Origin of the sequence: Sorangium sp. So ce281 (assembly GCF_051527395.1) — a bacterium.
In the GTDB taxonomy this organism is placed as follows: Bacteria; Myxococcota_A; Polyangia; order Polyangiales; family Polyangiaceae; genus Sorangium; species Sorangium cellulosum_B.
Genome location: NZ_CP150322.1, coordinates 1,268,773 through 1,326,443, shown reverse-complemented (window position 1 = coordinate 1,326,443; position 57,671 = coordinate 1,268,773). Strand labels below are relative to the sequence as shown.

The following is a 57,671-nucleotide window of genomic DNA, read 5'->3' as shown; positions in this document are numbered from 1 at the left end:
GAGCTGCAACCCTATCGGCACGCCGAGCCGGTAGACCACCGCCACCGGCACCGCGCCCTCCTGCTCGCGGGGCGCCGCGCGCCGGCGCCCCGCTGCGAAGAGCACGATCGACGACAGCACCGCGCTGGCGAGGCTCGCGGCGAGCCCCGCGCCGAGCGCGCCGAGCTGCGGCAGGCCGAGCGGCGGCAGGCCCACCCAGCGCAGCGCCTCGTCGCCGCGGACCATCAGGTTGCAGGCCACGACGTTGACCGCGTTCGCCGCGATGACGGCGACGAGCGCGGGCCGCGTCGCGCCGTGGGCCTGGAGGAAGTTTTTCCCGGCGAGGAACACCGGCCAGAGGAAGATCCACAGCGCGTGGCCGAGGATGTACCGGCGCACGCCGGGGACGAGCGCCGGATCGACGCCCATGGGCGCGAGCGCGAAGGTCGCCGCGAGCGCGGCCCCGAACGCGACGACGCTGACGAGCAGGCTCGCGCGCAGGGTCGCGCGCAGCGCCGCCCACGCCAGCCCCGGGCGACCGGCGCCGATCGCCTGCGACGCGAGCGGCTCGACCGCGGCCGAGACGCCCATCCCGAGCGCGTTGCTCGTGTGGACGATCGTCCTCCCCATCGCGCAGGAGGCGAGCTCGTCCACCGAGACGCGCCCCACGATCGCGACGTCGACGAGCGCCATCGCGACGAGCCCCGCCTGCGCCACCGCGATCGGCAGCGCAAGGCGCGCCAGGACGCGCAGCTCGGACGGCGCGCTGTCCGCGGCGAGAGGGGCGGAAGCAAGGTTCAAGGGTTCACCGGCTCGAGGAAGGGGCGCCACCATAGCGCGCCGGGGTGGGAGCGCTCGCCGGAGGTGGGGTGAAGTTCTAAAAGATCAACAGTTACACAAGCTTATCAAGAAACAAGCGAGCCGGTTCGAGAGGAGAAGAACGAGAAAAAAACGCAAAGACGCAAAGGCGCAAAGACGCAAGGGAGAGAGATGGAACCTCTCCCAGCTCCGGGCCTCGTCTTGGGCAGACAGCACATTTCCGTGCTTCGGCACGACGCCCTGCACCCAGCAGTGCTCAATCATTCCTCTCTCTTTTTTGCGTCTTTGCGTCTTTGCGTCTTTGCGTTTTTTCTTCTTCTTCCCGCCACGCGTCGCCCCGCCCTCTTCGCGCCCGCGCCCCAGGCCTCACCAGGCGAGGTGCGCCCGACCGTCGAGGTACACGCGCTGCGCCTCGCCGAGGCCCGTCGACTCGCCCTCCACGACGCGCAGGATCCCCGTCGCGGGCCCGAGCGCCACCTCCCGCCCCGCCTCGAAGCGCTGCATCCGGACCAGGGCGCGGTAGGCCTTGTCCAGCAGGAGGGCCCGCTCGCGCGACGGCGCCACGAGGTACGCGAGATCGCGGTCGCCGCCGGGCGCGCCGCGCCGCACCTCGGCCTCATCCAGCGCGCCGCCCGGGAAGAAGCGGGCGAGCATCTCCGCGTTCCCGCGGTAGTCGTCGGCCCCGCGCGCGCGGCGCAGGTAGGTCAGCACCTCCGGCTCCGCGTGGCCGGCCTGCGGCACGTCGGGCATGCCGCGCAGGTCCTGGTGCCGCCATCCGGCCGCGCCGGGCACCTTGCGCGCCAGCGAGAAGGTGTGATCCACCGTCACCCCCACCGCGCCGTGGCAGCCCATGCACGCCCGGTGCTCCTCCGCGGTCTGCAGCCGCAGCCGGCCCTGCTCGTCCTCGATGAACGCCTGGATCTGCCAGCCGAACGCGTTGCGCAGGCCGACCTCGGGCCCGCCCGGGTGGAACGGCGGCTGCCCCTCGTCCTTCTCCTCCGCCTCGCGCTCGTACGCGCGCGCGATCGCCCAGTCGTCCGGCTCGTCGACCTTGCGCGCGTAGCGCAGCTCCTTCATCCGCGCGGCGAGCAGCGCCGGGCGATCCGGGTCGAGGTACCGCACCGAGTGCAGGAGCTCCGCCCCGCGCGGGTAGAGCCACGCCCGCAGCGGGACGCCGGCCGCCCCGCCGGCGTACCGCGCGGGCAGGCGGACGACGCGCGTCACCGCGGGCTCGAGCGCGCCGTCGCCGTCGAGATCGAAGCCGGCGAGGAGCTCGCTCACCGGCTCCACCTCCCGCCCGGCGGCCGCCTCCGCGGGCCCGGCCGCGCCCTCCCTCGGCAGGGGCGACGGCGACGCGATCGCCGCCTCGAGCAGCGCGAGGTTCAGCTTGTACACCTCGCGCGACGGCGCGCCCGAGGCGTCCTCGCGGAACGCGGCCGGCAGCCGGAGGAACACGTCGCCGGCGCTGCCGTTCGTGGGCCAGAAGCTGCCGGGGAACGGCTTGTAGCGGACCGCGCGGAAGCCGCTCCCGTCGCGCGCGAAGCCCTCCTCGTCGAGCCCGGCGCCGAGGTCGAGATCCGGCACATAACCCGGGTAATCCCGGCGCGCGGCGAGCGCCTCGCGCAGCGGCGCGTAGTTGTCCTCCCGGATGTACTCGAGGATCTCCGCGTCGCTCGTCCGGGCGGCGGCGGCCGAGAGGTCGTCGAGCAGGTTCGTCCAGGGGTTCTTCCGGGCCGCGTCCGAGAAGCTGTACTCGCGCTGGAGCTCGTGATCGGCGAGCGTGTTCGGGCCGATCCCGATCGTGTGGCACGTCCAGCAGCCGTTCGCGCCGCTGGCCGTGGTCGCGTAACACATCGGCGGGATCGACGCCTCGGGGTTGCCCGCGTGCCCGGCGCGCGCGACCGCGGTGGCGAGCGGGTCGTAGCCGCCCCCGCCGCAGCGCGCGCCCGCGGCGAGGACGGCGGACACCGCCGCGAAGGCCAGGGGCGCGGACAGCAGGCGCGCGCGGCGGGCGGGCATCGAGGGGATCACTCGGGCAGGAAGGTGACCGCGATGACGCTCGACAGGGAGGCGTCGCCCTTCGGCCAGGTGCTGTACGCGTTCTCGCCGGGGTGCTGCACCGACATGAAGATCGTGCCCATGTCGGGCGTGAAGGACGGGCCGGTCGCCTCCGCGTCGCTCGGCAGCCCCACGACACGGAACGCCTTGCCGAAGCTCGGCTGGGTCACGCCCGGCTGGCCCGCGCGGTGGGCGGGGTCGAGATCGAGGTAGTAGAAGGCGTCCGCGTGCGAGGCCACGCCGAAGTTGCCGTCGGTGCCGAACCACACGCCGCCATCGCGGTCGAGGAGCAGGTTGTCCGGGCAGGAGGCGTCGAAGTCGCCCTGCCCCTTCGAGCCGTGCCAGACCTCGAAGTACAGGAACTCGGTCGACGCGCCCGGGTTCGCGGGGTCGGACTCCTCCAGGGCGAAGATCGAGCCCACGGCGTCCGCGCGCTTCGGGGACTGGGTCGCGTGGGTCGCCGGATCGAAGACCGCGCCGCCCTGATCGAGCGACGTCTGCCCCGTGTGGTTGGTGAACGCCACGTAGATGCGCGGCGTGCCGCTCGGATCGCGCGGGTTCCACTCGATGTCCTCGGGCCGGTTCAGCTCCATGATCCCGACCTTGTTGCTCACCGTGAACAGCGCGCGCCAGACGTCGTAATCCGTCTGGAAGCCGCCGATCCGGTTCCAGGTCACGTCGCGCAGCGCGTCGCCGACGGTCCTGGCCGGGTCGCCGAGCGCGGCCGCGTTCGGCGCGATCGCGGCGCTGTCGACGGAGAGCTCGATCCACTGCCCCGTGCCCGGGGCCGCCTCGGTCGGGGCCGCGTGGGTCGCGACCAGGGTGTTGCCGGTCGTGTTGTCGAGCCCGGCCATGTGCGCCGCGTAGAGCTTGCCCTCGTCGAGCAGCGCGCGGATCGCCGCCCGCGTCATCCCGGCCGTGTACGTGCCGCTGGTCACGTACTTGTAGATGCGGCCGCCGCGGCGATCGTCGGTCCCGTAGACCACGATCGGCCGACCGGGCACGAGCCTCCACGCGTCGTCGACCGCGAACGTCGCGGCCTCCCAGCGGGCGCGGCCCATGAACCCGAACTTCTTGTGGCCCGTGCCCGGCTGCGTCTTGCCGTCGTACTCGCCCGCGGGCTGGCCCGGGTCGATCTCGGTGAGATAACCGTAATGGTCGCGCGGCTGCCGGCCGTTCGGATCGGAGATGCGCCCGAACTCCGCGCTGGTGCTCGCCTCGAAGACCGGGCTCACCGGCGCGCCCGGGTCGAAGCCCCGGCCGGTGAGGAACCGCTGATCGCCCGACCAGCTCGCCTCGAGATCACCGTAGTAGTCCTGCACGTTCTCCTCGGCGGTGATCACCGTGCCCCACGGCGTCTGCCCGCCGGCGCAGTCGCCCATGATGCCTGCCACGAGCCCGCCCGCGAGCGCCGCGCCGGTCGTGTCGTCGTGGCCCGGACTCGAGAGCTCGTGCCCCGCGACGCGGCTCAGCGTCTTGCTCGTGGCGTCGTAGCGGACGGCGGTCGCGCTCCGGTCGACCGACCATGCGCCCGTCGCCGGGTCCTGCACGGTGCGGAGCCAGGAGCCGCCGACCTCCTTCTTTTCCCAGCGGATATAGGTGTCGACGTCCGCCTGCGACCAGACGTTCGACTCGACGTCGTTCGTGAGGACGCCGAGCTTGCGCAGGTGCCGGGCCAGCGTGAGGTGCTGCCCTGTCGGCGCGGAGCTGACCGTCGGGCTCCGCCCGGAGACGTACTCGTGGTTGACCCAGAGCCACCCGGCGGTGGCGGAGCCGTTCCACTGCGGCGCGTCGCCCGCGGTGGCGGCCCACCCTTCGCCGAAGAACGCCGTGTAATCGTTGTTGGCGCCGAAGCGGGGCGCTTCCGGCGCGGTGCTGACGGTCAGCGGATCGAGCCAGGTCACCACGATGTCGGAGCGCACGCCGGCGAGCGCCCGGATGGTGTCGGTCGCGGCCGCGCGGAGCGGGAACTGCTCGCCCTCGGGCAAGGTGCCGGCGGCGAACAGCGCGACGCGCTCTCTCACGTAGTCCCCGAGGTTCGCAGCGCTGCTCCACACCGGCGCGTCCTCGCCGGGCGCCCCGGGCTCACCAGGCGCTCCGGGCTCACCAGGCGCTCCGGGCTCACCAGGCGCTCCGGGCTCACCAGGCGCTCCGGGCTCCCCTTGCTCCCCGGGCTCACCAGGCGCTCCGGGCTCACCAGGCGCTCCGGGCTCCCCTTGCTCCCCGGGCTCTCCCTGCTCACCGTTCGCGCCGTCCTTGCCCGGTGCGCCCTGTTCACCGGGCGCCCCGGGCGCGCCCTTCGCGCCATCCTCGCCGCAACCGCTCCCGATCGCGGCAAGACCGCCAGCGAGCACCAGAAGCAACGTCGTCCTCAGGGTCCGCCTCGTCATCATTTCCTCGTCTCCGCCGGGGTAATGGCCGCAGACGATGCCTGATGACGGTGGCGCCCCAATGTCCCTCACGCGACGAGTTGTTGTCAGAGATCGCCTGACCCTCGATCGGGCGTGTCATGAGCACCGCACGACAGGCGGCCACGCGCCGGGGCCACGGCGAAGATGCCCTCAGAGGACCGGCGGAGCCGCGCTGCTCGTCATGACCGCGCGGCCGTCGTCGCCGCGCTACTCGTCATCCTCGTCGGGCACGACGACGTCTTGACCGAAGCGCGCGCGCGCCTCGAGCAGCTCCCTGTCCGAGATCCAGGTGCGCTCGCAGCCGAGGAGCGGCTCTACCTGATAGACGTCCTTGCGCTGCTCGCCGTGTCCGTCTTCGAGGACCCGGACTACCTCGTGATGGAGGCCGCAGGTGGGGCAGAGCGCTCGCATGAAGGGTCCCTATAGTGCGGGCGCGCTGGGCGCAAGGCCCTCCCCTGCGCGCCGTCGACCGCGGAGCGGCGTCGGGCGGCGGGGGAGGTCAGCGCGTGCGAGAGGGGAGCGGCAGGGCGCGGGGAGCGCCGAGCGCGAGAGGAGACGCCCGGCTCAGGCCGTGGCGCGGGCGCCGGCAGCGGCGGTCGTCTTCTCGTCCGACTTGATCCGCATCCCGTAGAAGGAGCGGTACACGAACACCGTCGAGAGCACGAAGAAGATGCCCGCGAGCACGAGGCTCGTCCCGCGGTCGATCTCGATCGCCAGCTCGACCGCGAGGAGGCCGAACAGCGTCGTGAACTTGATGATGGGGTTCATCGCGACGGACGAGGTGTCCTTGAAGGGGTCGCCCACGGTGTCGCCGACGACCGTCGCCGCGTGGAGCGGCGTGCCCTTCTCCTTCAGCTCCACCTCGACGAGCTTCTTCGCGTTGTCCCAGGCGCCGCCGGCGTTCGCCATGAAGATCGCCTGATAGAGCCCGAAGAGCGCGATGCTGATGAGGTAGCCGATGAAGAAGAACGGCTCGAGGCAGGCGAAGGCGAGCGTCGAGAAGAAGACGCCGAGGAAGATGTTGAACATCCCCCGCTGCGCGTACTGCGTGCAGATCTCGACCACCTTCTTGCTGTCGGTGATCGAGGCCTTCTCCACGCCATCGAGGCGGATGTTCGCCTTGATGAACTCGACCGCGCGGTAGGCGCCTGTCGAGACCGCCTGGGTCGACGCGCCGGTGAACCAGTAGATGACCGCGCCGCCCGTCACGAGGCCGAGCAGGAACGGCGGGTGGAGCAGCGAGAGCTTGTCCACGTTCGTCGTCAGCTTGCTCGTGAGCACGACGATGATCGAGAAGATGAGCGTCGTCGCGCCGACGACCGCCGTCCCGATGAGCACCGGCTTGGCCGTCGCCTTGAAGGTGTTGCCCGCGCCGTCGTTCTCCTCGAGGAAATGCTTCGCCTTGTCGAAGTTCGGCGTGAAGCCGAAATCCTTCTTGAGCTCGGCCTCGACGTTCGGGACGCTCTCGATGAGCGAGAGCTCGTAGACCGACTGCGCGTTGTCGGTCACAGGGCCGTAGGAGTCGACCGCGATGGTCACCGGGCCCATGCCGAGGAAGCCGAACGCCACGAGGCCGAAGGCGAAGACGCTCTCGGCGATCATGAGCTGCCCGAGGCCCTGGGCGGAGAAGAAGTACGAGATGGCCATCAGCACGACGAGGACGATGCCCATCCAGTACGCGCTGAAATTGCCGGCCGTCAGGCCCGAGAGCACGTTCAGCGAGGCGCCGCCCTCGCGCGACGCGGTCACGACCTCGCGGACGTGGCCCGACTCGGTCGAGGTGAAGATCTTGGTCATCTCCGGGATGATGGCGCCCGCCAGGGTGCCGCAGGTGATGATCGACGAGAGCTTCCACCAGAGCGTCGTGTCGCCCCCGATGTTCGGGATCATGAACGCCGAGACGGCGTAGGTGAGCGCGACCGACACGAGCGAGGTCAGCCAGACGAGGCGCGTCAGGGGGGCCTCGAAGTTCATCTTGTCGGCGTCGGCGTAGGACGCCTTCGCGATCGCCTCGTTGAGGAGGTACGAGCCGATGCTCGCGAGGACCATCACGATGCGCATCACGAAGATCCAGACGAGCAGCTGGACCTGGACGGCGGCGTCGGGGACGGCGAGGAGGATGAACGAGATGAGCGCGACGCCGGTGACGCCGTATGTCTCGAAGCCGTCGGCGCTCGGGCCGACCGAGTCGCCGGCGTTGTCGCCGGTGCAGTCGGCGATGACGCCCGGGTTGCGCGCGTCGTCTTCCTTGATGTTGAAGACGATCTTCATCAGGTCCGAGCCGATGTCGGCGATCTTCGTGAAGATGCCGCCCGCGATGCGGAGCGCGGAGGCGCCGAGCGACTCGCCGATGGCGAAGCCGATGAAGCACGGGCCGGCGTAGTCGGCGGGGATGAAGAGCAGGATCACCAGCATGAGCATGAGCTCGGTGCTGATGAGGACGGCGCCGATGCTCATCCCGGCCTTGAGCGGGATCGCGTACGTCGGGAACGGCTTGCCCTTGAGGCTCGCGAACGCGGCGCGCGAGTTCGCGAACGTGTTGATGCGCATGCCGAACCAGGCGACGCCGCAGCTGCCGGCGATGCCGACCAGGCTGGCCAGCAGGATGACCACGACCTTCGTGGCCTCCATGTGGCGCAGCACGCCGAAGTAGAGAACCATGACCGCGCCGATCAGGATCTCGAGCAGCAGGATGAACTTGAACTGCGTGACCAGGTACGTCTTGCAGGTCTCGTAGATGAGCTCCGAGATCTCCCGCATCGCGCGGTGGACCGGGAGTTTGTTCAGCTGCGAGTAGATGACGAGCCCGAACGCGAACCCGAGCGCGCAGACGCCGATGCCGCCCATGAGGAGCGTGCGGCCGTCGATGCCACCGAAGGACTGGGTGCTTAGGTCGGGGAGGATGAGATCGGATTCACTGGCGCTGGCGAGCCCGCCGCTGAGCAGCAGGGCGAGCGCGGCGAGCCCGGCCAGCATCGGTGCGAGCCAGGCCTTGTGGGACCGGAGAACGTTCATGGACGGTGTGCCTCCATCGCAAAATCCGAGGCAGAGGACGGCGCCATCGCCGCTCGCTGCTTCGTGGTTCCGAGGGGTTGGCCGCCTGCGTAAAGGGGAAGGGGACCGGCGCGCTGCCGGAGGGGCTCTTGCTCTAACGCCGACGCTTCAGCACAGCCTCGTCCCTCGACGACCGGAGGGTGTCGGAGCGCCCAGAGCTGCCAGGCATGCCTCCACCGTGACCGGACCCCCGAGGCGCGCGCTAGCTACCATGCACCCGGGACGCCGTCGAGAGGGCGCGACGCGCGCCCACGACGAGAAGGTCTGTCATCGGCGCGACGTCAGGAGATGACGTAGGGAGATTACGTACGATGGTGAAAGAAAGAAGCGCGCACGACCGAACGCTGTTCCACGCTGTCGCGTTCGGTCGCATTCAGCTGCGCTCGGACGCTTTCAGCGGCGCTCGATCGCGTTCAGCTGTCGTCGTCCGTGTTCAGTTGCGCTCGGTCGCGTTGTTCAGCCGCCGATCCGAGCCGGAGAGCCGCTGATCCGAGCCCGAGTCCGCGCCAGGGCTGGCGTGGGACGTGAGCAGCTCCGCCACGAGATCCCGACACTCCGGCTTGTTGCGGAGGTGGCTCAGCAGCAGGTTGGAGGCCTCGCTGAACGACTTCTCGTAGGCGAGCCCCTCGCGCGTGCGCGCCGCGACGCGCTCGCGCCCCTGCGCCAGGTCCTCCTCCAGGGCCTCGGCGTAGCGGGCGAGCTGGGCGCGGAGCTCGTCGATCTGGCGGCGCAGGTCGCGCGCGTTCGCCTCGCGCGTGTTCTTCTTGTGCTCGTAACGCCCGAGCTGCTCGCGCTTCGCCTGCGCGGTCGCGCCGGCCGCGCCCGCGCGCTCGTAGATGAGCGGATCGTGGTTGCCCTGGCGGGCCGCCCCGTCCGCCAGCTGGCGCGCGGAGAGCGCGAGCTTCTCGGCGGCGGTGAGCTCGACGCGGACCTTCTCGACGTCCTCGCCGTCGGCCATCGCCTCGCGCATCACGCGCGACTCCTCGTGCGCGAGCTCCTCGACCTTGCGGCCGATCTCGGCGCGCAGCGCGCGGCCGCGGCGCTCGAGCGCCTCGAGCTTGCGGGTGAGGCTCGCGACCTCGCCCTCGAGCTTGTTGGCGCGCGCCGCGAGGTCCCAGGCCTGCGCAAGGCCGTTCTGGACCTCCTGCGGCACCTGCCCGGACGGGTAGGCGCGGGAGACCATGCGCGAGAACAGGGCCGCCCGGCTCGCCCACTCGATGACGCCCGCGCTCTGCGGCGGCGGCGGCGGCGGCGGCACCGGCACGCCGTCGCTGCCCTCGACCTCCCACGCGTGGGCCGGGAGCCCGCGCTGGAGCGCCTTCAGCTCCTCCTGGAGGTGATGGGCGTCGCGGTAGCGCTTGCGGATGTCCTTCTCGAGCAGGCGCAGCACGATCGCCTCGCCCTGCGCGTGCGCGTCGGGGCGGATCGAGCGGGGCCGCGGCGGCGCGTGGGTCCGCTGCATCTCGAGGAGCGTGTCGCGGTCGTTCGCGCGGAAGGGGAGCTGCCCGGTCAGCATCTCGAAGAAGAGCACGCCGAGCGCGTAGAGGTCGGACTGCGACGTCGCCTCCTCGCCGCGCGCCTGCTCGGGCGACATGTACTCGGGCGTCCCGAAGACCGCGCCCTTCGGGGCGAGGCGCGGGTCGCGCGCGATGGCGGCGAGGCCGAAGTCGAGGATCTTGACGAAATCCTTCCGGCCGCCGCGGTGGGTGAGCAGGATGTTGTCGCTCTTCAGATCGCGGTGCACGACGCCGAGGTCGTGGGCGCGCGCGAGCGCCGCGCACATCTGCTCGAGGATGTCCACCGATCGCGCGATCGGCATCGGGCCGCGCGCGAGCTCCGCCGAGAGCGGCGTGCCGACGAGGTATTCCATGACGAGATAGAGCTCGCCCTCCTCGGTCTCGCCGATGTCGTGGATATCGATGATGTGGGCGTGATCAACGCGGTTTGCGGCGCGCGCCTCGCGCAGCATCCACGCGCGGAGGTGGGTCTCTCCGCGGAGATCGGGCCGGATGAGCTTCAGGGCGACGACCCGGTCGATCAGCACGTGGCGGGCGCGATAAACGACGCCCATGCCGCCTTCGCCAAGCCGTGCCTCGAGCCGGTACCTGCCGGCCACGACCTTCCCGATCAACGGATCGGTGCTCGAAGCCTTGGGACCTGCCGGTCGCTGAATCGCGCGCTCCATGGTGCCTTCGTTTCTCCTCAGCGCTCCCCAGAAGAGCCGTTCTCGTCTCTCAGGGCCCTATTGCGCTGTGCGGTGAGTCGGATCGCTCGCTGAACGTATCCGGTTTGAAACAGCCGGTCTACGGGCCCGCGGTCGGGTTGCGATGAATATCGTGCGAGCTCCGCGTGGAGGTGGGGTGGGAGACCGGCGCCGATGACGCGCTCGTCTCGTCAAGCCAAGCCGCGCGTAGGCCGAGCGGGCGGGCTCGCCTCCGCGGACGGCCGTTCGGGCGGGCTCGCCTCCGCGGACGGCCGCGCGGGAGGAGGGGTATCGCCTTGCGTACGGGCGCTCGCCGGGCGAGGATCGAGGGGCAGGCGACAGACGAAGCGCGCGCCGTGAACCGAGGCCGGCGCTCCGCGGCGCGGGTGTCCGCCGCCGTCGCCGTCTTCTCCTTCTGGCTCCAGCGCGAGGGCGAGCGTGCCGCCGTGCCGCCGGACGATCTCGGTCGAGATCGACAGCCCGAGGCCGGTCCCCTGCCCTCGCGGCTTCGTGGTGAAGAACGGATCGAAGATCCGCTGGGCGAGGTCCGGCGGAACGCCCGGCCCGCCGTCCGAGATCGCGACGGCCGCCATGTCCTCGTCGATCCAGGTCTCGATGCAGATCGCCGGCTCGCCGGGCGTACGCGGCGCCGCGCCCCCGCCGGAGGTCCCCTCCTCTGCGGGCGCGGCGGGCGCCGGCGGCGCCTCGAGCGCCTGGATGGCGTTGACGAGGAGGTTCATGAACACCTGGTTGATCTCGCCGCCCCTGCAGGTGACGGGCGGCAGCTCGCCGTAGCGCCGGATCACGTCGATGCGCGCTTGCCGGAGCCGCGGGCCGAGCAGGAGCAGCGTCTCCTCGAGCCCCGCGTGCAGGTCGACCGGCAGCGGCTCGCCCGAGACGCGCGAGAAGCTCTTCAGGTTCGTGACGATGCGGACGCTGCGCTCGACCGCGCGGTGCACGAGGGTCGAGATGCCGGCGAGATCGTCGAGCGCCGCCTCGGTCTGGAGCCGCTCGCGGAGCGCCTCGAGCGCGCGGCGGCGCTCGCCCGGGAGATCGCGCGCCGCCTCGCGGTACGCGTCGAGGACGGCGCGGAGCTCCGCGGCGCGCTCCTCGATCGGCTGGGCGGCGCCGGCGATGGCGTTCAGCGGGTTGTAGATCTCGTGCGCCACGCCGGCCACGAGCTCGCCGATGGAGGCGAGCCGCTCGCCCTGGATGAGCGCGGCCTGCGTCCGCTTCAGCTCGGACAGGGCGCGCGTGAGCTCCGCGGTGCGCGCGGCGACGTTCTCCTCGAGGCCGGCGCGCTCGGCCTCGAGCTCGGCGATCGTCCGGGACAGCGCCTGCCGCATGCGCTCGACGCTCTCGCCGAGGCCCACGACCTCCTTCGGCCCTGACAGCCGCGGCACGGCGGCGTCGAGCTCGCCGCGCGCGACCTCGTCGGCGGCGCGCGCGAGCCGCGCCATCGGCCGGGAGAGCTCGCGCGCCGCGCGCGCGACGACGCCGAGGGCGGCGAGGACGAGGAGGGACAGCGAGGCGAAGAGCGCGGCGATGGCGTTGAAGTCCTCGTCGAACGACGAGCCGGTGGCGAGCGCGCGGTAGAGGCCGATCGAGGAGAAGAGCGAGAGGAGCCCCGTGAACAAGAGGGGCAGCCCGAAGTCGCGCAGCATGCGCCGCCGGAGGGGCGTCGGGGGCGCGCCGCCGTGCTCGGGCGCGCCCGTCCAGGCGCGCAGGAGGTCGACCGCGCGGGCGACCGAGTCCTTGTGCCAGGCGCGCTGGTAGAACGAGACGCCGAAGGCGAAGAGGGCGCCGAAGCCGAGCTGCATGAGCGCGTCGGCGACGCTGGAGGTGGCGCCGACGCGCACGTAGGCCATGCCGATCGCGGTGCACCCGAGCCACAGCGCGAAGTTCAAGGAGGCGAGCACGTCGGGGAGCCGCTCGGCGCGGGCGAGGCCGCGGCCGAGCAGGGCGCGGGCGCCGGAAGGGCCGGCCGCGAGGGCGGCCAGGATCGGGCGCGTGGCGGGGCGCACGGCGAGCGTGAAGCCGAGGGTGCCCGAGAGGGCGAGGAGGGGGACGACCTCGAACCACGCCTGGAACACGACCTGGCTCTGGGTGCGGAGGAACGCGACGCAGAAGAGCAGCATGACGTGCCCGCCGACGATGCCCGCGGTCACCGCCGACTCCGCGAGCCTCGGCCGGAGCGCCGCGGCGAGGGCGCGCGCCGAGGCGGCGTCTCCGGCGCCGCCCTCGACGGCGCCTTCGCGGAGCAGGGCGCGGTAGATCGCGCGGCGCATGCCGCCCGCCATGACGCCGAAGGCGACCGCGGTCACCAGGAGGCCGAGCCACGACGGCGGCATCGCGCGGCCGATCCCGAGCGGGCCTGGCCAGGAGGGGGGCGCGGTCGGGGCGCCTCGGAACGCGAGCGGCAAGACCGCGAGCGGCCACGAGAGGGCGCGGATCGCCGCCGCGACGGCGAAGCCGCGGTCGCCGCGGCGGGTGAGCGCGCCCGAGAGCGCGGCCGAGGCGGCCAGGGAGGCCAGCAGGAGGATCGCCGGCCACGGCGTGGTGAGGGCGGCGGGGACGACGGCGGAGAGGAACAGGAGCGCCGAGAACAGCTCCCAGCCGGTCGCGACGAGCTCTGCGCGGACGCGCGGGGCGCGGAGCGCGGCGGGCGGGGGCGGCGGCGGTGTGTTCACGAGGCGGGCCGCATGGAAGCGCAGGGCGCGCGCCCTCGCAACGGCGCTCCGGCCCGCGGCGGGGCGCGCCTCCGCGCGTCAGCGGTCGGGGAGGCGCACGCCCGGGAGGACGGTGCGCCGCTCGACGACCTCGTCGAGCGCGTCGGCGTCGATCAGGAGGTGCGCCCGCAGGCTGTCCTCGATCGCCGAGAACACCTTGCCCTGGTAACGGATCTCGCGGCCGGGCCCGGCCGCGAGCCAGTAGTTGCCGCCGGGTTCGCTGCCGTCGCCGGCCGCGCTCGGGCTGGCGAGGAGCGGCTCCGCGTCGCCGGGGAACGGATCGGGCGGGGTCGCGAAGCCCGGGAACGACGGCGCGGGCGGCGCGGGTGCGAAGTGCTCGGGGCCCGCGGAGAACGTGAGCGACGCGCCGGGCTCGAAGCTCACCGACAGGGCGCCGCCGCGCGCGGCGAGCACGACGCCGGGCGTGCGCTCCTCGACGACGACCTCCTCGATGACCTTCCCGGAGACGAGCAGGAGCTTGTGGCTGCTCGTCACCTGCGAGCTCTCGGCCGTGAGCTCGCGGCGCAGCGCGATCTGGTGCGAAACGTAAAATTGCAGGTTCTTCACGTCGCTGTCGCTCAGGTCGTGCTGCACCCGGAGCTCGTGCGTGAACGGGACGAGGCGGGGGCCGCAGCCCACGACGAGGAGCGAAAGGAGCGCCAGGAAGAGCGGGGCGAACGCAGTGGACAGGCGCCAGCGCGCCGCGGCGTGGGTCGTGTGGACGGAGAACGGCATGGAAGCCCTCGTTGAGGAGGCCGCGGCGAGACCGCCGCGGCGCACCTCTTCTTCTCTTTGCAACGCAGCGGCCGGGCGCAGCTTACAGCGGGCCGGCGAGCCGCTCGCCGCGAGGGCGCCCGGCGACGCCACGGCGGAGTCGCCGCCGCCTCCGGGGCACGCGACGGGAGGAGGCGCTCAGCCGGCTCCAGGGCGATTGGCGATGTCCGCCAGGTGCTGTTTCAGCACCTCCGCGCGGACCGGCTTGACCAGGTGCACGTCGAACCCGGCCTCCCGGGTCATGCGGCGGTCCGATTCCTGGCCGTAACCGGTCATCGCGAACAGCGATAGGCCCGCGAGGCCCGGAATGCGACGCAGCGCGCGCGCGACGTCGACCCCTGTCATGCCCGGCATGCCGATATCGAGCAGCACGACGTCCGGCCGGAGCTGCGCCGCGAGCTCGAGCGCCGAAGGGCCGTCGAACACGGCGTGCACGTCGTTGCCCATGCGCTTGAGCAGCAGCGCCATGCTCTCGGCCGAGTCGCGGTTGTCGTCGACGACGAGGATGCGCAGCTTGCGCCCGGCTTTCGTCGCGGGCGCGCCCGCCGTCGGCGGCGCGACGGGGCGCGTCAGCCGCGGCAATCGCACGATGAGCTCGCTGCCGCGGCCGGGCCCCTCGCTGAGCGCCTGGACCGTCCCGCCGTGCAGCTCGACCAGCCGGCGCACGATCGTCAATCCGAGGCCCAGCCCGCCCTCGACGCGATCGAGGCCGCGATCCCCCTGCGTGAACAGATCGAACACCTGCGGCAGCAGCTCGGGCGATATCCCCGCGCCGTTGTCGCGGATACGGAGGATCGCGTGCGCGCCGTCCGCCTCGAGGGTGACCCGGATCGAGCCGCGCGGCGGCGTGAACTTCGCCGCGTTGTGCAGCAGGTTGCTCACCACCTGCGTGAGCCGCGCCAGGTCGCCCGAAACGATGGCGAGCGGCCCTTCGGGCAGCTGCAGCTCCAGGGTCTGCTCGCGCGCGTCGATCCAGGTCCGGGACGCTTCCGCCGCGCGCGTCACCACGTCGGCGAGATCGATCCGCTTGGACTCCAGGGCGATCTTGCCGCGCGTGATGCGGCTCACGTCGAGCAAGTCGTCGACGAGCCGCACGAGCTGACCGAGCTGCCGTTCCATCAGGCCGGCTGCCCAGACGACCTGGGCGTTGTCCTTGCCTTCGAGCTTGAGGACGCTGGTCGCGTTGGCGATCGGCGCCAGCGGATTGCGCAGCTCGTGCGCCAGCATCGCCACGAATTCCTCCATCTGGCGCGCGTTGGACTCCATCTGCTCCAGGCGCTTGCGCTCGCTCAGGTCGCGCGTGATCTTGGAGAAGCCGCGCAGCTCGCCGCTCGGGCCGTGGATGGCCGTGACGAGGACGCTTGCCCAGAACGACGACCCGTCCTTGCGCACGCGCCAGCCTTCGTCCTCGAAGCTGCCTTCGCGCCGCGCGGCGGCGAGCACCGCCTCTGGCCGGCCGCGCTCGATCGCCTCGGCCGGATAGAAGCGCGAGAAGTGCGTCCCGATCACCTCCTGCGCGGAGTATCCCTTGATCCGCTCCGCGCCGGCGTTCCACATGGTCACCCTGCCCTCGGGGTCGAGCATGAAGATGGCGTAATCCTTCACGCCTTCGAGCAGCGTGCGGAAGCGCTCCTCGCTCTGCCGCAGCGACTCTTCCTGGCGCTTGCGCTCGGTCAGATCGCGCGTGATCTTGCAGAAGCCGCGCAGCTCGCCGTCGGGGCCGTGGAGGGCCGTGATGATGACGTTCGCCCAGAACATCGAGCCGTCCTTGCGCACGCGCCAGCCTTCGTCCTCGAAGCGGCCCACGCGCCGCGCTTCGGCGAGCTCTGTCTGTGGCCACTTCCGCTCGATCGCCTCGGCCGGATAGAAGCGCGAGAAGTGCGAGCCGATCACCTCTTGCGCGGAGTATCCTTTGATCTGCTCGGCGCCGGCGTTCCACGTGATCACGCGCCCCTCGGTGTCCAGCATGAAGATGGCGTAGTCCTTCACCCCTTCGACCAGCAGGCGGAATTGCAGATCGGCGCCGAGCCCCGTCGGATCCATGCGACACAGCCTACTGCATGGTCACACGTTTGCCACGCGGCGAGGCTCTCCGTTCCCGTCCTGCTCTCCGCGTCTGCGAGCCGTCATCGTGGCGGCCGGCAGCGGCGAGCGACGAGCACAGCAATGGCCACATGAGCCGGCGTCGAGAGCGCCCGCCGGCGGCCGCGCAGGGCCACCGCTGCCCGCTGGAAGGGTTCGATAGTACCAGGGCGGGCTCATCGATTGTGGCGCCATCGAACGTGGCCCAGTGCGATCCACCCAACCTCGACGGCACCGGGGTTGTCTTGCCCATCAGCGCCGAGGGCGCGCGCCGCACGGCGCCCCAGCTCCTCGGCCAGCCGCGGCGTGGAGGGGCCATAACGGCGCCGTGGATGGGTCGAGAGCAGGTTATCGCGCATCCCTGCGAACCCCCCGGCATGCGTGGAGTGGAACCCGCGGCCGGAACGGCGCGAACCGTCGGAGTGGACATCGCTCCAGGCGGCGCGGCGCCTACTCCCAGTACAGCGTCGCCCGCCCGATCGCGGTGAACGGCCACCCCGGCGAGTAGTGGATCCCGGTGACCGGGGCCGGCTCGTACGGCAGCCGCGACTCGCTCGCGAACTGGACCTCGCGCCACGTCGTGTCGAAGAGGTTCTGGATGTCCACGGCCACCTCGACGTTCTTCCACCGCAGCCCGGCGTTGGCGTCGACGACCGTGAACCCCTCGGCGGTGAGCGACTCGTCCTCGGTCGCGGGCCGCGCGCCGATCGCCTTGACCCGCAGCGCCGCGAACGGCGTGAACGCGCCGAGCGTCGGGCGGACGCCGACGCCCGCGGTCAGCGTCCGGGTCGGCGCGAGGGCGACAGCGCTCGCGTTGCCGGCGTTCTCGCGGAAGCGCGCGCGGGTGAAGGTCGCGTCCACGTCCGCGAAGAGCCAGCTCCGGAGCCGGTAGCGCCCGCCGATCTCGATCCCGTAGCGCCGCGTCTGCCCCGACGCCTCGGTCGCGCCCGCGTCGCCGCTCCAGACCAGCTCCGAGTCCAGGTCGAGCAGGAACGCGGCCCCGCTCAGCGACAGCCCGCGCAAGGGCGCGACCCGCAGGCCGACCTCGTAGCCCGTCGCGGGCGTGATCAGCGTCGCCGCCCCCTCCCCCAGCACCGCGCCCTGCGCGTCGTTCGAGTGGAAGCCCCGCCCGAAGTGGGCGAACAGATCGACCCCCTCGACGGGCGACACGATCGCCGTGAGCTTCGGGAGCAGCTGCATCTGTCCCCGGGCGCCGCTCGACCTGTTCCCCGCCGTCTCGAGGTCCTCGCCCGGGTCGTCCACGTTGACGTCGATCCACTGCGCGCGCGCCCCGAGCACGACGCGGAGCCAGCGCCGGAGCCGGGCGTCGTGCTCGACGTAGACGCCGATCTGGCTCTCGTCGACGTGGGTCCTGCTCTTCTCCTCGATCCGCTCGCGCGCCTCGTCGTGGTGGAGGGACTTGTCGATCGCGTCCGCGCGGATCTGCGCGCCCAGCGAGGTCGTGAACCTCGCCCCGCCGATCTCGTATTGCCTGCGGAACCGGAGATCGGCGCCCCCGACGGCGCGGTCGTCGTTCTGCTCGATCTGGTCGCCCCGGACGGGGTCCTCGCTGAAGAAGGTGAAGTTCGAGTACAGCGTGAAGCGGTACCGGACGAGGTAGGCCAGCGCGCTCAGATCGGCGTCCCGCCACGCGGTCGAGGTTGCAACGGACGCCATGTGCCGCTCGGTCGCCCCGCCCTCGGTCGGATCCACGGCGCCGAAATGGTCGATGCACGGCTGTCCGAACGCCGACGGCGGCGGGTTCAGGCCGCCCTGCTCGCCCTCGCCGCACACCGCGCGCGCGGGGATCTGGCCGGAGCCGTGCCAGGTCGATCCGTACGACATCCAGGTCATCTGGACCTTCCCGGTGTTGCCCAGATCGTGCGTGGCCCGCAGGTACACGTTGAAGCGCTCGAGCCGCTCCGGGCTCAGGAACGGCCCGTCGTTCCGGTAGATCTCCGCCGCAGCCACCGCGCGCCACGCGTCGCCGAGATCCGGCGAGGCGATGACGAGGCCGCGCTGGATACCGTACTGCCCCAGGCTGACCTGCGCGTGGCTCTCCTCGAGCTTCTCGGCGAAGCGCAGGTTGACGGCGCCCGCCGTACCGAAGTCGCCGATGCTCGCGTAATAAGGCCCCTTGTACCCGTCGAGCCCTGTCACGAGCTCCGGGATCATGAAGTAGAGATCGGTGAAGCCGTGCCCGTGGCCGTGGCTGACCATGTTGACGGGCACGCCGTCGACGAAGAAGGCGACGTCGGTCCCGTGGTCCGCGTCGAATCCGCGGAGGAAGTACTGGTTCGCCTTGCCGCCGCCCGCGTGCTGCACGGCGAAGAGCCCGGGGACCGACTCGAGAAGGTCGCCCGGCCGGAGCCTCGGCCTGAGCTCGAGCTCCCGGTGTCCGACGGAGACGCGCGACGCGGCCTCGCTGCCCGGCTTCTCCGCCTGGATCGTGACCTCGATCGCGGCGTCGCCCGCGGGCGCGCCCGCGCCGGTGGGCTCTGCAGCGGCGGCCTCCGGCGGGGCAGCGGGCGCCTCGGGGGTGTCGCCCTCGGCGCGCGCGGGCCGCGCGGCGGCCAGCACCATGGATAAAGCGGCGAGCAGATGAAGATGAAGCAGATGAGATGGATGGCGGTGCCCGTGGCTCGTCGTGACCGTCTCGCGCAGCATTCGTGTCCTCCTTCGCTGCAATCGCGCGGAGCGGCGCCGTGCCGCTCGCGTCGAGCTCCGCGAGGACGAAATGGCTGGCCATCGCACGGTGCGCTGGACCGACCTCTCGCCCCCACGGGCGACCGGAAGGCGACGCGGGGGGCGGTTCGGTATCCGGGACGTGGCAGAGGCAGAGCTGCACCGGCTCGGACCTCACCGCCTCCCTCGAGGCTCCCAGGTCGAACCGGCGCCGGATGTCTCCCGCCGCCGGGCGCTGGCAGGTCTTCGGGCTCGCGAGCGCTCCGGTCAGACCGGCTCCCTACTGTCCACCGCTTCCCAGCCCTCGACGGGCCAGTGCTTGGGGTGGAGGTCGTTCTCGCTTACCGCTGCGGGGCAGCCCCGGAGTTTCACCGGGTTCCCTCTTCGGCCCAGGCGAACGCCCGGGCACCAGCGCGGCGCGCACCCTATGGCCGTGCGCCTTCGGCTGTCAATCGCTACCGCTCCCCTCGCCCGCCCGCGCGGATGCCGCGCAGGCCGAACGTTCGGGCTCTAGCGAGGATGGGCTCGCTCCTCCGTGGGTCGCGTGCTACACGGCCGCGGCCGTATATGCCCCGTAACGATCTCCGCAATATCGCCATCGTCGCCCACGTCGACCACGGGAAGACGACCCTCGTCGATCACATGCTCCGCCAGTCGGGCGCCTTCCGAGAGAACGAGGTCGTGGCCGAGCGTGTCATGGACTCGAACGACCTCGAGCGGGAGCGCGGCATCACCATCCTCGCGAAGAACACGAGCATCCGGTACCGCGGGGTCAAGATCAACATCGTCGACACGCCCGGCCACTCCGACTTCGGCGGCGAGGTCGAGCGCACGCTCATGATGGCCGACGGGGCGCTCCTCCTCGTCGACGCCGCCGAGGGCCCGCTGCCGCAGACGCGCTTCGTGCTCTCGAAGTGCCTCCAGCGCGGCTTCCCGGTCATCGTGGTCATCAACAAGATCGACCGGAGCGACGCGCGCGCCCACGAGGTGCTCTCCGAGGTGTTCGACCTCTTCTGCGACCTCGAGGCCGGCGACGCGCAGATGGACTTCGCGACGCTCTACGCGATCGGGAAGTTGGGCCAGGCGAAGCGCGAGCTCGAGCACGAGGCGAAGGACCTCGAGCCGCTCTTCGAGACCATCCTCGAGCGGGTCCCCGGCCCCTCCGGCGACCCCGACGGCCCGCTCCAGGTCATCGTCTGCAACACGACCCACGACGACTACGTGGGCCGGCTCGCGGTCGGCCGGGTGGTCCGCGGCACCGCCCGTTCGGGCGCCGACGTCGCGCTCCTCGGCGAGGGCGGGCAGTCGCGCGGCTACGTGAAGATGCTCTACGCGTACGAGGGGCTGAAGCGGGTCGCGGTCGAGAGCGCCGTCGCGGGCGAGGTCATCGCCATCGCGGGGCTCGAGTCGGCCACGATCGGCGACACGATCACGGATCCGGCGCACCCCGAGGCGCTGCCGCGCATCGTGGTCGAGGAGCCGACGATCAAGATGAAGGTCGGCGTCAACACGTCGACCTTCGCCGGCAAGTGCAAGCAGTCGAAGTACCTGACGAGCCGTCACCTGAAGGAGCGGCTCGAGCGCGAGGCGATGAAGAACCTCGCGATCCGCGTGGAGCCGACGGACGTGCCCGACACGTTCGTGGTGCTCGGCCGCGGCGAGCTCCAGCTGGCGATCCTCGTCGAGACGATGCGGCGCGAGGGGTACGAGATGCAGCTCTCGAACCCCGAGGTGGTGACGCGCGAGATCGACGGCGAGGTGATGGAGCCGCTCGAGCTCGTGGTCGTGGACGTGCCGGACACCTACGTCGGCATCGTGACCGAGCGCCTCAGCTCCCGGCGCGGCCGGATGGTGAAGATGACGAACCCCGGCTTCGGCCGCGCCCGCCTCGAGTTCCGGGTGCCGTCGCGCGGGCTCATCGGCTTCCGCGGCGAGTTCCTGACCGCGACGCGCGGGACGGGCCTGCTCAACACGATGTTCGACGGCTGGGCGCCCTGGGGCGGCCCGATGATGCGCCGCCCGACCGGCGCCATCGTCGCCGATCGCGCCGGCGTGTCGACCCCGTACGCGCTGCACCACCTGCAGCCGCGCGGCATGTTCTTCATCGTCCCCGGCGTCGAGGTCTACGAGGGGATGATCATCGGCGAGCACAACCGGCCGAACGACACCGACGTCAACGTCATCAAGGAGAAGAAGCTGTCGAACGTGCGCAACCACGGCAAGGACGAGAACGTCCTCCTGGCCAGCCCGCGGCTGCTCACGATCGAGACGGCGATGGAGTGGATCGACGGCGACGAGCTCGTCGAGGTCACGCCCGACGCGGTGCGCGTCCGCAAGAAGGTGCTCGCGTGCAACCGCCGGGAGCGCCGCGAGGACGCGATCGAGCAATCGCAGGCGGTGGAGTGAGCGGCGGGGGCGTGCGGAGCATCCGACGCGCGCCCCTGCCGTGCCTGCCGCGCGATAAGATGCCCTGATGAGAACGCCGCTGCTCTTCGCTTTCCTGGCTTCGCTCGCCGCGCTCTCGGGGGCGGGCGCCTGCGGTGGGGCGGTCGTCGTCGACGGGCTCCCCGGGAGCTCCGACGGCGCCGGGGGCGCGGGCGAGGGCTCGCAGTCGGCGAGCTCCGGCGGGCCCTCCATCGAGGAGCAGATGGCCTCGTGCGATTTCTTCTGCTCGCTCTTCGACGGCGTCACGTGCCCGGAGCTCCGGTGCAGCGAGCGCTGCGCCGACCTGCTCTCCGAGCAGCGCCCCTGCAACGCGCTGACCGCTCCTTTCTTCGATTGCATGGGCGAGACCGTCATCTCCGCGGACCGGATCCCCTGCACGTTCCTCGCGCCGTCGATCGCGTCGCTCTTCGATTGCCTGAGCGGGCGCGATCCGACGTGCACGACCGATTTCCTGCCCCAGACGTGCGACGCGCCGTTCGAGAAGCTCAGGGCGTGCCAGCGCGATCAGGGCCGGTAGCGGGGGCGCTCGTCGCCTGACGCGCGCGGCCGCGCGCCGGGGTCGAGGGCGCTCCGGAGCGGCCCGAGGGCGTCGGCGACGAACGTGACGAGCGCCTTCACGCGCGGCACCCCGCGCGTATCGCGGTGCACCCCGAGCCACAGCTTGCGCCCTGGCGGCGGCGAGGGCGGCGAGAGCAGGTGGAGGCCGGCGGTCACGTCGCCCAGGTAGCGGGGCAGGCAGACGAGCCCGACGCCGGCGACCCCCATCGTCGCCTGGGGCTCGCGGCCGTTGGTGCGCGCGGCGACGCGGGCCTTCGCGGCGACGGCGCGCACCCACGACAGGTCGGCGATCGCCGGAGGATCGTCGTTCATGGTGACGAGGGTGTGGCCCTCGCACTGCCGGCCCCAGTCCGGCGGGCCGCGCTCGGCGAGGTAGGCCTCCGAGGCATACAGCCCGAACCCGATCCGCGCGACCTCGCGCTGGAAGACCTCGTGGTGCTCGAACGCGGCGGGGCGAAGGGCGATGTCCGCTTCCCGCCGCGGCAGGCTCAGCCAGCGCGCGTCCGCGATGAGATCGACGGAGATGGCGGGGTGGCGCGCGAGGAACGGGACGAGCAGCGGCCCGAGGACGCGCGTGGCCAGCCACTCGGACGCGGTGATACGGAGGTGGCCTCTCAGGCCTGCGTCGCGTCCGGCGGCGGCGCGCTCGGCGGCGAGCGCGTCCTGCTCCATGCGCTCGGCGTGGCCGAGCACGCTCTCGCCCGCGGCCGAGAGCGCGAACCCCGACGGCGAGCGCTGGAAGAGCCTCGCCCCGAGGCGCCGCTCGAACGCCGCGACGCGCCGCCCCACGGTCGGCTGGGTGACCTTCAGCGCGCGCGCGGCGGCGGAGAGGTTGCCGTGCCGCGCGACGGCGAGGAAGTAGCGCAGATCGTCCCAGTCGAGCATGGCTCCGGGGCGCGGGGCGCTGCTGCCGGAGAGCGCTCCGCGCCATGCAAAGGTGCATGCCGAGTCTACGTCGATGGTGGATCCCCGGGCAACGGCGGACCGCGCATGCTCTCCCGCGTGCGTTCCCGCACCCGCGCACTCGCGCTCTCGCAGGTCGCGTGGTTCACGTCGGATGATCCGATGGAGGCTGGCATGTTGACGAATCGTCGTGAGTTTCTCCACCGCGTGACCGGCACGGCCGCGGCGGGCTTCCTGGGCTCGGCCCCGGCCGGGACGACGTCCTGTGCCGCGCAGCACGGGCCGGCGCCGCCGCGGCCGGCGGCCGGGTCGACGATCAAGGCGGTCGCCTTCGACGCCTTTCCGATCTTCGATCCACGCCCGATCGCGGCGCTCGCGGAGGAGCTCTGTCCTGGCAAGGGGGCGTCGCTGAGCGAGGCGTGGCGCACCCGGCAATTCGAGTACACGTGGCTCCGGGTCGCGTCCCACGAGTATGCCGACTTCTGGCAGGTGACGGCGGACGCGCTGGTGTTCGCCGAGCGCGCGCTGGCGCTCGATCTCGGGGAGGAGAAGCGGGCGCGGCTCCTCGGCGCCTACCTCGATCTCCGGGCGTGGCCCGACGTGCTGCCGGCGCTCCGGGCGCTGAGGGGCGCCGGGATCCGGCTCTCGTTCCTGTCGAACTTCACGCCGAGGATGCTCGGGGCCGCCATCGAGAGCTCGGGTCTGGGGGGCCTGTTCGAGCACATGCTCAGCACGGACCGGGCGAGGACGTACAAGCCGGATCCTCGCGCGTACCGGATGGCGCTCGACGCGTTCGGCCTCACGCGCGAGGAGATCGCGTTCGTCGCGTTCGCCGGCTGGGACGCCGCGGGGGCCCGGTGGTTCGGCTATCCCACGTTCTGGGTCAACCGCCTGGGCCTGCCGGCCGAGGAGCTCGGCGTGAGCGCCGACGCGACGGGAGCGGGCCTCTCGGATCTTGTGGAGTTCGTGAAGGAGAGGGCGTGACCGGCGGGGGCCATTCATCGTCTGTAATCTGGTGAGGCATCATGCAGAGTCACATGCGCCCGCATACCTGAGCGAGCCGCCGCAGGCATGTTTGTATGATGAATTTCATCGGGAGGCGCTCGCACACTCACATTTGCATGATGGTTTACTTACTGATGCGTCAGCGCAGCCAGATATGCATGCTGGATTACTTCATGGTGACGCGCCGCAGGCACTTTTGTATGACTTTTCACTCAGGAGCCGCCGGGCAGAGGCGCTCGTGCGATCCCCTGGTCCCTGGGCTCCCTGGAGAGGCGGCTCCGGGAGCTGCGGAGCTTCGAGGTGCTGCGCAGGATGCGACTCCGGGTGCCGGCGGATGCCCGTGCGGGCGCTCGCGTGATGTGGTGAGGAGGCGCTCGGCGCGCGGGTCCCGTCACGGGGCCTCTCCGCTCCGGGCGCGCCTCACGGCGGCGAGGTCACGGCGCTGCGCATGGCGCGCATGGAGTCGCGGGCGAACCGCGCCTGGACCCGGCGCGCGTAGGGATAGCCGAGCCGGGCGAGGAGGTGGTTCGGCCGGGAGACGGCGAAGATGTCGTAGGCGACCTCGCCGGAAGGCTCGTCGTGCTCGACGAGGAAGCGCTCCTCGCCGCGCTCGCCGTGCTCCTCGAGCGTCCCGTAGGCGAAGCCGAACCGGCGCACAGGGCCGCTCGTCTCATCGACCGTGTAAACGATCCGGCACGCGTTGAGCCAGTGAATCCCGAGCACGCGGACGAGGATCGCCACGGTGACGCCGGCCTGGAGGGGAGCGTCGGGATAGCAGAGCTCGACCCAGCCGAGCCGGAACTGCGCCCAGCGCCGCATCGCCTCGACAGCGCGGTCGAAGAGCGCGGCGCCCTGGCCGAGCACCGCGCGGTGGTGGTCGACGTTGAAGCCGGCAGGCGGCCGCGGGCGGCCATCGCCGGCGCCGGTGCAGCCGACCTCCGCGTACGAGAGCGGCCGGCCCGCCTGGCGAGCGAGGAAGGCGCGGATCGCGGCGTCGGAGGGGCGGGCGCGGGAGAGCACGAGGGGCAGGATAGCCGATCACGGAGACGCCATCTTGATGGCTTTCCAGCCACGACGAAGCACGAGGAGCACCTTCGCGGCTGACCGGCCTGCACGGATCCGAAAAACCTCTCGCCGAGGGATCAGCATGGACAGGAGATGTGCTGGACGATCGCGAAGCGGGCTTCAGGCGCGCTTCGCAGGTCGAGGACAGCGGCGCGTGCGCCACGCGACCTCGCGTGTGCGGCTGGCACCTGCCAGCGAGCGCTGATACGCTCCTCGGCGACTCGTAACAGCGAGGAGGTGCATGGCCAATGGACATGCAGTTCAAATTTCACGACGCCGATGTCGAGGCCGACCAGCTGGACACGATGCTCGAGAGCTTGATGCGCGACATCGGCACCGCCGGCGCGGCCCCGTCCCGCGTCGTCGAGGGGCGCCTCCCCAGGAACGCCAAGGGAGACGCCTTCACCGTCGGCGCGATCGCGCTCGCCGCGCTCCCCGCGGTGCTTCCCCAGGTGATTCAGCTCGTCAATGAGTGGGTCGTCCGCGCGCCGAGGCGCCGCATTCGCATCCGGGGGAAGAACGGCCTGGAGGTCGAGTTCACCTCGGACAAGCCGCTCGGGGAGAAGGAAGTGCTCGACCTCGCGCGCCGCATCAGCGCAATCAAATGACAGCCATGGACAGAGATCCTGTGCTGGGCGGACGGGACCGCATCGCGCTCATCATCGCGAACGGAATGTATGCGGACGGCAGGTTGCGCTCGCTTCAGGCGCCCGCCCTCGACGCATCGAAGCTCGCCGACACGATGGGAAACCCGGACATCGGCGATTTTCGGGTCCAGCTCTGCGTCGATGGCAGCCAGCTCGAGGTCCGGAAGGCCATCGGCGCGCTCTTCCATCGCCGCCATCCGGAGGATCTGCTCGTCCTCTACTACTCCGGTCATGGCCTGAAGGACGACTGGGGTCACCTCCACCTCGCCACACACGACACGGAGAAAGAGCTCTTCAGCGCGACCTCGGTCGACGCGGCGTGGATCAGCCGCCAGATCGATCAGTGCCCCGCGAAGCGCATCGTCCTGATCCTCGACTGCTGCTACAGCGGCGCGTACGAGAACTCCGCCAAGAGCGAGCAGGACAGCGTCGACATCGCCGGGACGTTCATGGGAGACGGCTCGGGTCGCGTCGTGATCTCCGCCACGACGTCGGTTCAGCTGGCGTGGCAGGCCGACCAGCCCGTGGGGGTGCCCCCGCAGTCGATCTTCACGCGCCACATCGTCGAGGGTCTGTCGACCGGCACAGCCGATCTGGACCGGGACGGATACGTCGATGTCCACGAGCTCTGCGAGTACGTGCAAGCGAGCATCAAGGCCGAGGGAGGCCGGCAAACCCCGCAGATGTGGACGCAGAAGTACGAGGGGCGGCTGCGCATCGCGAAGGCCCCGCTCCGGCCCACGATCCCGGCGTCGGGCGGGAACGCCGCGATCACCTACGAGCTCTTCGTGTGCAACGGGCCGCTCGCAGGTCGGCGGTTCGTGCTCCACCCTGGAGAGTTCAGGGTGGGGCGAGAGCCCGATTGCTTCATCCGCCTCGATGATCCGAAGGTGTCGCGAAAGCACGCGACGATCGTCGTCGGAGCGGACGAGGTGCGCGTGATCGACCAGGGAAGCACGCACGGGACCAAGATCGACGATGAGCGCATCACGAGCGCCTTGCTCCCGCAAAACGGCCAGATCGTCGTCGGGGGCACCGTGCTCAGGCTGGTCCGTTTGGAGGCCCCAGGCACACGTCAGACCGCGGAGACGGTCGCGCACCCGCCAACGGCGCCGAAGAAGCGCTCGGCCACCCTGTTCACTCCCTGACGCCTGGCGCAGGCGCGCCCGCGCTATGCTTCGGCGCGCCCGGCGAGCGCGGCCCCTCCCGGTGGGTGTGACCGCGCCCCAGGGTGAAGGGGCACCGCTCGCCCGCAGCCCGCGGGCGGCCTGACCGCCCTCCCGTCGATGCACAAGGACCTCCTCGATCTCCTCCTCGCCCTCGACCGCGTGCCGCAGGATCCGCGCTGGCACCCCGAGGGCGACGCGCTCTTCCATTCCCTGCAGGTCTTCGACCTGGCCCGCCGCGAGACCGCGGATCGCTCGCTCTGGGCCGCGGCCCTGCTCCACGACGTCGGCAAGGCGTTCGCCTGCGCCGACCACGCCGAGGAGGGGGCCGACGTGCTCGCGGAGCTCGTGTGCCCGCGGATCGTCTGGCTCGTGCGGCACCACCTCCACCTGCTGCGCGCGCCCGGCGCGACCCGGCGGCGCCTGCGGCGCACGAAGGCGCTCGCGGACCTCGCGCGGCTCCGCCGCTGGGACGTCGGCGGCCGCTCGCCCGAGGCGACCGTGCTCCGCCCCGAGGCCGCCGTGGAGCTCCTGCTCGACGGCGCAGACTGGACCCTGCTCTCGATCGGCGGCGAGCCCGCCCCCTCCGATGACCTGCGAAAGGAGCCGCTCGCCTGAGCGCAAGATCCGCCGGGAGGTCCTCTGCGACGACGTCGACCGCTGGGGCGACGATCGCCGGCTCTGGGGCGGCGAGGCCGAGCCGCCCGGGCGAGCGCGGCTCTGCGCCGCGGTGCGGGACGCGGTCGCGACCGCGCTGACGGCGAAGCAGCGGGAGGTCGTCGAGGCGTATTTCTTCGACGGCCTGTCGCAGGGCGAGATCGCTCGCCGCCTCGGCGTGGCGCAGCAGGTCGTGCAGAAGCGCCTGTTCGGGGCGCCGCGGGGCGGCCGGGTGGTCGGCGGCGCGATGCTCCGGCTGCGGCAAGCCCTCGAGCCGGCGGTCGCCGCGGCGCCGGCGCGGGCGGCGGCGGCGCAAGCGACAGAAGCGCCGGCGCGGGCGGCGGAGGCGCGCGCGGCGCGGGTGGCCCGATGAGCGCCGAGCGCTTCGGCGGGCTGCGAGCCCGCATCGCCGCGGAGGCCGCGCGCCTCATGTACGACGAGGGCGTGGACCAGTACTTCACCGCCAAGCGGATGGCCGCGAAGCGGATCCTCGGCCAGGTGGAGGGGCGGCGAGCGCGCTACCGGCCCGCGGACCTGCCCTCGAACGGCGAGATCCGCGAGGCGCTGCTCCTCTTCGCCGAGCGCGCCGAGGGGAGCCAGCGGACGCGCCGGCTCTTCGCGCTGCGCATCGTGGCGCTGGAGGCCATGCGCGCGCTCGCGCCGTTCTCGCCGCGGCTCATCGGCTCGGTCTCCACCGGCCATATCCGCCGCGGCAGCGACGTCGATCTGCACGTGTTCCCCGCCGACGAGGAGGCGCTGGAGCGGCACGTGCGGGCGCTCGGCTGGACGTTCGACCGGGAGCGCGTGACGATCCAGAAGGGCGGAGAGCTCCGGGAGTACGTCCACTACCACGTGGCGGACGTGGCGCCCCTCGAGCTCACGGTGTACGCCCCGCGCGACCTGAGGACGCGGCCCCGCAGCAGCACCGATGGAAAGCCGATCGTGCGCCTCGGCGTCGCCGCGCTCTCGGCGCTCTGCGCCCGGGATCACCGCGGCGCGTGGGAGCGTTACCTGGAGACCGGCGAGGTGGAGGGCATGGACGCGCTGCTCGAGGCGGACGAGGACGAGCCGCTCCCCGGGCCGTTCGATGGGCTGCTCCACGGTACCGGCGGCGCCGGCGAGGACGGCGACGAGCCGGCCTGCGCCGAGCCCGGCGAGGAGGACGACGCAACTCAAGACTACGAGCCGCTCCCCGGCTTCGAGGACACGGCTTGAGGCCCGCCCGCAGGCGAGGAGGGTCCGGCGCTCCTGCGCTCCCGCGGCGGCACGGAGGGAACTCGTCGTTCGCCGAGCGCGATGGTCGACACCGATGGATGGATAGGACGACTCGCCGGATTCGGATCCTGCGGTCGTCGCTGGACTCTGCCGCTTTCACCCGCGCTGCGAGGCCGATGAACCTCCTCGCATCGCCGCGCGGCGAGGCGAACGTCGGACGACGCGCCGGTGTCGCGGCGTGGCGAGGCTTGACCCTCGCGATGCCCCGGTGCTCTCATGGCGCGGTGAAGCCTGAGGCCCCGCCCACCCCCAGCGCGATCGCGGCGCCTTCCGGAACGGCGGCGGCGGGGGTGATGTGGCGCGCGCGGGGGCGGCTCCACCTCACGGTGATCGCCAAGGCGACCTTCACCTTCGTCGACGGCGCAGAGATGATCCCCATCGAGCCGCAGCCGATCATCGATGCCGACATCCACCATCACAACAACCCGGGCCGCAGCGTCCGGTTGACGAGCGACCTCGCGCCCTACCTCGCGCGCATCGACGTGTTCTTCACGGGCCACGCGCACGCGCCGCCGGGCCCGCCTGCGGCGCCCTTCTCCGTGCGCCTCGCGCTCTTCGCCGGCGAGCGGCCGATCCTCGACAAGGCGCTCTCGATCGAGCCCGGCGGCGCGGAGAAGGCGATCCCGCTGGTCTATGAGCGCGCATTCGGGGGGATCGGCATGGCCGACAACCCGTTCGGCACCGATCGCCCGGCCGTCCTGGATCCCTCGCGGCGCGACCGCCCGGCGGGCTTCGCGCCGATCGGGAGCGTGTGGCCGTCGCGCAGGCGGCTGCTCGGGCGCACGACCCGCAAGGCGCTCGAGGGGCCCCTCCTCGAGATCCCCGACGATTTCGACTGGAGCTACTTCCAGGCGGCCCCGCCCGATCAGCGCGTCGAAGCCCTGGTCGGCGACGAGTGGCTCGTGCTCGCGGGGCTTCACCCGACGCTCGCGGCGCTGCGGACGCGGCTCCCCGGGGCGCGCGCCCTCGCGCGCGTCCATGGCCTCTCCGCGTTCGGCGTCACGGAGGGGCAGCCGCTCGATCTCGTGCTGGACACGCTGCACGTCGATGGCGACCGGCAATCGTGCTCGCTGGTCTGGCGACGCAGCTTCCCGCTCGCGGATGAAGCGGCGCTCGCGGCGGTGCGTGTCGTCGTCGGCGTCGAGGTGCCGGGCGCCCTGCCCGCATGGCTGGCTCCTGCCGAGATCGCGATGGCCGCCCCGAGCGCCGTCGCGGCGGCCGATCCGACCGAGGTGACGCTCAACCGGTCCGATCAAGACGTCGAGGCGCGCGATCGGCGCGGCGCCGCCCAGCGCCCCGACGCGACCGTCGCGCAGACGAAGCGAGCCCCCGTCGGGTCGGCGGCCCCGCTCCCGCTCCGCCCGGGTGCGGAGCCGTCGCCCGCGGCGGCGCCCAGTCCGCAGACGCCACGCCCACCGAAGGGGCATTCCATCTCGTAGACCGACTCCGCGCATTGCGTCAGCGGCGGCTCGCGCACATCGAGAACGACGCAGCGCCCGCTCTCGCACGTGGCGGCGCGGGAACTTGCACACAGATGTGGTACCTGGACCACCACCAGATGTCTGACTGCGTGCGGCCATGGGCTCGATCTGGAATGGAGCAATCTTGATGAAAACGCATCGCGAATCTCAGGGGATCGTCGCTTCGAAGGACGGGGCGCTTCGCGGCGTGCGCTGCATCCGCCCTGCGGGCGTGATGCTTCTTGTGGCGCACGTGTTGGTGGCTTGCTCGAATGACACCGTGGCCGGCGGCAGCGGTGCCGGAAGCACCGGTGGCAACGGCGATGCCGGGGGCAACGGCGATGCTGGGGGCAACGGCGGTCATGGCGGCAGCGACGGTAACAGCGGCACCGGCGGCGACGGCGGCGACAGCGGTGGTGGTGGCGACGGCGGTGGCGGCGACGGCGGTGGCGGCGACGGCGGTGGCGGCAGCGACGGCGGTGGCGACGGCGGTGGCGGTGGCGGTGGCGACGGCGGTGGCGGTGGCGGCAGCGACGGCGGTGGCGGTGGCGACGTCACCGTGTCGGCCGAGTTCTTCGACGACTTCACCTACACCGGCATCACCGACGACGACCTCACGAGCTGGTGGTGGGTCCGCGCGGAAGACGGAGCGCCCGGGGTCGACGGCGCCCAATGGCTGCCGTCGAATGTGTCGTTCATCGATGATCCCGATCTCGCCTCGAACAGACTGCTACGGCTCGAGGCGACCACACGCGGCTCCGGCGAGAGCACCTCGCACGCAGAGCTTCAATCGAACGACGACAAGTTCCGCCTGGGGACGTACTCCGCTCGGGTAAAATTCAGCAACGCTCCTCTGACCGGGACCCGGCACCTAGCCGACAAGCCGGTCGAGACGTTCTTCGCGATCAGCCCGTGGATCAACGACCCCGAGACCGATCCCGGCTACTCGGAGCAGGATTTCGAGTACATGCCCAACGGCGGGTGGGGTCAGGAAGACACCAGCACGCTGTGGCTGACCTCGTGGGAGACGGCCACGCTGGAGAATACGCAGTCGAACCATGTGGCGGGGGACCAGTCCGGCTGGAAGAGGCTCCTCATCCAGATCACCGAGTCCGACATCCGCTACTACATCGAAGGCACGCGGCTCTGCACGCACGACGCGACGTACGTCCCCGAGACGAACCAGCACCTCGACTTCAATCTGTGGTTCGACGAGCTCGCCGCTGGGCAGACCGAGCCACGGACGTACGCCGAGGACGTCGACTGGGTCTATTTCGCCAAGGATGCCATCCTGTCGCAGGCCGAGGTGGACGCGCAGGTGGCCGGCTTCCGCGCGTCGTCGATCGCCCGCGAGGACACCCTGCCCTAGCACTGCGTCGCCCGGTTCGGCCTTGGTTGCGCGTGAGGCATGCGGAAGCGGTGCCTTGTCCGTCACCGGCCCGGTAGGCCGTCGCCGGAACGCCACAAGACGGTCGAGGCCGGCGGGGCGCGCGGGCCCCGGAGCGGCGGGCGCGGCGGCGCGGGTGGAAGCGGCGGCGCAGCACGGGCGCGGGGCGCGTTGCTCGGCCTCGCCGCCGCAGATACATTCGGTGACCCATGGACGTCACGACGCTGGTGCGGGGCGACGCCATCTCGGTGGTCGACTACCGGTGCAGCTCCGGACCCGGGGACGCGCCGTTCGCCGAGCTCCACCGCGGCTTCTCCGTCTCCTACGTGCGCAAGGGCAGCTTCAGTTACCGCGTCCGGGGGGAGGCGTTCGAGCTCGTGGCCGGGTCGCTCCTGGTCGGCCACCCCGGCGACGAGTACACGTGCTCGCACGAGCACGTCGTCGGCGACGAGTGCCTGTCGCTCCAGCTCGCGCCGGCGCTTGTCGAGGCGCTCGGCGACGGCGGCGGCGCGTTCCGGGCCGGCGGCCTGCCGCCGCTGCCCGAGCTGATGGTGCTCGGCGAGCTCGCGCAGGCGGCCGCCGAGGGCAGGAGCGACATCGGCGTCGACGAGGTGGGGGTGCTCCTCGCCGCCCGCTTCGTCGAGGTCGCCTCCGGCCGGAAGCGAAGGCCGCCGGACACCGGGGCGCGCGACCGCCGCCGCGCCGTCGAGGCGGCGCTCTGGCTGGACGAGCACGCGCACGAGCCGATCGACCTCGAGGACGCGGCGCGGGAGGTCGGGCTCAGCCCGTTCCACTTCCTGCGGGTCTTCGGGAAGGTCGTGGGCGTGACCCCGCACCAGTACCTGGTCCGCGCCCGCCTGCGCCGCGCGGCGCGCCTCCTCGCCGACGGCGCCCGGTCGATCACCGACATCGCGCTCGACGTCGGGTTCGGCGACCTCTCCAACTTCGTCCGCACCTTCCGCCGCGCGGCCGGCGTCTCGCCCCGCGGCTTCCGGAAGGCGGCGAGGGGGGATCGCAAGATCTTCCAAGATCGCCTCGCCGCGCGCTCCTAGGATGGCCGCCGGACGCGGGCGCCCCGCCTGCCCGCGAGGACCCTCATGACAGCGACGGCACACGGCTTCCTCCTGTTCGACACGGCGATCGGCCGCTGCGGCATCGCGTGGGGCGAGCGCGGCGTCGCCGCCTTGCAGCTTCCCGAGGCGCGCGAGCCCGAGACGCGGTCGCGCCTGCTCCAGCGCTCCCCGGGCGCCCAGGCGGCGGCGCCGCCGCCCGAGGTGCAGCGCGCGGTCGACGCGATTGTCGCGCTCCTGCGCGGCGAGGCGAGCGACCTGTCCGCCGTCGCGCTCGACATGGATCGGGTGCCGCCGTTCCACCGCCGCGTCTACGAGGTCGCGCGCACCATCCCGCCGGGCGCGACGCTGACCTACGGCGAGGTCGCGGCGCGCCTCGGGGCGGTCGGCTCGGCGCGCGCCGTGGGGCAGGCGCTCGGGCGGAACCCGTTCGCGATCATCGTCCCGTGCCACCGCGTGCTCGCGGCCGGCGGCAAGGCCGGCGGCTTCTCCGCGAGCGGCGGCGTCACGACGAAGCTCCGCCTCCTCGCGATCGAGCGCGGCCAGGCGCGCGGCGCTCCGGAGGCCGCGCCCGGCGGCGACTTCGGCTTCGATCCGGGCGCCGCCGTCGAGCACCTGCGCGCGTCCGACGCGGCGCTCGCGCGCGTCATCGACGCGGTCGGGCCGTTCGCCATGCGGATCGACAGGACGTCGAGCCTCTTCCTCGCGCTCGCGGAGTCGATCGTCTACCAGCAGCTCACCGGCAAGGCCGCCGCGACCATCTTCGCGCGCGTGCGCGCGCTCTTCCCGCGAGCGCACGAGGGCCCCACGCCCGCGCAGCTCCTGCGCGCCTCCGACGAGAAGCTCCGCGGCGCCGGCCTCTCGCAGGCGAAGCTCCTCGCGCTGCGCGACCTCGCGCGGAAGACGGAGGACGGCGAGCTCCCCACGCTCGCCGAGGTCCACGGCATGGAGGACGAGGCGATCATCGAGCGCCTCACGCAAGTGCGCGGCATCGGCCGGTGGACGGTGGAGATGCTCCTCATGTTCCGCCTCGGCCGCCCGGACGTGCTGCCCGCGGACGACTACGGCATCCGCAAGGGCTTCACGCTCGCGTTCAAGCGGCCCGAGCCGCCGGCGCGCGCGGACCTCGAGAAGCGCGGCGCGCGGTGGAAGCCGTACCGCACGGTGGCGAGCTGGTACCTCTGGCGCGCGGTGGATCTGGCGCGGAGCGGCTGACGCCTCGCCCCGCGGCGGCGCTGGGCTGCCCAGCGGGGCGCCTCCGCTGGCGCGGTCGCCGTCGCCCGGGCGAGCAGCCTTCGCGGCGCGGCCCTCGGTCGAGTTCGCCATCGCGGCGCGGCCCTCGGTCGGGCTCGCCGTCGCGCTGGCTGGCGTCGAGGCCGGGAGCTAAGTTCTCGCCGGCCCGAGAGCGCCGCGTGGAGCGCCGCACGACGCTGGACAAGGTTGCCGTCGCGGATGGCAACGAGAAGAGCACGGGAGGAGCACGACAGTCATGCTGAAGAACCTCGAAGGGCAGCGCGTTCCGGATGTCACATTTCGTACGCGCGTCGACGGTCAGTGGAAGGACGTGACCACCAAGGAGGTGTTCGCTGGCAAGAAGGTGGTGGTGTTCGCGCTTCCGGGCGCCTTCACGCCGACCTGCTCGAGCAGCCACGTGCCGCGCTACAACGAGCTCGCGGAGGAGTTCAAGCGGCGCGGGGTGGACACCATCGCGTGTGTGTCCGTGAACGACGCGTTCGTGATGGATGAGTGGTGCAAGGCGCAGGAGGCGGACAAGATCCAGTTCCTGCCCGACGGGAACGGGGAGTTCACCGAGAAGATGGGCATGCTCGTCGACAAGGCGAACCTCGGCTTCGGCAAGCGCTCGTGGCGCTATTCGATGCTGGTCGACGACGGCGTGATCAAGAAGATGTTCATCGAGCCCGAGGTGGAGGGTGACCCCTTCGATGTGTCGGACGCGGACACGATGCTGAAGTACCTGGCTCCGTCGTCGAAGGCGCCGCACGACGTGCTGCTGTTCACGAAGCCGGGCTGTGACTACTGTACCAAGGCGAAGCGGCTCCTCGACGCGCGGAAGATTGCTTACGAGGAGGTGGCGGCCTCGCCGCGCCGCCTGCGCGCGGTGAGCGGCAAGGGCACGACCCCGCAGGTCTTCATCGACGGCAAGCACATCGGCGGCGCCGACGAGCTCGAAGCCTACCTCGCGAAGGCCTGATTCACGAAGGCGGCCTGGGCGCCCCCCGGCGCTGGCGAGCGCCTACGCGCCGCCCTCGGGATCCGACGGCTCGGCGCGGAAATGGGTCACCGCCGGCGCCGAGGCCGGCGCCTCCACGGGGGCGACGGCCGAGCTGCGGCGCGCCGCGGCGGCGCACCTGTCGCTGTTCATGGCGAACTGCCCGATGCTGCTCCATAGCCTGTCGAACTCGGCCTGATCGAAGGTCGACCGGGACTGGAACAGGTCGTATCCGCCGTATTTCGGGTCCGCTCCGTCGCCGTCCTCCGGGGCGATGAACCGATAGTGGCCCATCACGTCGGCGTGGTCGGCGTCGACGAGGAAGCTGCGCTTCGTGTCGGGATAGACCATCGATACGCAGTTGACGATCCCGTCGTTCATCTCCGACGTGAGCGACTCGGTCCGGGTCGGGTCGTCGAACCGTGGCACGGAGCAGGGCGGCCCGAGGGCCTCGACCACCTTCGGCTCCTTGATGTTGGCCGTGATGCCGTGAAAGATGCCGAAGGCGCCCAGGAACGGGCCGCCGGGATCGCGCTTCGCCCGGGTGACGATCGACCGGAGCGCGATGCCCCGCTGCTCGTAGTACGCGCTCAGCTCCTCCTCGAGCTCCGCCCCGAGGAGGCTGGCTTTCCTTGCCTGCCTCGCGCTCTTGATGGAGGCCGCGAGCTCGCGCGGCCAGGCGCCGACACCGTGCGCGGACAGGCCATGCCTGGACCGGCGCTCCGCGCGCGACGACTGGCCTGACAGCGGCAGGGGATCGAGATCCTCGAAGGCCTCGGTGTCCTCGGCGACGTGCAGCAGCCAGCGGAGCACGTTGAAGTACTCGCCGCGCGCCTCGGCCCTGGCGAGATCGTCGCACGGCAGCGCGTGGAAGCGCTCGATCGTGTCGAGGGCGGCGCGGACGATGCCGTCCGATTGGCCGAACACCTGCAGGAGCGTCTTCGCGCGGCGGGCCGCGGAGCTCGCGTCCTTCGGGCCAGCCAGGCGGAGCCACCAGTGGAGGGCCCCCGCCAGGCCAGTGAGGAGGGGCTGCCTCCGGTGGAGGACGTGGGCGAGGTTCGTCCCGCGGTGCGGCGTCGAGAGGAACTGGATCGAGCAGATGCTCTCGAGGATGCGCTCCACCGAGACGCCGTAGACCGACCCTTTCTGCTCGGTCTCGGCCAGGAGCAGGAGCATCAGCGTCTTGATGTCCCGCCCGCCGGTCGAGTGGCCCACGAGGTGGACGCAGTCCCGCTGGCCGCGGCCCGCGCCCCCGTAGAACACCCCCTGCCTGAACCGATCCGCGAGCCAGCGGAGGAGCGCGTGCGCGCGGGTGTCCACGCTCGCCGTGGGCAGGTTCGGGAAGCAATGCACCGAGAGCGGGCCTTGGTACGGCCCGGTATCGGTGTTTCGGAGGATCTCCGTGACACCGCTGTAATAGACGATCGACCCCAGGATATCGAAGCCCGCAAAACCAGGCACGAGCACGAGGTGGCTTCTCGGTGAACTCATGGCTTTTCCCTCCCACATGAAAGGCCGCGCGCATCCCCTTCGGGAGATGAGCGACAGCCCGACATTCTCTGTTCGATCGGGCGGTCGACGAACGCGCCGCGGGGCGCCTCTCCCAGGGCCGGGCGAGCGCCGCGGCGCGCTCGTCGACCGACCGCCCGCCGGCGGGGCCCGCGGCCCCCGCTCACTCGGCGGGGTACATCTCGTCGATGGTCCCGCGGAAGCGCTGCTCGATCACGTTGCGCTTCATCTTGAGCGTCGGCGTCATCTCGCCGTCCTGCACCGAGAACTCGCGGCCGAGGACCGTGAACCGCTTGATCTGCTCGAAGCTGGCGAGCTCCGCGTTCAGGGCGTCGACGTGCGCCTTCACCTGGCCGACCACCTCGGCGCTCGTGATCGCGGCGTCGCTGCTCAGGGCGCCCCGCTCCTTCAGCTCGGCGAGCTTGACCTCGGTCAGCGTGATCAGCGCCGAGAGGTACTTGCGGCCGTCGCCCACCATGCACACCTGGCTGATGATCTCCGCCGCCTTGAGCCGCTCCTCGATCGGGAGCGGCGCGATCATCTTGCCGCCCGAGGTCTTGAGGATCTCCTTCTTGCGGCCCCGGATCTTGAGCTGTCCGCGGTCGTTCCACTCGCCGAGATCGCCCGTGTGCAGCCAGCCGTCCTCGAGCGCGGCCTCCGTCGCCGCCTGGTCCTTGTAGTAACCCACGAACACGTGCCGGCCGCGGGTCAGGATCTCGCCGTCCTCGGCCAGCTTGAACTCGACGCCCGGCACGGGCTTGCCCACGGTGCCCGCGCTCTCGATGCCCGGCTCGGTCATGCAGATGACGCCGGTCGACTCGGTCTGGCCGAAGTCCTCGAGGATCTCGAGGTTCAGCGCGCGGAACCACGTCGAGATATGCGGCGCGAGCGCCGCCGCGCCCGAGGCGAGCACCTCGGCCTTGCCCAGGCCGAGCGCCGCGCGCACCTTGCCCAGCACGAGCTTGTCGGCGAGCTTGAGCTGCAAGGCGTCGAGCGCGCTCGGCGCGCGCTGCGCGTACTTCGCCTGGGCCACGCGGGCGCCCACGGCGAGCGCCCACTCGGCCAGCTTCTTCTTGGCGCCCTTGCCGCCGCGCACCTTCGCCATCACGCCTTCCATCATCTTCTCCCAGAGCCGCGGCACGCAGAGCAGCAGCGTGGGCTGCACCTCGGGGAGCTCGCTCGAGACGTTCTCGAACTTCGAGCAGAAGTTGACTGTGTAGCGCTGGGTAAGGCCCGCCCCGACGCACTGCAGCTTCTCGGCGATGTGACAGAGCGGGAGGAACGAGAACATCGTGCCGCGCGCGAACGGCAGGTTCCAGTACTTCACGGCCATGTCGGCCGTGTAAGCCAGGTTGTCGTGCGAGAGCATGGCCCCCTTGGGGTTGCCCGTCGTGCCCGAGGTGTAGATCAGGAACGCGCCGGCCCTGGGGTCGATCTTCGCCAGGTAGTCGGCGAACGTCTTCGCGCCCGGCTGCCCCGCGAGCGCGCGGCCCTCGGCCAGGGCCTGTTCGTACGAGATCGCCTTGGGAGAGATCGATGTGTCGCCATCGAAGACGAGGATCCAGCTCACGCTGTCAGGGACGGAATACTCGCCCTTCTCGCCGGAGATCTTCTGAAAGTACTCCTTGTTTTGCACCGAGAGCAGCGTCGCCTCGGTGTGGTTCAGGATGTACTGGATGTCTTTCGCGGTGGAGTTCGGGTAGAGGCCCGCCGACTTGCCCCCGACGAGCAGCGCCGCCAGGTCGACGTGGACCCACTGCGGGCAGTTGTACGAGAGGATCGCGCCGACCTGGCTCGCGTCGAAGCCCCTGGACTCCAGGAACAGCGCGAGGTGGTGAACCCGGTCACGGTACTCGCGCGCGGTCAGCGTCTTCCACTCGCCTTGAGATTTGAAGCGCTGGGCCGGCGCGTCAGGAGATTCGTTAGCCCACTGTTCCAGACGGTGGAGGACGGTGCTCATTGCATCTCCTGCGGCTCGAGGCCTCGGGGGGTCGCGGGGTGGCCAGGATGCGGGAGCCGCCGGGGCATTGTCAATCAGCGTCGAGGAGCCCCTCGGAGCGCTGGCGGCGAGCCGCCGGTCGTCCTGTTCCGTGCGCCTCGCCCTCGCCTGCCGGCGCCGCCTCGAGCGCGGCGGCGAGGTGCTCCGCGGCACGCTCGAAGGCGAGGGCCTCGCGCCGAGGAAGGCCATCGCGAGGGCGCGTTCCTCCTCGGGGATGAGGGAGCCGATGACGAGGGGGCGCACGTCGCCCGCGTCCGCGTCGCTCGGGGCTGACGGGAGCAGCCGCGTGACGAGCTCGCTCCGGCCGGCGTGTGTCCGGCGGCCCGACCCGAACAGACGAGGCGCCGCGCGGGGCCGACGAGGGCGGCTCGTACCCTGCTCGTGGTGCAGGCAGGTGCACGGGAGCTCCTCCTCGGTGCTCTGCCTGCCGCGGAGCGGCGTGGTGCTCCTCGGCCTACCGCGCGGGTGGGCGGGGTGCAACGAGGCCCGCCCTCCTCGAGGAGGCAAACGGCCCGCCGATCACTTCGAAATGACCTTCGTGCACGTCGCGCCGAAGTCGATATAGCCGACCGGGCAGCTCCCCCAGCACACGGGGCCCGCGCCGCTGTAGCCGGAGGCGCAGGCGGGATAGCAGAGACCCGCGTCGAGCTGCTGGCCCGCGCCGCAGCTCGTCGGCACGGAGCCGGCGCCGCGCCCGTAAGAGCTCTTGGCGAAGATGTGCGCGTCGCGCCGGCACGTGCAGCCGTCGTTGGTATACCCCGTCGGGCACGTGGAGCAGCCCTTGGCGAAGGTCAGGCCGCACGCGTCATACCAGGGGCACGCGGAGTTGTTGGCGTTGATGATCTGCGCGTCGCGCCGGCACGTGAGGCCGTCGTCCGAGTACCCGGACGGGCAGCTCTGCCAGCACACCGGGCCGACCCCGTAGTAGCCCGACGCGCAGGCCGGATAGCAGAGACCCGCGTCGTATTGCTGGCCCGCGCCGCAGAGCGTCGGCGCCGTGCCGACGCCGCGCCCGTAGCTCGGTTTTGCCACCGTGGAGGAGCACGTCGCGCCGTCATCGCTGAAGCCGGGCGGGCAGGCCGGCACCGCGGCGGGGGCCGGGACGGCGGGGTTCTGCACGTGGAGGCGCGCCTGGAACTCGTAAAGGCTGTGGATCGCACCCGGGTTCGCCTCCAGCACCTGGATCATCGCGCTGTCGCCCACGACATCGGAGAGATCGAGCAGCGCGTCGGCGATGCGCTGCTCGTTCCAGTCCCGGTACTGGCTCGACGGGCACGCGGACCCGCCGCCGCAGAGGCGGCCGCGCGCGTCGACCCGAGCTTGCTCCCAGTAGTTCGCGAAGCCCTCATTGAAGGCGTACCCCGGGTCGGCGATCTCGGAGCCGTCGTGAGAGCGCCCATAGACATAGGCCACGTCGTCACCATTCCAGTGGTTCAGGTCCCCGTCGGCGACGTGCCGCACGCTGTGCCCGAACTCGTGGGTGATGACCCTCCGGCGCTCCGCGGCCGTGCTCCCCCAGGTGCTCGTGAGGAAGTCCGTGCGAATGTTGATGTAATCGTAGAACGTGAAGGGCGTGCCCAGGTAGACCCCGCTCCAGCGCAGCATGCGCAGCGCGTGCGCGTGCGCGGGCGGCTGGGCCCCGCGGGCAGCGTGGAAGTCGCGCAGCGTATCGACGCCGAGCCGCCAGAGCTCGCAGTCGACGCCGCTCAGCGTGACAACGTCGACGTCGAGATCGCCGCTCGAGCGCGGGCTGCCGGCGACGTCGACCCCCTGGCCGCGCGGGGCGTGCAGCTCGTCCATGATCGTGAGCGGCGTCGTCACGCCGCTCGAGCTCACGACGCCGTCGTACGTCACGTCGAGGTGCACGCTCGCGCTCGCGGTCGACGAGATGGGGATCCTGAAATCGCCGTTCGCGTCCGTCACGCCGCTCCCGAGGCCGGGGATGCTGAGCGGCGCGAACGCGAGCGGGTTCGTGATGGTCCCCGCGCCGTCCGGCGCGGCGCACTGCAGGCGCCCGATGACGGCCGCGGACGGCGGTACGCAATGGAGGCTCGTCACCTCTCCGACGCAGATCGAGTCCCAGTGGGTGGTACAGCAGAACGGGTCCGCCGCGCAAACGCAGCTCTGGACGGCCGCGTCGTTGCAGCCGGCGAACGGGTGCGGGTTCACGCAGTCGTTCACCTTCAGCTCGCTGTCCGCCTCGGCCGTCGATTCAGCCTCCTGCGGCTCACCTGGATCGCCGGAGGGCTCCGGGCCCTCATGATCGCCCGAGGGCTCGGCGCCCTCGGGGACGGCGCACGCGGCGAACGCCCCCGCGGCGAAGAACAGCACGGCGGACGCAGAAACCCTCGTCATCCCGACGTTGCGTGTCGATGACATTGCCCCTCTCCTTGGTGTGGTCTGGACCGATCCATGTCGTCCAGCCACCCCAGGTACGCGGGCCAGGTTGGGTGGTTTCGCGCGACCGTCCCGTTTCGCGATGGCCGGACGAAGCGACGGCCGGAGGCGCGCCGCGCCCTCCGCGCCCTCCACGCCGCCGGGCGCCAGCGGCGCCGACTACCGGTTGACGGCGCTCACGACGGCCTGCCACTCCGTCGAGAACGAGCCGTCCGTACGCTTGATGTCCGTCCCCGTGTCCCACAGCACGGGAACGACGCCGCGCGACTTCGCGGCCTCCACCACCGACCGCATCCACAGCGTCCGTGACGCCGGCTCACGGGGGTAGTTCGTGCCCAGCGTGACGCCGAACTCGCCGAGGATGATCGGGAGGCTCCGCTGCGCGCTGAACGCGCCGAGCGTGTCGAACTTGCTCTTCAGCTCCGCCTTCTCGGGCTCCGTGCCCCACGTCGTCTTGGGAGAGCCCCAGCTCTCCACCGTGTCGAGGCCGCAGAAGGTGTAGGGCGTATAGTAATGGATCGAGAGGAAGAGGCTCTTCGCGCCGGCCGGATCGGTCGGCACCTTGAAATCGCCCACACAGGTCCTGTCGATGTCCGTCACGAAGCCGGAGATGAGCAGGGCGCGGCTCGCGTTGTAGCCGCCCTGCTCGCGCACGGTGGTGACGAAGAGCTGGTTCATCTCGTTCAGGGCGGCGTAGTCCGGCGTCCCGCCGTCGTGAACGCCGTTGACCCAGTAGTTCGCCTCCTCGTTCATCCCCTCGAGGATCAGCTTGTGACCGACGTCGCTGAAGGCCGTGGCGATCTGGGTCCAGTAGGACGCGAACCTGGTCTTGACGCCGTCGGTGAGCTTGTACTTATCGGCGTTGTCCTCGTTGTAGATCCAGCCCCCGTCCCAGTGGATGTTCACGATCGAGTACATTCCTGCGGCCTCGATCCAGCCCACCACCTCCTTGACTCGGGCCATCTTGGTGGCGTCGATCGTGCCGTTGACGGCGTAGGTGTCCCAGGCCACGGGCACGCGCACCGTCTTGATGCCGTGGTTGGCCATGCCGTTGATGAACGCCTGCGTGATCAGCGGCTGGCCCCAGCCCGTCTCCCACTCGGTGGTGTTCTCCAGCGTGTTGCCGACGTTGGCCCCGATACCCATGTCGGGGACCATGGCCGCGGCGTCCACGGGCGTCGCTGATCCGCCGGTCCCGCCGGAGCCCCCGACTCCCCCCGTACCGGCGCCGCCCGCGCCGGCACCGCCCGTCGCGGCGTCGCCTGCACCGTCACCGCCCGTCGCGGCGTCGCCTGCACCGTCACCGCCCGTCGCGGCGTCGCCCGTGGCGGTGCCTCCGCCGCTGCCTCCGGTGGCTCCTGCAGAGGCCGCGCCTGCGCCCGACGTGACATCGGGATCCGTCGAGTTGCAAGCGACAAGCAAGCCGAGAATCGAGAAGAAAGCAAGTCGATGCGCGTGGGTCATGGGTCCTCTGCGGGTGATGGAAAGGAGCTCGTCTCCCTCAGGTTGCGCTGCGCCCCTGCCAGCCGTCACAAATCGCACGGACGCTCCCGGACCGCGATCCGCGCCGGATCCCGGGAGCCCGCTCGGATGACTCAGCCGCTGGCCCAGGCGTTGATCCGCGCTGCCCAGCCGGCAGCATCGTCGATGGTGAGGACGAGCCGCCGATACCGCTCCCCCTCGAGCTCGATGGTCAGCGGGTGCTGCTTCCGGCTCCGCACCCAGTACCAGAACTCCTTGCCGTGCGCGGTGAAGTAGGTCCCCGCTTTGATCACCCCCGGCAGGGCCGTCCCGGGCGCGCGGAGCTCCTTCCAGGTGGAGGGCGGCAGCGCCGCCTCCGCCCACGCCACGTGCTCGCGGGGCACCACGATGGGCCGGAGCCTCACGGCCCAGAGCCGCTCGGCGCCCTCCAGGGTGAGCGTCAATCGATCCCCTTCGATGTGAAGCTGCACGGCGACAGTCTAGCTGTTCGCGAGCGCCTGGCGAGCAGGGGCCGCTGCGCGACGCGCGCCGGCGCGCGGCTCACCCGGGATCGCGCCCGGGGATCTCCGGCCGCACGCGCACGCTCTTCCACCGCGCGAGCTGCACGGTCCCGGCGGGCGCGCCCCGCGGCTTGCTCACGTCCGCGGCCCTGCAGACGTGGACCTCCACCTTGGCGGCGCTCCGCGCCTTCGAGTACCACGCGGCGGCCGCCGCGGCGCGCTCGACCACCTCGCGCGGGACCTCCACGCGCTCGGGGTTGCGCACGATCACGTGGCTGCCCGGCGTGCCGCCGGCCACGTGCAGCCACAGATCGTGCGGCTCGGCGATCTCGAAGGTGAGCGCGTCGTTGTCCTCGTCGCCGCGGCCGACGAGCACCTCGAAGCCATCGATCGTGAGCGTGCGGTACGGCCGCCCCTTGCTGCCCATGCCGGCCCCCGCCGTCAGCCGGACGCGGCGCCGGCGCGCGGCCCGGCGCCCGGTTGCGCGGGCCTCGCCGGCGCCCTCGCCTCGCCCGCCACCTCGGCGGCGAGCCACGCGAGCAGGTCCCGCACGACCTCCTCGCGGTTGATCTCGTTCAGCATCTCGTGGCGCCCGCCGGGGTAGAACCGCTGCGCCACCCTGCGGAGACCGGCGGCGCGGTACGCCTCGATCATCTGGGTGACGCCCTTGAGCAGCCCGCCGACCGGGTCGCGAGAGCCGGAGAAGACGTAGATGGGCAGGTCCTTCGGGATGCGCGAGAGCCGCTCGGGGCGCGCGAGCGCCGCCATCGCGTCGAGCAGGTCGACCCAGAGCGAGGTCGTCGCCGGGAAGCCGCAGCGGGGATCGGCGATGTACACGTCGACCTCGGCGCGATCGCGAGAGAGCCAGTCGAAGGGCGTGCGCGTCGGGGCGAACATCTTGTTGAAGCTGTCGAAGCTCATCGTCTGGAGGAGCTGGCTCTTGCCGCGCTCGCCCAGCCGCCGCCGCTCGGCGCGCGCCACGAGCCGGCCCGCGTCCACGAGCGCGTTCGCCTTGCCCGAGGCGCCGGAGAGCACCGCGCCGTCGATCGAGCCGCCGTGCTCGATCAGGACCTCCTGCGCGAGGGCGGCGCCCATGCTGTGGCCGAAGAGGACGACCGGCAGGCCGGGGTGCTCGCCGCGCGCGCGCGCGATGAGCTGCGCGAGATCGCGGACGACCCGCTGGAAGCCGCCCTGGCTCGCGAAGAAGCCGAGCTCGTCGCTCCCGCGCGCCGTCGCGCCGTGGCCGCGGTGGTCGTTCGCGTAGACGGCCCACCCGTCGGTGCAGAGCGCCTGCGCGAGGCGCGCGTAGCGGCCCGCGTGCTCCGACATGCCGTGCGCGACGTGGACGACGCCGCGCGCCCCGCCGTCCGGGAGCCAGCGGTACACGAAGAGCTCTCGGCCATCGTCCGCCTGAAACGTGAAGGTGTCCGCGGGCATCGCCGGCCGACCCTATCACCGCTCCGCGCGCGGCTGACCACGATTCTCGATGCTTCCGCGCCGAAAGGAGTTTTCGGTACGGTCCTCCGTGGCATGAGGTTCGCACAAAGGCCGGCCATGCCCGAGCGCCGATCGTTGCCCGTGCTCTCGTTGCGCGACACCGTCCTCTTCCCTGGGATAGCGACGCCCATCACGGTCGGACGGCTGAAGACGCTCCGCGCGGTGGAGGCCGCCCTCCGGGTCGAGGGAGAAGACAAGCGCATCTTCGCGGTCGCCCAGCGCGACGCCGCCGAGGAGCCCACCGCGGGCGGCCTCTTCTCGATCGGCGTGATCGCCCGCATCACCCAGGTGCAGCGGTTCGGGTCGGGCCTCCAGCTCGTGCTCTACTGCGAGCGGCGAGCGGCCGCGCCCCGCTACACCGAGGTCGACGGCGTGATCCGCGCCCCCGTCATCGAGCTCGCCGACTTGCCCCTCCGTCCAGAGGAGGACGGCGCCCTGGAGGCGCTCTCCCGCGAGGTGCGCGAGCGGGCCGTCGAGTACGGCCGCCACCGCGGCGCGCCCGAGGACGTGCTCAAGCAGTTCGTCGGCAGCATGTACGGCCCGGCCGAGCTCGTGAACCACATCGCCTTCTACCTGGACCTCCCGACCCCCGAGAAGCAGGCGCTGCTCGAGATCCTCTCGACGGAAGAGCGGATGCGCAGCCTCGCGCTGCACCTCTACCGGCAGATCGGCATCGTCGAGACCCAGGAGAAGATCAGGACGACCGTCGAGGAGGAGCTCGGCGAGCGGCAGCGGGAGATCTACCTGCGCGAGCAGCTGCGCGCGATCCAGAAGGAGCTCGGCGAGGAAGACGACGAGAACGCCGCCGCACGTCTTGAGCACAAGCTGCAGCGCGCCAACCTGCCGGCGGAGATCCTGCAGGAGGCCCGGCGCGATCTCGCGCGCTTGCGGCGCATGGGGCGGGAGACGTCGCCGGAGGCCCAGGTCCTCATGACGTGGCTCGAGTGGGTGGCGGAGCTGCCCTGGAACCAGCGGACCGACGACCACGTCGATCTCGATCGCGCGCGGGCGATCCTCGACGAGGATCACTACGGCCTGGGCGACGTGAAGGACCGGGTGCTCGAGTTCCTGGCCGTCCGGAAGCTGCGCCTGGAGCAGGCGAGGAGCGAGGGCGAGCGGAGCCGCGCGATCTCCCGCGGGCCGATCCTGCTCTTCCTCGGTCCGCCCGGGACCGGCAAGACGTCCATCGCGGAGTCGATCGCGCGGGCGCTCGGGCGCAAGTACGTCCGCGTCTCGCTGGGCGGGGCGCGCGACGAGGCGGACATCCGCGGCCACCGGCGCACGTACGTGGGCGCGATGCCTGGCCGCATCCTCCAGGGCATCAAGCGGGTGGGCTCGAAGAACCCGGTGATCGTCCTCGACGAGGTCGACAAGCTCGGCGCCTCCTACCAGGGCGATCCTGGCGCGGCGCTGCTCGAGGTGCTGGATCCGGCGCAGAACGACGGCTTCGTCGACCACTACCTCGGCCTGCCGTTCGACCTGTCCGAGGTGCTGTTCATCTGCACCGCGAACTTCCGCGAGACGATCCCCCCTCCGCTGTTCGACCGGATGGAGCCCGCGCTGTTCGCCGGGTACACGGAGCAGGAGAAGCACGAGATCGCGCGGAAGTACCTGCTCCCCCGGCAGCGAAAGGAGTGCGGGCTGCGCGAGGAGCAGCTGCGCGTGACGGGCGCGGCGCTCGGCGGGCTCATCAGCGGATACACGCGCGAGGCGGGCGTGCGGCAGCTGGAACGGACGCTCGGCGCGCTGGCGCGGAAGGCCGCGCGCCGGATCGCGGCCGGCGAGATCGAGCGGGCTGTGGTGGGCGCCGACAACGACGTGAAGGAATTGCTCGGCCGCGCGAGGATGCGCCTTGAGCGGAGGCTTCAGTACGATCAGCCGGGGGTCGCGACCGGCATGTATTACACGCAGATGGGTGGCGACATCATGCACGTCGAGGCGAGCGTGATGCCCGGCAAGGGCGATTTCGTCCTCACGGGGCAGCTGGGCGACGTCATGAAGGAGAGCGGCCGCGCGGCGCTGAGTTATGCGCGCGCGCACGCGGCGGAGCTCGGCGTGCCGTCCGATCGGCTGCAGCGGCGGGACGTTCACATCCATGTTCCGGCGGGGGCGGTGCCGAAGGACGGGCCGAGCGCGGGCGTGACGATGGCGGTCGCGCTGGTGAGCGCCCTGTCGGGCAGGCCGGTCAGGAGCGACATCGCGATGACGGGGGAGATCACGCTTCGCGGGACGGTGCTGCCGATCGGGGGGATCAAGGAGAAGGTGCTGGGGGCGCACCGCGCGGGGATCTTCGAGATCCTGCTGCCGGCGGACAACGAGGCGGATCTCGACGATCTGCCGGCCGAGGTGAGGAGCTCGCTCGAGTTCTACCTGGTGAACACGCTCGACGAGGCGCTCGCGCTCTGCCTGCGGCTCCGCTCGATCCGCCTGGAGGCGCCCGAGGAGATGCCGCACGCGCGGGCGTCCTGACGCGCCTCAGGTGGGCGGCGGCGAGGCCGGCGCGCCGTCGCCGCCGAGCGCGCTGGCCGGCGCGCCGGCGGCGCCGAGCGCGTCGGCCAGCGCGGCGGCGGCGGCGGCGGCGAAGGCGTCGAGCGTGGCGGGCTCGGTCCAGCGGGTCGCCTCGCGGGCGTCGAGCGCGTGGTGGGTCTCGACGAGGATGGAGGGCATGGAAGGGCGGCGCAGCACGAAGATGCGCTGTCCCGGGGGGCGCCGGTCGAGGAAGACGCCGGGCTGGGCGGCGTCCGGCTCGTACAGGCCGCTGTACGCGGCGCCGTCGTAGGGCAACAGGCCTGCTTCTTCCATCCGCCTCGCGAAGCCGCGCGCGAGCGCGAGCCGGAGGGCGCAGAGGGCGGGCTCGCCTTCGTCGGACCACAGGACGGCGAACCCCGGCGCGGCGAGGCTGAGCGGGCACTGACGGCCCTGGCCGGGCGACCACGTCTCGGTCCTGCCGCGCACGTCCGAGTGCAGGCTGACGAAGGCGTCGGCGCCCCACCGGGCGGCGTCCTCGACGCGCTCCGGGTAGGGCAATGGACGGTCGCCGGCCCTGCCCACGCGCGCCTCGAAGCGCCCGGTGGCGTTGAGCCGCTCGGCGAGGGCGCGCGCCGCGGCGAGGGTGAAGTCCTGCTCGTCGACGCAGAAGCAGGAGAGGTTGCCGGAGTTGCCGGGGGCGCCATGTCCGGCGTCGAGGTAGATGCGGCGGACCCCGAAATCCCGCGGAAAGACGGCGGAGGGGGCGACGACGCGGGCCCCTGGAAACGGCCACCCGCTCGGCGCGATCGGGAGCTTGAGGGCGCGCCGCGCCGCGATCTCGCGCGGGGAGCCCGGGGCGAGCGCCCGTGACAGGGCGGCGGCGCCGGCGGCGCCGGCGAGACCGAGGACGAGCTTCCTGCGCGAGATCACCGCGGCTCCGCTTGCTATCAAACGCGGAGCGCGGCGTCAGGTTCTCGGCAAAAGAGCGTGGCCGAGGTGACGAAGGGGGCGTGACGTAGCGACATCCCGGGATCGCCCGGGGCGTCCGGGAGACCGTGACCCGGCGCGCCCCGCAGCTCGGCCGGCCCCCGCTACTGGGCGGGCGTGTAGCAGACCTCGAGCTTCGGCCGCGGGGCGATGTTCGTTTGCTCGCTCGAGCGGATGTCGGTCCGACCGTTCACGTCGTGGAGCGCGACGCCGTAGTTCGGGGAACCATCCACCCAGGACTGGACGAGGGCCGCCACGTTGGCGGTCACGACGGCGCTCGCCTGGGCGACGGTGGGGATCGAGGCCTCGACGGCCGCGTTGTACCCGGGGAAGTTGCCGGCGTGCACGGTCGACTCCTGCCAGGGGCCATTCACGCGGTGCAGCTCGATGGTGCTGGCGCTCTCCTTCCACGTGTGAGACAGCGAGAGGGTCGCGGATTCGACGTCGGAGCCCGCCGGGATGAACGACAGATCGAAGGCCAGCACGCCCAGCTGCACGCCCTCAGGGAACGTGTTCATGACGACATACGGGTAATCGCCGTACGGCCACGAGACGCCGGGCTGGATATGGGCATCCTGCACGCTCCCGTAGGTGCCGCGCTGCACGACCACGCACACGGGCTCGGCCGGCGGGGGGGGCTCGCAGGCGTCGCCGATGCCGTCCGCGTCGGCGTCGGCCTGGGAGGGGTTGGCCAGCGCCGGGCAGTTGTCGCACGAGTCGAACACCCCGTCCTGATCCGTATCGGCGGCGACCACGGTGACGTTATCGAGGAGCGTCCCCTGGCCGTTCGAGATGCCCAGGTCGTTGAACTGGAGGCGCGTCGTCGTGCCGGAGGCCACGAGGGTATAGGTGTAATAGACCCATGCGGAGCTGGCGGTCGTCAGCGTGGCCACCTGCTGGCCGCCCCAGACGACGCCTAGCACGTTCTGGCTCGCGTTCGTGCCGGGGCGCGCGGCGAAGGCGAACCGGAGCTGGTACGTCGCTCCCGGGACGGTCGTGAGGTTCTGATAGATGCCGCTCGAGTTCGTGGCGTCCAGCTCGACGTGCTGGTCGCCGTGCGCCGGGTTCATGCCGTTCGAGTGGTCATAGACCTGGATCTGACCATAGGCAGCCTGCCAGCCGGTGATCGAGCCGTTGTAGATCGACGACGTGCCGGGCCACACGTTCGGCGATTCGAAGCTGCCGTTCGTGACGATGTTGCCGGTAGGGAGCACCGAGCAGGAGACGAGCGCCGCCGCGCCCTCGCCGACGGCCTCGTCATGGTCGTCATGCGGCTCGGGTGCCGCCACGCAGCCGGAGATCATCAAGGCGAGTGCGAGCGCGGAAGCAAAGGAAACGGAGTGCGACAAATAGGTGGTCTTCATGGGAGAGCTCCTCGTTGCGACGCCGCCATAGCTGCGCCGCGTCGTGCGGCGTTCTGCCGCACGTCATGGACTTTGAAATTACTATTTACAAATAGAGTAGACGTTGATATAATGGTCCATTTACCCGAAGGCGGAGCGCTGTAAGGAGTCATTCGTCAATCAGCGCGTGCGGCGGGACGGCACGACGGGACGGCCGTCACCAGGCGATCGCCTCCCGGATCGTGGCCGACCTCGACCTCCCTGGCCCCAAAGGCTCTCGCTCCCCTGAGCCGGATGGAGGTCGTCGCTGGCCTGGCGATCGATGGACGGAGTCGAGTGAGCGCGGTCACTAGCGATTCTTGCAGCAGCCAGCCGTAGCGCTGTCTGGTTATATCATGAAATGGGCGCGCGGATCATCGTCTTTCGCATCCATCGGCGCCGCGACGCGAAAGCCCGTCCTCTGGTCTCGTGAGAAAAGGAACCATAGAGGGCACCGTGGACGTCGAGGGAAGAGGAGGGAGTAAAAATTATCCCTCTCTCCTCCTCTCCTCGCTCCCCTCCCTCCCCTCGCTCCCCTCCCTCCCCTCGCTCCCCTCCCTCCCCTCCCTCTCCTCCCTCCCCTCCCTCTCCTCCCTCCCCTCCCTCTCCTCCCTCTCCTCGCTCCTCGCTCTCGCTCCTCGGCGTCTTGCTGCGTCGCCTGGCCGCCCTCTGTGCCCTTGCGGTTCAATTTCTCCGTGTCATTGAACCGGGGCGAAGCGCGCCGCCGCTCACCCCGGACACGCCGCGCCGCACCCTGCTCCCCCGCAGTCCACCCCGAGCTCGTCGCCGTTCTCCACGCCGTCCTTGCAGATGGGCGGCTCGCACGCTCCGGCCCAGCAGACCCCGCTCTCGCAATCCTCGCCGGACGCGCCCCCGCGGCCGTCCGGGCAGCGGCGCGGGCACGTGCCGCTGCAGTCCACGCCGGTCTCATCGCCGTTCTTCACGCCGTCGTCGCACGTCGGGGCCTTGCAATGGGCCATCGCGCAGACCCCCGACTGGCAATCGGCCCCGACCTTGCACGGCTTGCATGGTCCACCGCAGTCCTGCGACGTCTCTCCGCGACCCGCGTCGGTGGATCGATCACGCCCGAGCACTCCAGCGTTCCTTCCGCGCACTCGTCGCAATCCCGGCACTCGAGAGAGCAGTCCGGCTCCTCCTCGCCCGGCGGGCAGCAGATCACCTGGCCCGGCTCGGCGCACACGCAGCGCTCCTTGATGCAGACCGCGCCCGGCACCGTCTGTTGGCTGGACAGGCAGTCGTCCGTGGTCGCGCAGTCGCCACCCATGTACGGGACGTCGCCACAGGCGAAAGGGAGCGCCGAGGCCGTGAGAGACAAAATTCCCACGATCCAATGCTTGGAAGAGATCATCGTGCGTCCAGTCCTCCGGCACAAGGCTGGGCAACCGGCACCCCGGCGGCCCCAATCCGCCGGGGTGTCGTTGGCCTGATCGTCGAACGGGCGCAGTATGTTGCTCCCTGCCCGCCGCCGTCACGCAAGTTTTCGCCAGTTACGCCCTCTGGCGGGATGAGGCGCTCGCCGGCCGGCCGATGGCACGTCCGGGCCTGCTCACCCCTCGCCCGCTCTCCGCTCCCGCAGCGGCAAGAGCAGCCCGAGGAAGACGACCGAGATCACGGTCCCCAGGGCGAACAGGCCTGCATAGCCGAGCCGCTGGGCGACCGCGCCCGAGAGCCACACCGCGGGCGATTTGCCGAGCACCTCCACGCTGGCCAGCAGCGTGTAGTGCGTCGCGCCGACCGACCGCCGGACACGCGACATCATGAAAGCGAACACCGCGGTCGTGAGGGCGCCGCCGAAGAGGTGCTCGGCCACGGTGACCGCGACGACGGCATTCGCGGTGGGCGCCCCCGCCGCGGCGAGGTACCACTCGCCCGCCATCGCGACGGTGCGCAGCGCCGAGGTCACCCCGACGGCGGCGAGCAGCGGGATCCGGTGCGACAGGAGGCCTCCCGCGAGCGAGCCGGCGATCGACGCGACGAGGCCGTACGTGCCCACCCAGAGGCCGATCCGGTGCGGCGGGAAGCCGGCGTCGACGAGGAACGGCTTGAACATCATGTCGACCATCGCCTCACCGAGCTTGTAGGTCCCGAGGAAGGCGACGACCCAGAGCGCGCCAGGCGCCCGCAGGGCCGCGAAGACCGCCGCGAGCACCTCGCGGAGCGACCGGCGCGCGTGCGCCTCGGCCTCGCTCGCGGGAGGCTCGCGCAGCGCGAGCGAGGCCAGCGCCGAGAGGAAGACGAGCGCGGCCATCGCCCCGAACTGACCGCCCCAGCCGATCCAGGCGCTCGCCCAGACGAGCAGCCCGCCGGCGACGAGCATGCCGATCTTGTAGCCGACCACCTGCGCGGCGTTCGCCAGGCCGAGCTCGCCGCGCCCGAGCAGGTCGATCGCGAGCCCGTCGACCGCGATGTCCTGGGTGGCCGCGAGCAGGTTCATCAGGAAGACCAGCGCGAGCAGGGCGCCGAGGTGGCGCGACGGCGGGACGAACGCGGCGGCCGCGCACGTGAGCGAGAGCAGCACCCCGAGCGGCAGGATCCACGAGCGGCGCCTGCCGATCCGCTCCCAGCCGTAGCGGTCGACGAGCGGCGCCCAGAGCGCCTTCGCCGCCCACGGGATCGCGAGCGCGCCGGCGAAGCCCACGCCGGAGAGCGAGACGCCGCTCGCCCGCAGGAAGACGGGGAGCGCCGTCGCCTGGAAGCCGAACGGGATGCCCTGGGCGAAGTACAGCGCGGCGAGGGCGGCGATCGTGCCGGCGCGCGTTCGGTCTGCCACGACGGACAATCGTAACCGAGCGGACGAGCTTCGGTCGCCGGAAACACGGACACTTGCGTACGTTTCGATCACGATCCGGTCTCGATCTCGATGAGCACGCCGCACCGACTCACCCCGTCTGCCGGGCGGACGAGCCCACGCCGATGATCGCCGATACGCTCTCTCCGCGGTCGCTCGCGCCGGCGGGCACGGTCCGGGTGCGGTGGCTGGGCACGGCGGGGTTCGCCATCGAGCACGCCGGCGCGGTGGTGCTCATCGATCCGTATCTCACGCGCGCTTCGCTCCTCCGTTGCGTGGTTGGCCAGCTCGTCCCCGACGTGGCCGCCATCGCGCGCCACGCGCCGCGCGCCGACGCCGTCATCGCGGGCCACACCCATTTCGATCACGCGCTCGACATCCCGGACATCGCGCTCCGCACCGGGGCCACGGTCTTCGGCTCGCGCTCCGCGGCGGCGCTCTGCCGCGCTTCCGGCGTCCCCGCGGCGCGCGTGCGCGACGTCGAGCGCGCGCCGGGCGGCGAGCCCGTGGTCGCCGAGGTCGGCCCGTTCCAGCTGCGCTTCTTCCCGAGCGCTCACTCCCGCCTGCTGCTCGGCCGGGTCCCCTTCCCCGGCGACATCTCCGATTGCGACCAGGTCCCGCTCCGGGCCGAGCGTTACCGGTGCGGCGCCGTCTTTGCGGTGGAGATCCGGGTCGCGGGCCGGCGCATCGTCCACCTGGGCAGCGCGGAGCTCGTCGAGGCGGGCCTCGATTGCAGGGAGCCCGACCTGCTCCTGCTCTGCGTGGCCGGCTGGACCGCATCGAGCGATTTCCCCGAGCGCGTCGCGCGCGCCCTGTCGCCGCGCGCGGTGCTCTTCTCGCACTGGGACAACTTCTTCCTTCCCATGGATCGCCCCGCCGTCGCGCTCCCCGCGATGCAGGGAGAGCGGCTGGCAGAGCGCCTCGGCCGGGCGTCACGCGATGTGAGAATGGGCGTGCTGCCGCTGCTCGGCGAGGTGTGGATCTAACACTGTCCCGCAGGGGGCGCCGCTCACTTGGGGCGGCGCCAGGCGGGGGAGCGGTCGCGGGGTCGAGGTGGACGCCGGCGAGCAGGCGCTCTGCGGGGCATGCCAATTTGCAGCCTCATGGGGCCATCCGCAGGGGGGACACGACCCTAATTTTGACGGTCATGGGGCCAGCTAGTCTTCAGAGTCGCTCTGGACAATCTTCCGCTCTGAGATGATGGCGCGCCACGCCGCGTGGCTGAACGGCTGATGATGAGATGACCTCCAGAGGTCCTGATAGAAGTATGATTCCCGCTTTTTGCGCGAAAACACGAGCGCTTCGACGTCGCCGGGGATGATAACGATCTAGATTTCCGCGGCAGAAGCGGTGATGACGGCGACGATGGGATAACCGGGGCGCCCCGCGCGCGGCACCGCGGCTTGGCGCCCCTGTGGGTCCGGCTGTCACGCGATCGGCGGCTGCTCAGGCGCGCCCGGCGCCGCGGCCGGCGACGGAGGCGCGGCTGGCGTCGGCGCGGGCTCGTCCTCGCCGGTCTCCGGGTTCACGTCCGCGATCGCGCGCCGCGCGCGCAGGTAGTGCCCGATGGCCTCGTCCTGCTGAAGGATCGGCGCGAGGCGGGTGACCAGGCGGCCCAGGCCGAACTCCTTCACGGCCAGGGCGAGCTCGCCCTTGAGCAGGGCGACGATGTCGTCGACGGCCGCGAGCTCATCGAGATAAGGCAGGGAGGTGATCGCCTGCACGCTCACAGGGAAGATCGGCTTCAGGAAAGCCGCCACCTCCTCGTGGATGGGATCGTCGGGTGCGGCGCCCTGCGTCTGCGCGACGACATGATCGCGGATCGCGCCGAGGGTGCGGTCGACGAGCACGTCGATGCGCTGGGCTGCGGGGTTCGCCCCCGTGGCCAAGGGCTCGCCGGCCCAGCGGCGCTCGATCGCGCGCGTGGCGAGGTCGTGCTCGATGGCGGCTTCGCAGTGCTTCACGAGCTCCGTGGCCGTCAGCCTGGTCGCGAGGGGTTCGACCTCCTCAAGCCTGGCCCGACACCTGCTCGTCCGGGGGTTCGACCCACCGGCCTTGACCTCTGCACACCGAGTGGGGGCGCATTGACCGCGGACGTGAGCCCCGCGAACCTAGACTCCCGAAAGGGGAGCGATGCCCGGCAGTTCAGGTGCGAAGCTGTCCGCCATCCTGGTCGCGGCGATGGTGGGGTACGCTCGGTGAGGCTTTGCCATGTGCAAGTGCAACGACGCGTCGAGCCCGGAGACGGCAGACGCGATCCACGAGAGCTTACAAGTATCTTGCATTGGCTGCGTCGGATGAGTGGGCGGACGGGAGCAGTGTTCCGCGAACCATCGAGCTCACGCGCCAGATGCGCGCCCTGCTGGAGACATGGGAGTTCAGCCTCGACGTCCCCGGGCCGATCGTGAGCGTCGCGCGCGCGTGGCTCGCGGCCTACGAAACGCCCGAGCCCCCCGAAGGCTGGGACCCGTGGCCTGGCCTCGACATCGTACCTCCTCAGTTCGCGATCCCTGAGCAGCCCTCGCGAGGCGGCCCGTAAGCCTCCCGACCGGCGCCGTTTCGGTGGGCGCCGGGAGCGAGCTCACGACCCGGCGCGCAGGAACGCCACCTTGATCCGCTTCTTCCCCCACCCGGAGAACTTCACCGTCGCGATCGGATCCGCCCCAGGATCCACGCTCTCGACCACGCCCGGCCCGAAGCGCTCGTGGTACACCCGCATCCCGCGCCGCAGCGCGAGCCCCTCGCCGCCCTCGGCGCCCGGGTCGACCGCCTCCCGCTCGACATACCGCTCGCCCGGCGCCCGGTCGGGGACGTCCATGCCGCGCGCCGTCGCCCCCCTCGCCGGCTCGCCCTCCCGCGAGAACCGCGCCCCAGCGAACCGCTCTTCACCCTGCGCCTGCGCCCCGGGCCTCCGCTCGCGGCCCTCCCACGAGCGCTCCTGGCCGCCGAACCGGAGCCCGGACGCGGCGTACCCGCCGAACCCGCCCTCGACCCGGCGCTGCGCCATCATGCTGGCGGGCGTCGCGATCGCGCGCACCGAGGCCGGCGGCAGATCCGCGAGGAAGCGGCTCGGCAAGCCGTAACGCGTCTGGCCGAAGATCGCCCGCCGCGCCGCGTGCGTGATCCAGAGCCGCTCGCGCGCCCGCGTGATCGCGACGTAGGCCAGCCGGCGCTCCTCCTCGATGTCGCCCTTGCGGTTCGGATCCTGGCTCCGGAACGGGAACAGGTCCTCCTCCATGCCGGTCAGGAACACCGCGTGGAACTCCAGCCCCTTCGCGGCGTGGATCGTCATCATCGCCACCTTGGGCACGTCCGCGAGCGCGTCGACGTCCGACACCAGGCTCACCCGCTCGAGGTAGCCCGCGAGCGTCGCCTCGTCGCCCGCGGCGGTCGCCTCCTGCTCGTAGTCGACGAGCGACTGCACGAGCTCGCGCAGGTTCTGGAGCCGCGCCTCCGACTCGACGCTGTCCTCCTGCTCGAGCGCCTTGGCGTAGCCCGACCGCGCGAGCACCTCCTCCGCCAGCGCGCTCGGCGACGCGCTCTTCGCCTCGGTCATGAGCCCGTGGATCAGATCGCGGAAGCCGAGCAGGCTGCGCTTCGCCGCCGACGCGAGCGGCGGCAGCTGGCCCCCCGGCATCGCCGACGGCGGCACCCGCCCCTCCAGGAGCGGATCGATCGCCTCGAACAGCGACACCCCCAGCAGGTCCGCCGCCTGGATGAGCTTGTCGACCGTGCTCTGGCCGATCTTGCGGGCGGGCACGTTGATGATGCGGTTGAGATCCACGTCGCTCTTGGGGTTCGCGATCACGCGGAGGTACGAGAGCAGGTTCTTCACCTCCGCCCGCTCGAAGAAGCGCGTGCCCCCGATGATCTGGTACGGGATGCGCGCCTCGCGCAGCACCTCCTCGAGCACGCGCGACTGCGCGTGGATCCGGTAGAACACCGCGATCTCGTTCGGCGAGACGCCCTGCGCGATGAGCTCGCGGACGCCCTCGACCACCCACGCCGCCTCGTCGTGCTCGCTGTCCGCCGCCACCACGTCGATCGGCGCGCCGTCCTGGTTCGCCGTCCAGAGCTCCTTCGGCTCGCGATCCGACGCGTGGCGGATCACGCCGAGCGCGCCCCGCACGACGTGCCCGATCGAGCGGTAGTTCTGCTCGAGCTTCACCACCGTCGCGTGCGGGAAATCGCGCCGGAAGCCGCGGACGATCCGGACGTCCGCGCCGCGCCAGCGGTAGATGCTCTGGTCGTCGTCGCCGACCACGCAGAGGTTGTCGTGGCTCTTGCAGAACGCCCGGACGAGCCGGTACTGCACCTGGTTCACGTCCTGGAACTCGTCCACGAGCACGTGCCGGAAGCGCCCCCGGAGGTCCTCGCCGGCGTAGCTCGTCGGGTCCTCCGCGATGCGCAGCACGGCGAGCAGCAGGTCGTCGAAGTCCACCGCGCTCGCCGCCTTGAGGTGCCGCTCGTACGCCTCGAAGCACCGCGCGATCGCGTCGTCGAAGTAGCCCTTCCGCTCGAACTCGGCGGGCCCCCGCCCCTCCTGCTTCTCCGCGTGGATGCGCGAGAGCACCTGGCGGGGCGGATAGCGCCGATCGTCGAGGTTGAGCTGCTTGAGCACGCGGTTCATGACCGCCCGCTGATCGTCGTCGTCGTAAATGACGAAGTTCTTGTCGAGCCCGGCCGCCTCGTGGTGCCGGCGCAACAGGCGCGCGCACACCGCGTGGAACGTGCCTACCCAGAGGTCCTTCACGATGTCGGCCCCGATGAGCCCCTCCAGCCGGCGCTTCATCTCGGTCGCCGCCTTGTTCGTGAACGTCACCGCCAGGATCCGGTAGGGCGGGACACGGTGCGTGACGATGAGGTTCGCGATCCGGTACACGATGACGCGGGTCTTGCCGCTCCCCGCGCCGGCGAAGATGAGGAGCGGCCCCGCCGCGTGGCTGGCCGCGCGCGCCTGCGGCTCGTTCAGCTCCTCGTAAGGGAGGCCAGGCTCGGGCGTCGGAGAGCGGTCAGCGTCGTGTGCGGCGAAACGATCCACACGGGGTCGCTAGCACGACCTCCGCGCGAGCGGGAGCCCGCCGAGCCCCGGAGCCCCTCGCGGCGCTCTCCTGCTTTTTCCCCGGCAAAACACGCCCGCTGGCCGTAATCTCGCAGGCGCGTGCGCCTCCGGCAGAGCACCGGGGGAGCCGCTGCCCGGACGAGCGGCACAGGAGAGACCATGCGTATCGTGCTCACGCACAACCTGAAGATCACGAGCTCCGCCGAGGAAGCCGAGTTCGATAGCCCGGAGACGATCGCCGCCATCGCCGGCGCGCTCGAGCGAGCCGGGCACGAGGTCGAGCGGATCGAGGTCAGCGGGCCGGCCTCCCGGGTCCTCGCCCGGCTCGAGGCGCTCCAGCCGGACCTCATCTTCAACACCGCCGAGGGCCACAAGGGCAAGACGCGCGAGGCGTTCTATCCGTCGCTCTTCGACGAGCTCGGCATCCCGTACACCGGCTCCGACGCCTACACGCTGAACGTCGCGCTCGACAAGTCGCTCACGAAGCGCGTCCTCGCGAGCTACGGCGTCACCACCCCGCGCGCCCGCCTCGTCAACCGGACCACCCTGGAGGGCGGCGCGCTCGACGACGTGAGCTTCCCCGTCATCGTGAAGCCGAATTTCGAGGGCTCCTCCAAGGGCATCTTCCGGGAGTGGAGCGTCTGCGAGGACGCGCACCACCTCGCCGAGGTCGTCGAGCGGCAGCTCGCGCGCTTCGAGGCGGGCCTGCTGGTCGAGCATTACATCGCCGGCATCGACGTCGCGTGCGCCTTCGTCGACGGGCTGAAGGAGACGAGCCCCGCGCGCTCGAGCGGCACCGGGATCCCCGAGGGGATCCTCGACCCCATCGAGTTCGTGATCGATCCCCAGGTGCCGGGCAGCTACAACGTGTACGACTTCAACCTGAAGCACGCGAAGCCCGAGCACGTCACGCGCC

At 71.5% G+C, this 57,671-nt stretch carries 43 protein-coding genes and 1 riboswitch (2 of these 44 only partly in view); of the genes, 17 read left to right on the top strand and 26 right to left on the bottom strand.

What is annotated here, in order from left to right; genetic code table 11:
* From WMF27_RS04905 to WMF27_RS04855, 11 genes are all read right to left on the bottom strand, one after another.
* A protein-coding gene (locus tag WMF27_RS04905; protein WP_437761410.1) for an MATE family efflux transporter crosses the window boundary here: on the bottom strand, window positions 1-780 show its 5' portion. It extends 606 nt beyond the left edge of the window; only the first 780 of its 1,386 coding nucleotides appear in the window; it begins with the start codon at window positions 778-780; the stop codon falls past the left edge of the window.
* A 384-nt stretch (window positions 781-1,164) separates the two neighbouring features.
* Window positions 1,165-2,817: a hypothetical protein gene (locus tag WMF27_RS04900; protein WP_437761411.1), complete on the bottom strand. Its 1,653-nt coding sequence runs from the start codon at window positions 2,815-2,817 to the stop codon at window positions 1,165-1,167.
* Between the two features lie 8 nt (window positions 2,818-2,825).
* Window positions 2,826-4,913 carry a PhoX family protein gene (locus WMF27_RS04895; protein ID WP_437761412.1) on the bottom strand — a complete coding sequence of 696 codons (2,088 nt, stop codon included), beginning with the start codon at window positions 4,911-4,913 and terminating at the stop codon, window positions 2,826-2,828.
* Window positions 4,877-5,098, bottom strand: coding sequence for a hypothetical protein (locus WMF27_RS04890; protein WP_437761413.1), 222 nt, complete (start codon window positions 5,096-5,098; stop codon window positions 4,877-4,879). The genes WMF27_RS04895 and WMF27_RS04890 overlap by 37 nt, the downstream gene beginning before the upstream one ends.
* A gap of 376 nt (window positions 5,099-5,474) precedes the next feature.
* Window positions 5,475-5,678: a hypothetical protein gene (locus WMF27_RS04885; RefSeq protein ID WP_437297996.1), complete on the bottom strand. Its 204-nt coding sequence runs from the start codon at window positions 5,676-5,678 to the stop codon at window positions 5,475-5,477.
* Window positions 5,679-5,831: 153 nt separating this feature from the next.
* A complete protein-coding gene (locus tag WMF27_RS04880) occupies window positions 5,832-8,282 on the bottom strand; it encodes a sodium-translocating pyrophosphatase (protein ID WP_437761414.1) in 2,451 nt (816 codons plus the stop codon).
* A 472-nt stretch (window positions 8,283-8,754) separates the two neighbouring features.
* Window positions 8,755-10,506 (bottom strand): protein kinase domain-containing protein, encoded by a 1,752-nt coding sequence (locus WMF27_RS04875; protein WP_437761415.1) that lies wholly within the window; start codon window positions 10,504-10,506, stop codon window positions 8,755-8,757.
* 209 nt (window positions 10,507-10,715) lie between these two features.
* The gene (locus WMF27_RS04870) at window positions 10,716-13,214 is read right to left on the bottom strand and encodes a sensor histidine kinase (RefSeq protein ID WP_437761416.1); all 2,499 of its coding nucleotides are present in this window, start codon (window positions 13,212-13,214) and stop codon (window positions 10,716-10,718) included.
* Between the two features lie 78 nt (window positions 13,215-13,292).
* On the bottom strand, window positions 13,293-13,988 hold the full coding sequence (locus WMF27_RS04865) for a DNA-directed RNA polymerase (RefSeq protein ID WP_437761417.1): 696 nt from the start codon (window positions 13,986-13,988) through the stop codon (window positions 13,293-13,295).
* A 177-nt stretch (window positions 13,989-14,165) separates the two neighbouring features.
* Window positions 14,166-16,070 (bottom strand): hybrid sensor histidine kinase/response regulator, encoded by a 1,905-nt coding sequence (locus WMF27_RS04860; RefSeq protein ID WP_437761418.1) that lies wholly within the window; start codon window positions 16,068-16,070, stop codon window positions 14,166-14,168.
* 489 nt (window positions 16,071-16,559) lie between these two features.
* Window positions 16,560-18,692 (bottom strand): TonB-dependent receptor, encoded by a 2,133-nt coding sequence (locus tag WMF27_RS04855; protein ID WP_437761419.1) that lies wholly within the window; start codon window positions 18,690-18,692, stop codon window positions 16,560-16,562.
* Between the two features lie 322 nt (window positions 18,693-19,014).
* A riboswitch (cobalamin riboswitch) is annotated at window positions 19,015-19,222 on the bottom strand.
* A 91-nt stretch (window positions 19,223-19,313) separates the two neighbouring features.
* Here WMF27_RS04855 and typA point away from each other — a divergent pair.
* Together typA and WMF27_RS04845 are read left to right on the top strand one after the other, a co-directional pair.
* Window positions 19,314-21,200 (top strand): translational GTPase TypA, encoded by a 1,887-nt coding sequence (gene typA / locus WMF27_RS04850; RefSeq protein WP_437761420.1) that lies wholly within the window; start codon window positions 19,314-19,316, stop codon window positions 21,198-21,200.
* Window positions 21,201-21,267: 67 nt separating this feature from the next.
* Complete coding sequence (locus WMF27_RS04845) at window positions 21,268-21,756, top strand: hypothetical protein (RefSeq protein ID WP_437761421.1); 489 nt, start codon at window positions 21,268-21,270, stop codon at window positions 21,754-21,756.
* On the opposite strand, the gene WMF27_RS04840 is transcribed toward WMF27_RS04845, so the two are convergent.
* Complete coding sequence (locus WMF27_RS04840) at window positions 21,744-22,682, bottom strand: LysR family transcriptional regulator (RefSeq protein WP_437761422.1); 939 nt, start codon at window positions 22,680-22,682, stop codon at window positions 21,744-21,746. The genes WMF27_RS04845 and WMF27_RS04840 overlap by 13 nt on opposite strands.
* A gap of 192 nt (window positions 22,683-22,874) precedes the next feature.
* On the opposite strand from WMF27_RS04840, the gene WMF27_RS04835 reads away from it, so the two are divergent.
* Entirely contained in the window at window positions 22,875-23,684 is an 810-nt protein-coding gene (locus WMF27_RS04835) for a haloacid dehalogenase type II (RefSeq protein WP_437761423.1), read from the top strand.
* Window positions 23,685-24,125: 441 nt separating this feature from the next.
* Here the strand turns inward: WMF27_RS04835 and WMF27_RS04830 are convergent, their stop codons facing one another.
* Complete coding sequence (locus tag WMF27_RS04830) at window positions 24,126-24,725, bottom strand: DUF1990 family protein (protein WP_437943885.1); 600 nt, start codon at window positions 24,723-24,725, stop codon at window positions 24,126-24,128.
* Window positions 24,726-25,024: 299 nt separating this feature from the next.
* On the opposite strand from WMF27_RS04830, the gene WMF27_RS04825 reads away from it, so the two are divergent.
* The 10 genes from WMF27_RS04825 to WMF27_RS04780 all read left to right on the top strand — a co-directional run bounded on the left by WMF27_RS04825 (window position 25,025) and on the right by WMF27_RS04780 (window position 34,644).
* On the top strand, window positions 25,025-25,378 hold the full coding sequence (locus WMF27_RS04825) for a hypothetical protein (RefSeq protein ID WP_437761425.1): 354 nt from the start codon (window positions 25,025-25,027) through the stop codon (window positions 25,376-25,378).
* A gap of 5 nt (window positions 25,379-25,383) precedes the next feature.
* The gene (locus tag WMF27_RS04820; protein ID WP_437761426.1) at window positions 25,384-26,565 is read left to right on the top strand and encodes a caspase, EACC1-associated type; all 1,182 of its coding nucleotides are present in this window, start codon (window positions 25,384-25,386) and stop codon (window positions 26,563-26,565) included.
* Between the two features lie 138 nt (window positions 26,566-26,703).
* On the top strand, window positions 26,704-27,201 hold the full coding sequence (locus WMF27_RS04815) for an HD domain-containing protein (protein ID WP_437761427.1): 498 nt from the start codon (window positions 26,704-26,706) through the stop codon (window positions 27,199-27,201).
* Window positions 27,173-27,613 carry a sigma factor-like helix-turn-helix DNA-binding protein gene (locus tag WMF27_RS04810; RefSeq protein ID WP_437761428.1) on the top strand — a complete coding sequence of 147 codons (441 nt, stop codon included), beginning with the start codon at window positions 27,173-27,175 and terminating at the stop codon, window positions 27,611-27,613. Before WMF27_RS04815 ends, WMF27_RS04810 begins: the two co-directional genes overlap by 29 nt.
* Window positions 27,610-28,455 carry a nucleotide-binding enzyme gene (locus WMF27_RS04805; RefSeq protein ID WP_437943883.1) on the top strand — a complete coding sequence of 282 codons (846 nt, stop codon included), beginning with the start codon at window positions 27,610-27,612 and terminating at the stop codon, window positions 28,453-28,455. Before WMF27_RS04810 ends, WMF27_RS04805 begins: the two co-directional genes overlap by 4 nt.
* Before the next feature lie 284 nt (window positions 28,456-28,739).
* Window positions 28,740-29,954: a DUF2169 domain-containing protein gene (locus tag WMF27_RS04800; protein ID WP_437761430.1), complete on the top strand. Its 1,215-nt coding sequence runs from the start codon at window positions 28,740-28,742 to the stop codon at window positions 29,952-29,954.
* Between the two features lie 169 nt (window positions 29,955-30,123).
* Window positions 30,124-31,344: a glycoside hydrolase family 16 protein gene (locus tag WMF27_RS04795; protein WP_437943882.1), complete on the top strand. Its 1,221-nt coding sequence runs from the start codon at window positions 30,124-30,126 to the stop codon at window positions 31,342-31,344.
* Between the two features lie 227 nt (window positions 31,345-31,571).
* Window positions 31,572-32,414, top strand: a complete 843-nt coding sequence (locus tag WMF27_RS04790; RefSeq protein ID WP_437761432.1) for an AraC family transcriptional regulator — start codon at window positions 31,572-31,574, stop codon at window positions 32,412-32,414.
* Window positions 32,415-32,459: 45 nt separating this feature from the next.
* Window positions 32,460-33,647 carry a methylated-DNA--[protein]-cysteine S-methyltransferase gene (locus WMF27_RS04785; protein WP_437943881.1) on the top strand — a complete coding sequence of 396 codons (1,188 nt, stop codon included), beginning with the start codon at window positions 32,460-32,462 and terminating at the stop codon, window positions 33,645-33,647.
* Between the two features lie 274 nt (window positions 33,648-33,921).
* The gene (locus tag WMF27_RS04780) at window positions 33,922-34,644 is read left to right on the top strand and encodes a glutathione peroxidase (RefSeq protein WP_437943880.1); all 723 of its coding nucleotides are present in this window, start codon (window positions 33,922-33,924) and stop codon (window positions 34,642-34,644) included.
* A 42-nt stretch (window positions 34,645-34,686) separates the two neighbouring features.
* On the opposite strand, the gene WMF27_RS04775 is transcribed toward WMF27_RS04780, so the two are convergent.
* From WMF27_RS04775 to WMF27_RS04745, 7 genes are all read right to left on the bottom strand, one after another.
* Window positions 34,687-36,153, bottom strand: coding sequence for a hypothetical protein (locus WMF27_RS04775; protein ID WP_437761435.1), 1,467 nt, complete (start codon window positions 36,151-36,153; stop codon window positions 34,687-34,689).
* A 181-nt stretch (window positions 36,154-36,334) separates the two neighbouring features.
* Window positions 36,335-38,131, bottom strand: coding sequence for an AMP-dependent synthetase/ligase (locus WMF27_RS04770; RefSeq protein ID WP_437761436.1), 1,797 nt, complete (start codon window positions 38,129-38,131; stop codon window positions 36,335-36,337).
* A 558-nt stretch (window positions 38,132-38,689) separates the two neighbouring features.
* Window positions 38,690-40,549 carry a hypothetical protein gene (locus WMF27_RS04765; RefSeq protein WP_437761437.1) on the bottom strand — a complete coding sequence of 620 codons (1,860 nt, stop codon included), beginning with the start codon at window positions 40,547-40,549 and terminating at the stop codon, window positions 38,690-38,692.
* Between the two features lie 177 nt (window positions 40,550-40,726).
* Entirely contained in the window at window positions 40,727-42,031 is a 1,305-nt protein-coding gene (locus WMF27_RS04760) for a glycoside hydrolase family 5 protein (protein WP_437761438.1), read from the bottom strand.
* A 131-nt stretch (window positions 42,032-42,162) separates the two neighbouring features.
* The gene (locus WMF27_RS04755) at window positions 42,163-42,519 is read right to left on the bottom strand and encodes a hypothetical protein (protein ID WP_437761439.1); all 357 of its coding nucleotides are present in this window, start codon (window positions 42,517-42,519) and stop codon (window positions 42,163-42,165) included.
* A gap of 70 nt (window positions 42,520-42,589) precedes the next feature.
* Window positions 42,590-42,976, bottom strand: coding sequence for an NFACT RNA binding domain-containing protein (locus tag WMF27_RS04750; RefSeq protein ID WP_437761440.1), 387 nt, complete (start codon window positions 42,974-42,976; stop codon window positions 42,590-42,592).
* A 14-nt stretch (window positions 42,977-42,990) separates the two neighbouring features.
* Window positions 42,991-43,986, bottom strand: coding sequence for a lysophospholipase (locus tag WMF27_RS04745; RefSeq protein ID WP_437761441.1), 996 nt, complete (start codon window positions 43,984-43,986; stop codon window positions 42,991-42,993).
* 117 nt (window positions 43,987-44,103) lie between these two features.
* On the opposite strand from WMF27_RS04745, the gene lon reads away from it, so the two are divergent.
* Window positions 44,104-46,515, top strand: coding sequence for an endopeptidase La (lon, locus tag WMF27_RS04740; RefSeq protein ID WP_437761442.1), 2,412 nt, complete (start codon window positions 44,104-44,106; stop codon window positions 46,513-46,515).
* A gap of 6 nt (window positions 46,516-46,521) precedes the next feature.
* On the opposite strand, the gene WMF27_RS04735 is transcribed toward lon, so the two are convergent.
* The 4 genes from WMF27_RS04735 to WMF27_RS04720 form a co-directional block, all read right to left on the bottom strand.
* Window positions 46,522-47,445: an N-acetylmuramoyl-L-alanine amidase family protein gene (locus tag WMF27_RS04735; RefSeq protein WP_437761443.1), complete on the bottom strand. Its 924-nt coding sequence runs from the start codon at window positions 47,443-47,445 to the stop codon at window positions 46,522-46,524.
* A 161-nt stretch (window positions 47,446-47,606) separates the two neighbouring features.
* Window positions 47,607-48,866, bottom strand: coding sequence for a DNRLRE domain-containing protein (locus tag WMF27_RS04730; RefSeq protein WP_437761444.1), 1,260 nt, complete (start codon window positions 48,864-48,866; stop codon window positions 47,607-47,609).
* Window positions 48,867-49,612: 746 nt separating this feature from the next.
* Complete coding sequence (locus WMF27_RS04725; protein ID WP_437761445.1) at window positions 49,613-49,864, bottom strand: hypothetical protein; 252 nt, start codon at window positions 49,862-49,864, stop codon at window positions 49,613-49,615.
* Window positions 49,865-50,451: 587 nt separating this feature from the next.
* Window positions 50,452-51,675: an MFS transporter gene (locus WMF27_RS04720; protein ID WP_437761446.1), complete on the bottom strand. Its 1,224-nt coding sequence runs from the start codon at window positions 51,673-51,675 to the stop codon at window positions 50,452-50,454.
* 143 nt (window positions 51,676-51,818) lie between these two features.
* Here WMF27_RS04720 and WMF27_RS04715 point away from each other — a divergent pair, with 143 nt between their 5' ends.
* On the top strand, window positions 51,819-52,679 hold the full coding sequence (locus WMF27_RS04715; protein ID WP_437761447.1) for an MBL fold metallo-hydrolase: 861 nt from the start codon (window positions 51,819-51,821) through the stop codon (window positions 52,677-52,679).
* Window positions 52,680-53,120: 441 nt separating this feature from the next.
* On the opposite strand, the gene WMF27_RS04710 is transcribed toward WMF27_RS04715, so the two are convergent.
* Window positions 53,121-53,657 carry a hypothetical protein gene (locus WMF27_RS04710; RefSeq protein ID WP_437761448.1) on the bottom strand — a complete coding sequence of 179 codons (537 nt, stop codon included), beginning with the start codon at window positions 53,655-53,657 and terminating at the stop codon, window positions 53,121-53,123.
* 320 nt (window positions 53,658-53,977) lie between these two features.
* Between WMF27_RS04710 and WMF27_RS04705 the strand changes: the two genes are divergently transcribed.
* Window positions 53,978-54,232 (top strand): hypothetical protein, encoded by a 255-nt coding sequence (locus tag WMF27_RS04705; protein ID WP_437761449.1) that lies wholly within the window; start codon window positions 53,978-53,980, stop codon window positions 54,230-54,232.
* Between the two features lie 42 nt (window positions 54,233-54,274).
* On the opposite strand, the gene WMF27_RS04700 is transcribed toward WMF27_RS04705, so the two are convergent.
* Complete coding sequence (locus WMF27_RS04700; protein ID WP_437761450.1) at window positions 54,275-56,734, bottom strand: ATP-dependent helicase; 2,460 nt, start codon at window positions 56,732-56,734, stop codon at window positions 54,275-54,277.
* Between the two features lie 180 nt (window positions 56,735-56,914).
* Here WMF27_RS04700 and WMF27_RS04695 point away from each other — a divergent pair, with 180 nt between their 5' ends.
* Window positions 56,915-57,671, top strand: partial view of a D-alanine--D-alanine ligase family protein gene (locus tag WMF27_RS04695; protein WP_437761451.1) — the 5' end (the start) only. The gene runs 1,604 nt beyond the window's last position; 757 of the gene's 2,361 nt are visible here — the first part of the coding sequence; it begins with the start codon at window positions 56,915-56,917; the stop codon falls past the right edge of the window.

Bases quoted from the DNA above. Each gene is read 5' to 3' on its own strand.
- WMF27_RS04900 (WP_437761411.1), bottom strand. From the start codon at position 2,817: ATGCCCGCCCGCCGCGCGCGCCTGCTGTCCGCGCCCCTGGCCTTCGCG.
- WMF27_RS04885 (WP_437297996.1), bottom strand. From the start codon at position 5,678: ATGCGAGCGCTCTGCCCCACCTGCGGCCTCCATCACGAGGTAGTCCGG.
- WMF27_RS04880 (WP_437761414.1), bottom strand. From the start codon at position 8,282: ATGAACGTTCTCCGGTCCCACAAGGCCTGGCTCGCACCGATGCTGGCC.
- WMF27_RS04875 (WP_437761415.1), bottom strand. From the start codon at position 10,506: ATGGAGCGCGCGATTCAGCGACCGGCAGGTCCCAAGGCTTCGAGCACC.
- WMF27_RS04865 (WP_437761417.1), bottom strand. From the start codon at position 13,988: ATGCCGTTCTCCGTCCACACGACCCACGCCGCGGCGCGCTGGCGCCTG.
- WMF27_RS04860 (WP_437761418.1), bottom strand. From the start codon at position 16,070: ATGGATCCGACGGGGCTCGGCGCCGATCTGCAATTCCGCCTGCTGGTC.
- WMF27_RS04855 (WP_437761419.1), bottom strand. From the start codon at position 18,692: ATGGTGCTGGCCGCCGCGCGGCCCGCGCGCGCCGAGGGCGACACCCCC.
- typA (WP_437761420.1), top strand. From the start codon at position 19,314: ATGGGCTCGCTCCTCCGTGGGTCGCGTGCTACACGGCCGCGGCCGTAT.
- WMF27_RS04845 (WP_437761421.1), top strand. From the start codon at position 21,268: ATGAGAACGCCGCTGCTCTTCGCTTTCCTGGCTTCGCTCGCCGCGCTC.
- WMF27_RS04840 (WP_437761422.1), bottom strand. From the start codon at position 22,682: ATGCTCGACTGGGACGATCTGCGCTACTTCCTCGCCGTCGCGCGGCAC.
- WMF27_RS04835 (WP_437761423.1), top strand. From the start codon at position 22,875: ATGTTGACGAATCGTCGTGAGTTTCTCCACCGCGTGACCGGCACGGCC.
- WMF27_RS04825 (WP_437761425.1), top strand. From the start codon at position 25,025: ATGCAGTTCAAATTTCACGACGCCGATGTCGAGGCCGACCAGCTGGAC.
- WMF27_RS04820 (WP_437761426.1), top strand. From the start codon at position 25,384: ATGGACAGAGATCCTGTGCTGGGCGGACGGGACCGCATCGCGCTCATC.
- WMF27_RS04815 (WP_437761427.1), top strand. From the start codon at position 26,704: ATGCACAAGGACCTCCTCGATCTCCTCCTCGCCCTCGACCGCGTGCCG.
- WMF27_RS04810 (WP_437761428.1), top strand. From the start codon at position 27,173: ATGACCTGCGAAAGGAGCCGCTCGCCTGAGCGCAAGATCCGCCGGGAG.
- WMF27_RS04805 (WP_437943883.1), top strand. From the start codon at position 27,610: ATGAGCGCCGAGCGCTTCGGCGGGCTGCGAGCCCGCATCGCCGCGGAG.
- WMF27_RS04795 (WP_437943882.1), top strand. From the start codon at position 30,124: ATGAAAACGCATCGCGAATCTCAGGGGATCGTCGCTTCGAAGGACGGG.
- WMF27_RS04790 (WP_437761432.1), top strand. From the start codon at position 31,572: ATGGACGTCACGACGCTGGTGCGGGGCGACGCCATCTCGGTGGTCGAC.
- WMF27_RS04785 (WP_437943881.1), top strand. From the start codon at position 32,460: ATGACAGCGACGGCACACGGCTTCCTCCTGTTCGACACGGCGATCGGC.
- WMF27_RS04780 (WP_437943880.1), top strand. From the start codon at position 33,922: ATGCTGAAGAACCTCGAAGGGCAGCGCGTTCCGGATGTCACATTTCGT.
- WMF27_RS04775 (WP_437761435.1), bottom strand. From the start codon at position 36,153: ATGAGTTCACCGAGAAGCCACCTCGTGCTCGTGCCTGGTTTTGCGGGC.
- WMF27_RS04770 (WP_437761436.1), bottom strand. From the start codon at position 38,131: ATGAGCACCGTCCTCCACCGTCTGGAACAGTGGGCTAACGAATCTCCT.
- WMF27_RS04765 (WP_437761437.1), bottom strand. From the start codon at position 40,549: ATGTCATCGACACGCAACGTCGGGATGACGAGGGTTTCTGCGTCCGCC.
- WMF27_RS04760 (WP_437761438.1), bottom strand. From the start codon at position 42,031: ATGACCCACGCGCATCGACTTGCTTTCTTCTCGATTCTCGGCTTGCTT.
- WMF27_RS04750 (WP_437761440.1), bottom strand. From the start codon at position 42,976: ATGGGCAGCAAGGGGCGGCCGTACCGCACGCTCACGATCGATGGCTTC.
- WMF27_RS04745 (WP_437761441.1), bottom strand. From the start codon at position 43,986: ATGCCCGCGGACACCTTCACGTTTCAGGCGGACGATGGCCGAGAGCTC.
- lon (WP_437761442.1), top strand. From the start codon at position 44,104: ATGCCCGAGCGCCGATCGTTGCCCGTGCTCTCGTTGCGCGACACCGTC.
- WMF27_RS04730 (WP_437761444.1), bottom strand. From the start codon at position 48,866: ATGAAGACCACCTATTTGTCGCACTCCGTTTCCTTTGCTTCCGCGCTC.
- WMF27_RS04725 (WP_437761445.1), bottom strand. From the start codon at position 49,864: ATGGCCCATTGCAAGGCCCCGACGTGCGACGACGGCGTGAAGAACGGC.
- WMF27_RS04715 (WP_437761447.1), top strand. From the start codon at position 51,819: ATGATCGCCGATACGCTCTCTCCGCGGTCGCTCGCGCCGGCGGGCACG.